This is a genomic window from Bacillus sp. N3378-2at (genome assembly GCF_033412715.1).
GTDB lineage: Bacteria > Bacillota > Bacilli > Bacillales > Bacillaceae > Bacillus > Bacillus subtilis.
The window spans coordinates 1,657,276-1,714,114 of sequence record NZ_CP117986.1; the positions used below are offsets into that span (position 1 = coordinate 1,657,276).

Below are 56,839 nucleotides of genomic sequence, written 5' to 3' on the forward strand. Positions count from 1 at the left end.
TAGTTATTTCGAGTCTCTACGGAAATAGCGAGAGATGATATACCTAAATAGAGATAAAATCATCTCAAAAAAATGGGTCTACTAAAATATTATTCCATCTATTACAATAAATGCACAGAATAGTCTTTTAAGTAAGTCTACTCTGAATTTTTTAAAAGGAGAGGGTAAAGAGTGAGAAGCAAAAAATTGTGGATCAGCTTGTTGTTTGCGTTAACGTTAATCTTTACGATGGCGTTCAGCAACATGTCTGCGCAGGCTGCCGGAAAAAGCAGTACAGAAAAGAAATACATTGTCGGATTTAAGCAGACAATGAGTGCCATGAGTTCCGCCAAGAAAAAGGATGTTATTTCTGAAAAAGGCGGAAAGGTTCAAAAGCAATTTAAGTATGTTAACGCGGCCGCAGCAACATTGGATGAAAAAGCTGTAAAAGAATTGAAAAAAGATCCGAGCGTTGCATATGTGGAAGAAGATCATATTGCACATGAATATGCGCAATCTGTTCCTTATGGCATTTCTCAAATTAAAGCGCCGGCTCTTCACTCTCAAGGCTACACAGGCTCTAACGTAAAAGTAGCTGTTATCGACAGCGGAATTGACTCTTCTCATCCTGACTTAAACGTCAGAGGCGGAGCAAGCTTCGTTCCTTCTGAAACAAACCCATACCAGGACGGCAGTTCTCACGGTACGCATGTCGCCGGTACGATTGCCGCTCTTAATAACTCAATCGGTGTTCTGGGCGTAGCGCCAAGCGCATCATTATATGCAGTAAAAGTGCTTGATTCAACAGGAAGCGGCCAATATAGCTGGATTATTAACGGCATTGAGTGGGCCATTTCCAACAATATGGATGTTATCAACATGAGCCTTGGCGGACCTACTGGTTCTACAGCGCTGAAAACAGTAGTTGATAAAGCGGTTTCCAGCGGTATCGTCGTTGCTGCCGCAGCCGGAAACGAAGGTTCATCCGGAAGCACAAGCACAGTCGGCTACCCTGCAAAATATCCTTCTACTATTGCAGTAGGTGCGGTAAACAGCAGCAACCAAAGAGCTTCATTCTCCAGCGTAGGTTCTGAGCTTGATGTAATGGCTCCTGGCGTGTCCATCCAAAGCACACTTCCTGGAGGCACTTACGGCGCTTATAACGGAACGTCCATGGCGACTCCTCACGTTGCCGGAGCAGCAGCGCTAATTCTTTCTAAGCACCCGACTTGGACAAACGCGCAAGTCCGTGATCGTTTAGAAAGCACTGCAACATATCTTGGAAACTCTTTCTACTATGGAAAAGGGTTAATCAACGTACAAGCAGCTGCACAATAATAGTAAAAAGAAGCAGGTTCCTCCATACCTGCTTCTTTTTATTTGTCAGCATCCTGATGTTCCGGCGCATTCTCTTCTTTCTCCGCATGTTGAATCCGTTCCATGATCGAAGGATGGCTGCCTCTGAAAATCTTCACAAGCACCGGAGGATCAACCTGGCTCAGCCCCGTCACGGCCAAATCCTGAAACGTTTTAACAGCGGCTTCTCTGTTCTCTGTCAACTCGATCCCATACTGGTCAGCCTTATTCTCCTGATAACGCGAGACAGCATTAGAAAAAGGCGTCACCGCAAAGCTCAAAACAGAAAACAAAAGCAATAACAGCGGAAGTGCCGCAAGATCATGCCGTCCTTCTAAATGAAACATGCTGCGGGTTAGGCGAACCGTCCGCTTGTAAAGCTTATCAATGACATAAAATCCGGCGAGCGACACGAGCAAATAACCAGCCAGACCGATGTAAACGTGCTTCATGACATAATGGCCCATTTCGTGGCCCATAATAAACAGGATTTCTGAATCGTCAAGTTTGTTCAGCGTCGTATCCCACAATACAATCCGTTTATTGGCCCCAATTCCTGTAACATAGGCATTCAGCGCATTTGTTTTTTCTGACATGTTCACTTCATATACATGGTCAGCCGGAATATTGGCTTCATCTGCCAGCTCTAAAATTTTGCTTTCAAGCTCTTTGTTTTTCAGCGGATAAAAATCATTGTATAAAGGATCGATAATGACCGGCTGAATAAAAAACAGAAACAGCGAAAACGGCACTGTTAACAGCCAGGCGTATAACCACCATTTTTTTTCATGCCTTTTGATCAGCCAATAAAAAACGAGAACGCAAAGCGTAAAGATTGGAAAGCTGATCCAAAAGCTGATAACCTGATCCTTAGCCCAGCTGGCCGTTGTCTGTGTGGAAATGTTATAGTCAAGCGATACTTGATAGCCTATCCAATCTAAAGGCAGCGTCACCAATGTTGTAATCAGCGAAAGCACAAACACAAAACCAACGGTCTGCAAAAACCGAAAAGGCACGGCCGCTTCGATCCATTTCTTGATTTTCTTTGAAACACCGCTGACAAGCAGAACAAAAAACAGAAACCAATCAAGTGGTACCCCGATAAAAAATAAAAAATTCTTGACATTCGAATACTGCTCGGCCACTGCCAACTCAGACGGCTTCATGAAAGAAGCCGGATCAGCCTGCGTCCCTTTCACGGCTTCCGGTATTGCGGAATCACCCGACAGGAAAAAATACCAATAAAAAAACAGCCCGTACAGCACGTAAGCAAGTCCTGCTGCCGCAATCCACTTGCGCATAACGCCTCACTCCTCACATCAACCCGTTACTTCTATTGTAATCATAAATTCAAATTCTTAGAACCAAGCTGTGTTCCGCACTTTTCCACCCTTTTAAGCATGGAAAGCCCGATCGCTGGGAAAACTAACAATGTTTGGAGTGATGCAAATGAAAAAAATAGTGGCAGCCATCGTGGTAATCGGTCTTGTGTTTATCGCATTTTTTTATCTTTACAGCCGATCAGGCGATGTGTATCAATCGGTAGACGCGGATTTGATCACACTGTCTTCAAGCGGCCAGGAAGATATCGAGATTGAAAAAAGACAGCACGTCAAAGATATGCTGGATATTATGAATCAGGGAAAACAGGTGAAGACAGAAAAAACATCAGCCCCTGATTACGAAGGGACAATCAAGTTTCATAAAGACCGGTATGACTCATTCAGACTATGGATTGACGGCAGCCAGCAAGCCGTTTTTTCGAAGGATGGCACATACTACAAATTGAGCAAAAATGATACAAAGGCGCTGCTAAATATTATTAAAAAAGAAGCAAAGGATTGAAAATGAAAAAGCGAAGCTAACCGCTTCGCTTTTTCATTTTATTGGGGCAAAATATCTCTCAGTGCCCGTCTGAGCATTTTCCCCGTCGCATTTTTCGGAATATCGTCAAGAAACGTAATGGCGGCAGGCCGCTTGTATTTTGCCAGATGCTTTTCACAGTGCTGCATGATGTCCTCCTCTGTTACCCCAGAGCGTTTCGGCACCACATATCCCTTTACCGCTTCCCCGCTTTGGGGGTCCGGCACGCCGATGACAACCGCCTCCTTGACGTCCGGATGGCTGTACAGCACCTCCTCCACCTCCCGCGGATACACATTGTATCCTCCTACAATGATCATGTCTTTTTTCCGGTCAACAATGTAAAAATAGCCGTCCTCATCCCGTCTTGCCAAGTCCCCCGTATAAAGCCACCCGTCTTTTAATGCATGCTCTGTTTCCATCGGCATTTTATAATAGCCCTTCATCACATTGGGGCCTTTCACGATCAATTCGCCGACCTGGTGAGCGGGCAGCTCGCGTCCGAGCGGATCTACGACCTTGTTTTCGACATGTAAGATACTTGTCCCGATGGAGCCCGGCTTCCTGCCCCTGTCAAACGGGTTAAAGCACGTGACGGGTGATGCTTCCGAGAGCCCGTAGCCTTCCAAAATGGTAACACCGAATTTTTCTTCAAACGCCGTCAGCAACGCGACTGGCATGGCCGCGCCTCCCGAAATGCACAGCCGGATCGAAGAAAAATCATCTTTCTTTCCGTTTTCATGCTGAAACAAGTAGTTATACATTGTAGGCACACCGGCAAAAATGGTCGCCTGCTGCTGCCTAACAAGCTTAAAAACAGATGCCGGACTGAATTGAGGCTCAATCAAGACAGTTGCGCCGCTCATCAGCGGTGCATTCATACAGACGGTTAAACAAAACACGTGAAACATGGGAAGAGCGCAGACCACATTGTCCCTCTCATCCATTCCCAAATAGCCTGCGACATCGTTGGCATTGCTGTACAAATTCTGATGAGTCAGCATTGCGCCTTTCGGTTTTCCAGTCGTTCCTGACGTATATAAAATAACCGCGGTATCATCAGGGACAAGTTCTTGGTTTTGTTTAGCAGCAGATGTCGGCCGCAATATTTTTGCAAACGTTGTCATTTTCATCCTGACCTCTGGGTCCGCAGCTTCCGGCTCTGCCTCCCCCGTCTGGCATAAAATGACGAGCTCAACCTTTGGCAGCGATTCATGCATGCTCTCATAAAGCGGCAAAAGCTGGCTAACGCCCACGATCGCCTTTACATCGCCATTTGTCAGCATATAACCAATTTCTGTCGGCGTGTACAACGGATTGATGGGAACAACCACGATCCCAGCTTTTAAAGCGCCAAAAAACGCGATGATAAAATCAGGCGAATTGCCAAGCAGCAAAGCTAGATGGTCCCCTTTCTCCATACCGGCCTCCTGAAGGCCGTCCGCAAATCGCTGAATATATTCATTCAGCTCTTGATACGTCATCATGTGATCTTTAAACCTGCATGCGATGCTGTCGGGCTTCTCAGATGCTGTTTCTTCCAATTTTGAAACAAGATTCATTCTCCCACCCCTTAAAGTGAATGAATAGTCATTCATTATTGAAGCCAAGCTTTCTCCTCCATTATAGAGAAACAGAAAAAAACACTCAAGAGCAAAAAGCCCTGAGTGTCAGTACTGTCATAGTTTCTTCAATGCTTCGGCAATCGGCGTATCTCCTTCTGTCAGATCAAAGGCCCGATTTTCCGTATTCTTCTCATCTAAAGAGGCAATGACCGTTTTTGCAACGTCCTCACGGGAAATAAATCCCCGCTCCAGATCCTTCGCTGCTGAAACAGTTCCCGTTCCAGGCTCATTGCGAAGGCCTCCCGGACGGATAATCGTATAGGTTAAACCGCTCGCTTCCAGAATTTTATCAGCATAATGCTTGGCCACATAATAAGGTTTGAGTGCCTCATTCCAATTTTCACGGTTATGGGCTTGCAGGGCGCTGATCATAATAAACCGTTTGATTCCGGCAATGTCCGCAGCTTCAATGGCTTTTGCCGCTCCATCAAGATCCACCAGCAGCGTTTTATCATAGCCTGTGCTGCCGCCGGAACCGGCTGTGAAAATGATCGCGTCACAGCCTTTTGCCGCAGCGGCGATTTCTTCCGGGCTGCCCTCCAGATTCGCAAGCACAGCTTCTGCACCGGCAGCTTCAAGAGACGCTTTCTGTTCTTCTTTTCTGACCATCGCTCTGATGGAATGATCAGGATTATCTTGGAATAAAGAGACGAGTCTTTGCCCGATTTGTCCGTTCGCTCCGATTAAAAACACTTTCATGTGAATCCCTCCTGCCTCCATTATTTCAAAAACACAACCGCTCTTTCAAACGATGTGTTTTGCCTTAATAAATCAGATCAAGGAAATCCTCTTTCGTAATGTTCCCAAAGTAATGCTTGAGATTCACACCTTCGAGCACATCAGCGATGACGCTGCGTTCGTATTGTTTTCCGACCAGCAGGTTTTCAATTTCAGATACATCACCGACACCGAAGAAATCTCCGAAGATTTTGCAGTCCTCGATTTTGCCTTTCTTGACCTCTAGGCGCAAATCGATCGATCCAACCGGATAACGTTTCGAATGATTAAGGTTAAATTTCGGTGAGCGGCCGTAGTTCCAATCCCAATTCTGATAGCGCTCTTTCGAAATTTGATGAATGGTCTCCCAATCTTTTTCCGTCAGCTTATACTCCGGCACGTTTCCAATGTCGTTCGTGTTAAAAATATGGCGAAGCAAATGGCTGCGGAATTCTTCGGTGGTCATTTTATCATCGAGAAACTCACTGATGTTTGCCACTCGGCTTCTGATCGATTTGATGCCTTTTGATTCAATTTTATCCTTTTTCACCTTTAATGCTGATACAACATGATCAATGGCTGAATCAAACATGAGGGTGCCGTGGCTGAAAATACGGCCTTTCGTTGCAAACTGAGCGTTTCCGGATATTTTCCGGCCATCCACTACAATGTCGTTCCGGCCGCTTAATTCGGCTTCAACTCCAAGCTGATGTAACGCCTGAATCACCGGCTCAGTGAATTTTTTAAAGTTATGAAAGCTGTCCCCGTCATCCTTGGTAATAAAGCTGAAGTTCAAGTTCCCCAGATCATGGTACACAGCTCCCCCGCCTGATAAACGGCGGACGACGATAATCCCGTTTTCCTCAACATATTTTGTATTGATTTCTTCTATTGTATTTTGGTTTTTTCCAATGATAATAGACGGTTGATTCACATAAAAGAGCAAATATTGCTGTTCAGGGTCTAAATGCTTTACACAGTACTCCTCGATAGCAAGATTGATCCGCGGATCATTGATATTTTGATTGTCTATAAATAACATGGTGCTCCTCCTTTATCCTTCCCACACAAAACCTGATTTCGCAATATACACTTCTCCGTTAAAAACGGTTTTCGCTTCTTTGCGAAGATTGTCATGCACGCCAAAATGCGGCAAATGTGTCAGCAGCAGTTCTCCCGCTCCCGCTTCTTTTGCAATGCGCCCGGCTTCCAGGCTGTTCATATGGCCTGCACTTGTTCCGTCTTGATCGGCATAAAAATTGCATTCTGAGATCAATAAATCAGCATCTTTCGAAAACGGTATAAATGAATCCTGATAGCTGGAATCAGCAGTATAAACAACAGTGTGACTGCCGTCAGTAATCCGCATGGCATAGCACGTCACCGGGTGAATCGTTTTTAAAAAGGTAATCGTAAACGGACCGGCAGTCAGCGGCTGATCCGGCTGATAGGCGATCCCTTTCGTATGTGTTTTATATGTAAGCTTTTGAAACTGTTCTATATCAGCATCATGTCCGTAAATCGGAAGCGTATGCTCTCCTTTGCCGAGAAACGAACCGACTTGCTTGGCAAATTGCAGCGGCCCGATATCAGCGATATGGTCATGGTGATAATGAGACAGAACGACCGCATCCAGCTTTTCCGCCGGCACATATCCGAACAGCTTAGACAAAACGGCACTGCCGCAATCAACAAGCAGAGAGTAATCACCTGACTGAAACAAATAGCCTGACGTCGCTTCATTTGCGGCCGGAAAACCGCCATAGCATCCGATAACTGTAACTTTCATAATGTCCTCCTATCTTTTCAAAAAAATTGATCCTCCTTCAATATACCCATTTTTCTTGAAAAAAGCATGTTTTAAACATTGTATCAAAACAGTTATTGATTTTTGCAATCTGTTATATTACAATGAAATCACTACAAAGGGGAAAGAGGGATTGGTTATGCTGGGGAAAATCACAGAATTTTTTAGAAACCTGCCTTCGAAAAAGTGTGCGGAATGCGGAAAAAAGATAGAAGAGCAGCATGAGTGCTATGGTAATATCTGCAATGACTGTATAAAAGTAAACGATTTGTAATGAGCGAAAATCCCGCGCCTTACGCGTGGGATTTTCTTATTTTTTCACATATCTCTTAATTTTGAAATAATAGTCAGGTTAGGTCAAAGCTCACCTGTTTTTAGATAATTCTGGTGATTATCATAATGTCATTGAATATTCTTTATTTTCGAAATATAATTTACTATAGACGAATTGATTTCTTATCTATTATAATTTGATCTAATAGTGAGATTAAATATATGTCTATTCATGATATATGTTGATACTTTGTTTTTTGGGAGGTAATCTATGAAAAGAATTAAGTTTGGATTAGCCACACAAATATTCGTTGGACTTATTCTAGGTGTCATTGTTGGCGTCATTTGGTATGGCAACCCAGCATTGCCTACTTACCTGCAGCCAATCGGGGATCTCTTTTTACGCTTAATCAAAATGATAGTGATTCCTATTGTTGTCTCCAGCTTAATCATCGGTGTAGCCGGTGCAGGAAATGGAAAGCAAGTCGGTAAATTAGGCTTCAGAACGATTCTGTACTTCGAGATCATCACGACTTTTGCCATTATTCTCGGACTAGCCCTTGCAAACATCTTCCATCCGGGTACAGGAGTTAATATACACGAAGCTCAAAAATCGGACATCAGTCAATATGTTGAAACTGAAAAAGAACAAAGTAATAAATCAGTGGCAGAAACGTTCCTCCATATTGTGCCGACAAACTTCTTCCAGTCATTGGTCGAAGGGGATCTTCTAGCCATCATTTGCTTTACAGTACTATTTGCATTGGGTATTTCCGCAATCGGTGAAAGAGGCAAGCCTGTATTAGCCTTTTTTGAAGGTGTATCCCATGCCATGTTCCACGTTGTAAACCTTGTGATGAAAGTGGCGCCATTCGGCGTTTTCGCTCTTATCGGAGTGACTGTGTCTAAATTCGGACTCGGTTCTCTTATCTCTCTCGGAAAGCTCGTTGGATTGGTTTATGTCGCGCTTGCTTTCTTCTTAATTGTTATTTTCGGGATTGTCGCAAAAATTGCCGGCATCAGCATCTTCAAGTTCCTTGCTTACATGAAGGACGAAATCTTACTGGCGTTCAGTACGTCCAGCTCTGAAACGGTTCTTCCGCGCATCATGGAAAAAATGGAGAAAATCGGATGTCCGAAAGGAATTGTTTCATTTGTCATTCCGATCGGTTACACGTTTAACTTAGACGGTTCCGTTCTCTATCAATCTATTGCCGCACTCTTTTTAGCACAGGTATATGGCATTGATTTGACGATTTGGCACCAGATTACGCTTGTGCTCGTCTTAATGGTGTCATCTAAAGGGATGGCTGCCGTGCCTGGTACTTCTTTTGTTGTCTTGCTTGCAACGCTTGGCACCATCGGCGTTCCGGCTGAAGGACTTGCCTTTATTGCCGGCGTAGACCGCATCATGGATATGGCACGAACAGTTGTCAACCTGACTGGTAACGCGCTTGCTGCCGTTGTGATGTCTAAATGGGAAGGCATGTTTAATCCTGCGAAAGCAGAAACTGTTATGTCCCAATCGAAAACAGAACAAAACGCAACCATTTCTGGTTAATGAAAAGCCTGCGGGGTTCTTGCCCCGCAGGCTTTTTTTAATCTTTAACAAGCACAAACAGTTCTGTAATCAAAACAGTATCCTCATTCAGCTCCAGTTCACCGCTTTTGATCAGTTCCGCCCATGCCATCCGATGGTCCTCGTGAAACTCCGCAATTCGGTCTCCGTTGCCCTCTCCTTTGACTAACCTCATATCAGGCGCACCAAAGGTGGTTTCAAAGACATCTGTCACTTTTATATTGCATCTTGGATTGTCATGTTTATCATAAACGGTAACAAGCTGACCCGCTGTTTGATAAACGTCCCTCAATTCATCTTTTGAATATAATGATTTCGGCGCGCACGTAGCGGTTTTTTCTCCAGCAAGGATCTGCTGAATCAGCTGTTCTCCCAACCCGTCATCACCTTCCCAGCCGAATGTGCTTTTCAGCTTATAAATCTTCATTGGTCTTCCCCCTTATACCATTGGTGACTGTACATAGTAATACAGAAGCTTAGCGGTATGGCGAAGAGATGATTTATGGGTGCGTTCAAATGCATGGGAAGCGTCAATTCCCGGCCCTATGAGGCCATGTACAATATCATGCCCGGATTTGATCGCTGCTGACGCATCAGACCCGTAGTACGGATATATATCAAGCTTATAGTCAATATGATGCTTCTCGGCTAATTGAACTAAATGCTTTCTGAGCTGATAATGATACGGCCCGCTCGCATCCTTCACACAGATTGATACAGAATATTCATCTGTCGCCTGCCCGTCACCGATAGCCCCCATATCAACCGCCAAATATTCAACTGTTTCAGGAGGAATATTCGAATTCCCGCCGTAACCGATTTCTTCATTATTGGAAATAAGAAAATGGGTTGTATACGGCAGCTCAATGTCTTCTGTTTGAATTTCATGAATTAAGCGGAGCAATAAGGCGACGCTTGCTTTGTCATCCAAATGGCGCGATTTAATAAATCCGCTTGATGTGATCTCGACACGGGGATCAAACGACACAAAATCTCCGACGCCAATGCCAAGCTCCTCCGTATCTTTCCGGCAGTGAACAGGTTCATCTAGGCGGATCTCCATATTCTCTTGATTCCGCTCAGCCTTTCCCGCGTCTTTGTATACGTGCACAGACGTTTGATGCATTAAGATTGTGCCTGTGTACGTTTTTCCTGAGGCGGTTTCAATTTGGCAATACTCCCCCTCAATCGAGTTGTAGCGGAACCCGCCGATTAAATCGATTTTCAGCCGGCCGTCCGCTTTAATTTCCTTTACCATAGCGCCGAGGGTGTCAACGTGCGCAGTCAGCATGCGATGCCGGGATGTGTCGCGTCCTGGAAGCGTTGCAATTAAGCCGCCCTTGTGGTTCCGAACCGTTTCTACCTTCCATTCTTTTAAAAGGCTTTCAATATAATTGATCACCTCATATGTATTTCCGGTCGGGCTTGGGATCGATACCAGTTCTTTAATGAGCTCCATCGTTTTACGTACAGACGTCATAGGGCATTCCTCCTTTTATTTTCTACTTAAAATATACTCTTTTCCCGAGGGACCCGTCCAATCTTTTCCTATCAATCTCTCATATGCTGTAGAGAGCATGGGAAGAGGAGGGATTTCTATGTGCTGTCGTCATTCACATGAACAGAAATGTCGTTGTCACGATTGGTTCGATGATTTTTGGTTCTTTGACGAGTGGTTCGATAAAGATTTCCACGACCATTGCAAGAAAAAGAAAGAATGCCATGACCCTTGCGAGAAGAAGAAAAAGAAACACCATTGTTTCTCTTGTAAAAAACACAGACATTCTTGCTGTCATTGCTAAAGACTGAATCAGAAATATTCTGATAACCCATGCTTAATGAATATTTCCATTCACATTTTTCCAAGCGGGCATTGCTGCTGCTTGGACCTTTTATTGAAACACCCTTTTTGCTTTTACAATCCAATAAACTGATAAAGCCGCTATAAGAGCAACAATGATTTCAACAGCAGCAGCATGCTCTATGATTCCTCTTTGATATAAAACCGCCGGTACATTAAACAGTGCATGTAAAAGAATAGAATACAACAAAAACAGCGGCCGGCGGCTTTTAACCGCGTACAAAACAAGCAGAGACAGACCAATTTGGACGGCAATGGCACTGATTCTTTCTATTCCGCCCAGCATCCATTCATACGAAGGAGTATGCAGCAGCTGCTCTTGTATCGGCAAAAGCGCCTGTTTGATGTCGCCATTGACCAAAAGCTGTTCAAACGTCCCGCTATTGATTGCAAATGCGTATACAATAAGTGAGATAGAGGACAAGCCTGTAATCAGGATGGCTTCAAGCCCGCCATGGCCTGCCCCGAAAGCCAGACCATCTGCCCAAGTATGATGGCGCTTCATAAAAAATCGCATCATCATATACCTTCCGCACTCCTCAAAAATTCCCGCCATCAAGCAGCCGTAAATGCCATACCATAATGGATGTTGCATCGCTTCTTTCGTCATTTCATTCACTTGCAGTACATAAACATGAACGCCGCCTTCCAGCAGCTGAGCGAAGACAAAAAACGTGAGAGCGCCAATAAAAAACACTTTAAGCGAGGCGCCATACTTTCGCTTAAACCATACAATCAGCCCGATTGGCAACAGAAACGCAATAGCCCCGGATAATGCCAAAAAGACTACTGCTTCTTGACTGACCATTTTTCAGCCTCCTTTTTCTTTTTCATAGATTCCCTATTCTACACTTCTCTTTTTTTGTAAAAAAACCTTCTTTTTAGTACTAGATACTAATATCTAGTGTTATAATCTGACCATAAGGAGTGATTCATATGTCAAAAGCAAAAATTACAGCTATCGGCACCTATGCGCCGAGCAGACGTTTAACCAATGCAGATTTAGAAAAGATCGTTGATACCTCTGATGAATGGATCGTTCAGCGCACAGGAATGAGAGAACGCCGGATTGCGGATGAACATCAATTTACCTCTGATTTATGCATAGAAGCGGTGAAGAATCTCAAGAGCCGTTATAAAGGAACACTTGATGATGTCGATATGATCCTCGTTGCCACAACCACATCCGATTACGCCTTTCCGAGTACGGCATGCCGCGTACAGGAATATTTCGGCTGGGAAAGCACCGGCGCGCTGGATATTAATGCGACATGCGCCGGGCTGACTTACGGCCTCCATTTGGCAAATGGATTGATCACATCAGGCCTTCATCAAAAAATTCTCGTCATCGCCGGAGAGACGTTATCAAAGGTAACGGATTATACCGATCGAACGACATGCGTACTGTTCGGCGATGCCGCGGGTGCGCTGTTAGTAGAACGAGATGAAGAGACGCCGGGATTTCTTGCGTCTGTACAAGGAACAAGCGGGAACGGCGGCGATATTTTGTATCGTGCCGGACTGCGAAATGAAATAAACGGTGTGCAGCTTGTCGGTTCCGGAAAAATGGTGCAAAACGGACGCGAGGTATATAAATGGGCCGCAAGAACCGTCCCTGGCGAATTTGAACGGCTTTTACATAAAGCAGGACTCAGCTCTGATGATCTCGATTGGTTTGTTCCTCACAGCGCCAACTTGCGCATGATCGAGTCAATTTGTGAAAAAACACCGTTCCCGATTGAAAAAACGCTCACTAGTGTTGAACACTATGGAAACACGTCTTCGGTTTCAATTGTTTTGGCGCTCGATCTCGCAGTGAAAGCCGGGAAGCTGAAAAAAGATCAAATCGTTTTGCTTTTCGGGTTTGGCGGCGGATTAACCTATACAGGATTGCTTATTAAATGGGGAATGTAACAAAAAAAGAACTTGTTTCCAAGGAAACAAGTTCTTTTTCTTTATGAAGCCCGCTGTTCTTCTGATGTTTCTTCCTTCCGGCTTAACATTGTAAAGTAAGTAATGCTTAGTGCAATCATGACGAGGGCGATGCCGATTAAGACGCCGGCCATCTGCCACATGTAGCCAAAGTCACCGTTTGAAATGACCGCTCTGAATCCGTTAATGCTGTAGGTCATCGGCAATGCGCCATGGATGACCTGATAGAAATTCGGGAGCAATTCAAGCGGGAAGGTTCCTCCGCTTGCTCCCAGCTGCAGCACTAAAATAATGACTGCGATAAATCGTCCCGGGTTGCCCATTGTCGTGGCCAAAAATTGAATCATTGCCAGGAAAGCGAGACTCGTAATAATCGTAAACACGTAAAATCTCCACGTGCTCTCAACCTCGAGACCAATTCCCAGAAGAAGAACCGTCGCCACAATCAATGATTGAATGATTCCTACAAGCATCATGACATTGAATTTGCTGAAGAACCACTCAAAACCATTTCTCGGACGTCCTGACGCTTCCTTCAGCGGGAAGACAACCGTCAGCATGATGCCGCCGACATATAAGCCCATTGACAGGATATAAGGTGTCAGCCCTGTACCGTAGTTAGGAACGGAATGAATGGCATCATCTTTGGTTTTTACCGGATCCGCAAACATGCCATATGTTTGATCATCAGCATCGATATCTCCTGTTTGGTCAGCCGCATCCTTCAGCTTACTAGACAGCTCTCCTGTGCCGTCCAACAGCTTGCCTAAACCTGTATCAAGTGATGCAGATCCGTCTGCCAGTTTTGATGATCCGCTTTGGACCTGTTTAGACCCGTCTAACAGCTTAAACAATCCGCCGGATACTTGGCTGCTTCCTGTCACCAATTGCTCTGAGCCCGCTTTTGCCTTTGCGAACTGCTTATTATATTCACCGATGCCGGCTGTCAGTTTAGTTTGGCCATCTGTCACCTGCTGTGACGCATTGTATAATTTCTCAGATCCAGCAGTTAATTTGTCAATCGCGTCTTGAGTGGCTTTTGCGCCGTTATAAAGTTTAGAGGTAGCTTCCGGCAATGCCTTCACCTGGGCAACCTGCGCTTTCACATCTTCCAATGAGCTTTTTATCGTTGCGATGTCAGGCAGCTGATCAGCTGAAGGAAGCCCACTTAAAATTTCATCAAAATCAGGCGCATCAACTTTCGGAAGCTGCTTTTCAACAGAGCTGATCAACTGGCTTTTTTGCTCTGCTGTTAAGAAATCACTCGAGTTGATGAGATTTTTGAATGCCTGATCACGGTTTTTTAAGCTGTTTTCAAAGTCAGACAGCTGTTTTTTAAATTCCTTCATCGCTGTTTCTGACTTTTCGAGGTTATTCACAGCTGTTTCAAGCTTCGTTAAATCGAGCGCATTTATAAGTTTTTCCGCTTTTGCTGCTTTCTCAGAACCTTCTTGCGCTTTACTGTTGAGCTGATCCAGCCCGTTTGTCAGATTAGGCAAGCCCTGCTGCACCTTTTGAAGGCCGGCATTCAGTTCATTCAGCTTGCCCGTTATCTTGCCTGATCCTGCTGCAAGCTGACTAGATTTATCATAAATCTGGTTGCTGCTGTCCTGGAATTTACCGAGCGAGCTATCAAGTGATTGGATGCCGCTCGTCACCTGAGCCGCTCCATCTGCAAGCTGCGCTGTTTTGTCACTGATGGTAGCGGTGCTTTCCTTCAGCTTCGCCAGATTTTCTTTCAGCTGTGCGCTTCCGTTTTTCGCATCCTTTGTGCCGTCATCAATTTTTTTCGCGCCGCTGCTCGCGTCGCTCAAACCTTTTGCGATATCTTTAAAGTTATCAAAAATAACTTTCGTATATTGCTCTGTCACTTCTTTAGAAACAGAAGCTTTCAGTTTATCAATCGCTTTTTCACCGATCGTTGCCCCTACATAGTTGGAACCGGCATTTGTATGGTATTTCAGATCCAATTTTTTTGGATTTTTGTCCAACACGGTGCTGGCATTCTTAGAAAAATCCTCAGGAATCTCGACAACTAAATAATATTTTTGATTCAATAAGTCCTTTAACGATTGGTCGAGATCATTGGAAAAATGCCAATCAAAGTTGTTATTATCCTTTAATTCTTTGACCAGATCATCACCGATTTGAAGTTTTTCTCCTTCATACGTTGCTCCCTTGTCTTGGTTGACGACAACGACAGGCAGCTGGTCAACTGTGCCGTACGGGTCCCAATAAGCCTTTAAGAATACGCCGCTGTAAATAAGCGGGACAAACAAAATGGCGATGATGGGAATCAATAATTTTTTACTTGTTACGATGTCTTTCCACTGACTTCGTATTGTGTTCATCCTGATGCCTCCATTCTAAAACTGACTCATCATGAAAAATGGTCATTTTCTTGCAAAGAGAAAGGATTATCTAGTTCGCTGACAATCCTTTGACAACATACAATTCAAGCAGTCCCGCAATTGTCTCTTTATCAAGCGGGGGGTGTTGTTTTTCCCAGTCAAAAATGAGCGCGATATAAAGCTTCAGCATCACAAAGGCTGTCAGTTCAGGGTCGCACGGCTTGATTGCGCCGCTTTTGATCCCGTCTTCAATCTTACTTTTGATATAAGACAGTATGGCTCGCTCCATTTTCTGGATCACTTCCTGAACTGCCATTGTACCAATCTCGGCATTCTCTTGGAAAATTTTAATCGTCAGCTGATGTGTTTTCCTGAACTCCAGAATGGCAAACAGCGCTCTGTGCACATTTTCATGGAACGGAAGGTTCGGCTCCATCGCTTCATCCGCTTTTTGCTTCATTTCCTTTAATAAAGTAGTGAAAATCTCGTCAAACAGCTCTTCTTTGTTTTTGAAAAAAGTATAAATGGTTCCCTTCCCCACGTTCGCAAGTTTTGCGACAAGATCCATTGTCGTCGCTTTATACCCGAACTGCGTGAAAGACTTTGTAGCCGCCTCCAAAATGAGCTTTTTTCGATCTATTGACATTGTATTCACCTCGAAACTGACCGTTTGAACATTTTAGTCATTAAGTACATATGCAAATGTATCATAACCTGCTGTTCAATTCAATCATTTTTTTACACAATATTGCCATTGCACATCAAAAAAACCTCCGCGATAAAGCGGAGGTTTTAGCTGAATAAATAGGTAAGCGCGTCAGACACGGCAGCTTTTCCTTGATCAATGCAGTCGGGAATGCCGACACCTTCGAAAGAAGCGCCTGTCATATAAACACCCGGATACGCAGATGCAAGTGCTTCACGCAGCTCCTTGATACGCTGCTTATGGCCGACATGGTACTGCGGCATGCTTTCATGCCATCGGGTGACACATGTCATTTCCGGCTCGCCGTTTATGTTCATGACTTTCTTTAAGTCTTCTAACACAATGTTGATAATGTCATTATCTGATAGATCGACAATGGATTCGTCTCCAGCTTTTCCGACATATGCCCGAAGCAGCGTTTTGCCTTCCGGAGCTGCGTGCGGCCATTTTTTATTCGTCCACGTACAGGCAGTGATCGCAAAGTCACTGTTTCTTGAAATAACAAAACCCGTGCCCTCATGCTCCATCTCGACGGAGCCTTCAGGGAAACCTAAAGCGACATTTGCCACCGATGTGGAGTGCATATTTTTCAAATGAGAAATGGCAGGAAGCTCAGAAAGCATTCCCGCAGCCGCTTTATGCGGAGCAGTCACAATTACTGAATCAGCATCAAGTGTGACGCCGTTATCCAATTCGAGCGAGTAACCAGAGCCGCCACGGCTGAGCTTGGTCACTTTTGTGCCTTTATACACCTTCGTCAGCTTTAACTGCTTTTCGATCTCTTCAACAAGGGTTTGCAATCCGGTTGACAAAGTCTGGAACTGGCCTTGCTTCTTTGCCGTCAGCTGCTGGCCTGAGCCTTGAGGCCTTGTTTTTTTCATGCCGAGAATCAGGCTTCTATGCTTTTGTTCTGTCTGGTAAAATTGCGGGAATGTCGACATCAGGCTGAGCTTGTCAATGTCGCCTGCATAGATCCCTGATAGAAGCGGCTCGATTAAGTTCTCGACCACTTCATCTCCGACACGTCTGCGGAAGAATTCTCCCAATGACTGATCATCCTTTGTTTTGCTTGCAGGCAGGATGAAATCCATTGCAGCTCTGGCCTTCCCAGACAAAGAAAACAGACCCGTAGAAACAAACGGCGCAATTTTTGTCGGTATCCCCATTACAGCGCCCTTCGGCATTGGATGCAGGGTGCGGTTTACAAGCACATAGGATTGTCCGGTCGCATTGTTGACAAGCAAATGCTCAAGACCTAAGTCTTTAACAAGCTGCGGGGCGCTTTTCTTTCGTTCCAGAAATGAGTCTGGCCCTCTTTCGATGATATAGCCGTCCTTCTTGACAGTCTGGATTTTTCCGCCGACTCTCGGACTTGCCTCAACAAGCGTCATTTCAAGCGGCAGATTCTTTTCTTTGATTTCTTTTTCCATATAGAAGGCGGCGGCTAAACCGGTAATGCCGCCGCCGATGATGACTACATGTTTTTTGCCGTCACTCATGTTCATCGCCTTCTTTAACGTCCTAATTTTTTTAATACGACTGTTGCCAAAGCATCAATAAATTCAGGCTTGGCATTTGGCATTTCCGGCCGGTAATAGCTTGCGCCGATATCGTCAGTCACCACTTTGCATTCATAATCATTATCATAAAGCACTTCTAAGTGATCCGCGACAAATCCAACAGGAACATATACAAATGCTTGATAGCCTTTTTGTTCGAATAAATCACGTGTTAAATCCTGAACATCGGGTCCGAGCCAAGGATCAGGCGTGTTCCCTTCACTTTGCCAGCCGACAGCATATTCGGAAACGCCTGCGCCTTCAGCAATCAATTTCGCCGATTCATGCAGCTGGTCCGGATACGGGTCTCCAAATTCTTTGATTTTTTCCGGCAGGCTGTGTGCGGATACGATGAGCATCGCGTTTTCTCTTTCATCCTCAGGCATTGACGCATATGTTTCCTTCACTCGGTCAACCCAATATTTCACGAACTTCGGTTCATCGTACCAGCTTTCAACTGACGTAATCGTTAAGCCGCCGAGTTTTTCAGCCTCTTCTTTGGCACGTTTGTTGTAGGACTGAACGCTGAACGTGGAGAAATGCGGCGCCAGCACGATGCTGACTGCTTCTGTAATGCCATCCTTATGCATCTCTGCTACGGCGTCTTCAATAAACGGCTCGATATGCTTCAGTCCGATATACGCTTTAAACGTAATCTCATCCTGAATTTCATTCAAGTGCTGTTCCAGATTATGCGCCTGCTCTTCTGTGATTTTGGCAAGCGGTGAAATGCCGCCAATCGCTTCGTATCTGTCTTTCAAATCTTGAAGCATTTCAGGTTCAGGCTTTCTGCCTCTTCTGATATGTGTATAATAACGTTCAATATCTTCTTCCTTATAAGGCGTGCCGTACGCCATCACGAGAAGCCCCATTTTCTTTCTACTCACTGTTTACACCCTCTTTAATGATCTGATACAAACATTTTGACAGGATATCATTAAGATACCAAAAGATATGCTTAGGAATATTGACCCATTTTTTTGTTTTGTGAATATTCATGGACAAACGCTGTCAGTTTTTTCAAAACCTCGGGACTGACATCAGGAAATACCCCATGGCCAAGATTGAAAATGAAGCCATCTGATTTCATACCCTGATCAAGTATTTCCTTCGTTTTCTTCTCAATGACTTCCCATGGCGCAAGCAAAATGGACGGGTCCAGGTTGCCCTGCACTGTTTTAGTGATTCCTTTTGATCTGGCTTCATCAATGCCGAGTCTCCAGTCAAGCCCGACAACATCGAGAGGAAGGTCATGCCAATCATCTGCGAGATGGCTTGCGCCGACGCCAAACATGATCAGCGGCACATTCTCCTTTGCGAGCTCTGAAAAAATCCGGTTCATTACGGGTTTGATGTATGTTCTGTAATCTGCCTGATTCAATGCGCCGACCCACGAATCAAAGATTTGAATCGCTTTTGCGCCTGCCTTAATCTGCGCTTTCACGTACACGATGATCATGTCGGCAAGCTTGGACATCAGCAGATTCCATGCATCTGGCATGCTGTACATGAAGGCTTTTGTTTTATTGTAGTTTTTCGACGGGCCGCCTTCGATCATATAGCTTGCAAGCGTAAAAGGCGCACCTGAGAAACCGATGAGCGGGACGTTCAGCTGCTCATTGACAAGCAGTTTAATTGTCTCAAGCACGTACGGCACGTCCTGTTCCGGATCAATTTGGCCGAGTTTTTCAATGTCCGCCAGAGACCGGATTGGCTGATCAATCACAGGACCGATCCCGTTTTTGATTTCAACATCCACACCGATTGACGGCAGCGGCGTCATGATATCTTTATAAAGGATTGCAGCATCGACTCCGTATTGCTCAACCGGCAGTCTTGTGACATACGCACAAAGTTCGGGCTGATGTGTGATCTCAAACAATCCGTACTTTTCCTTCAGCTTGCGGTATTCCGGCTGTGAGCGCCCTGCTTGCCTCATATACCACACAGGCGTGTGATCCGCTTTTTCTCCCCGCGCAGCTTTTAAAAACGTCTCGTTAAACGTTTCTCGTTTACTCATCTGATTTCCACCTTTCATACGGCAACCATACGTTCGTATTTCTTGACTTATTCCACTATACCTTGTTTTAGGCAAATGGTATAGAAATGTAGCTCAAAGTTCAAAAAATCGCCGAATTCCATTAAGAGGAAAACAATTTTGGCTGAACGTAATCGGTTCCTTCCCCTTCTCTTTTTGTCTGTGTATTATAAGGCACAATTTTATAAGACGCGCCCGAAAATAAGTTGGCATAAGGAATTTCATAGCTTCCCTTCCCTTCAACCGAATCAAGAAGCGTCTCCTCGCCGTCCTTGTTTACATAAATTCTGTATACGGCCCGATCATCCTCTTGAGCGTCCCACTTTAATTCAATAGTAAAGAGTCCCGCTGCTTTAAATGTGTAATCGGCTGTGAGTGTTTTGACCGGCTTCAACTCAATCGGGCTTTCCAGGTCTTTAATGTTTTTAGGCTTTGTGAACACATGACCGGTTTCTCCTGCCTGTGTCAAAATATCCTTAAACAGCCGCGTCGGGTATGAGCTCCCGGCTTTCAAATAATGGTTTTGATCCGTTTTGTCATAGCCCATCCAGACTGCCCCGGTTATTTTCGGCGTATAGCCTGCAAACCAAGCGTCCTTTGTCGCGCCGGAGACGCCTGTATAAGATGTAGAACCTGTTTTTCCCGCCAGGTCGCCGTGATAGGCGCCGGACGTGGCCGTTCCCTTTTTGACTACCTGCTGCAGCATTCTCGTCATATTCCAAGACGTCTGCTTGCTGAAAACCCGCTTTCCTTCCTCTTTATGATCGGCTATTGTTTCTCCGTCTTCATCTATTATGCTCGAGATAAAGAAAGGTTCCGTATACGTTCCATTCGCGGCAAATGTATGAAACGCGCCGGCAAGCTGGAGCGGCGAAACGCCTTTTTCCAAGCCTCCTAGAGCGAGAGCAAGTCCTTCATCAGGGATATCAATGCCGTTTGCTTTCAAATAAGATTTTCCTGTTTCGACGCCGATCTCATTCAGCGTCCAGACAGCCGGCGCGTTTTTGCTGTACGTAATGGCGTCAGACATAGTGACTTCGCCCTCATACCGGCTGTCGTAGTTTTTCGGCGTATAATCTCCGTAGGACTGCAACTCATCCTTCAATAGAGAATATGGCTTAAATTTCTTTTCCTGCATCGCCGGTCCGTATACAGCAAGCGGCTTAAATGTGGAACCCGGCTGGCGGACAGCTGTGACACGGTTATATCCTTTGGATGTGTAATCCCTTCCGCCGATGGCCGCTTCTACACCGCCTGTCTTGTTATTAATAAAGACCGCGCTTCCCTCGGCATTCTGATCTGTTCCGGGATAATAGCTACCCTCTTTCATCACCTGGTAAGCCGTTTTCTGCAGCTTCGAATCGAGCGGCACCTTGATCGTGTATCCTCCTTGAAGAAGCTGCTCCCCAGAAATGGAATACTTGTCTTCCGCCTCTTTGATCACAAGGTCAATGTAGCTGTCAAACCAAGGTGTTTCCGACTGTTTCTTCACGTGCAGTCCAAGCGTTCGGCCCTGTGCGGTGACAGCCTCTTTCGCACTGATATAGCCTTGGTCATTCATCATGCCTAGAATTGTATCACGCCGCTCCTTATTTTTATCAGGGTGCAAAATTGGAGAGTACGTAGAAGGCGCCTTCGGAATAGCGGCCAAAACAGCGCCTTCAGATACAGTCAAATCTTTTACTTCTTTATTAAAATAATAGTGGGACGCCGCTTGTATGCCGTAAACCCCATGTCCGAAGTAAAGCTGATTTAAATACATTTCAAGCAGCTTGTCCTTGCTGTAATCCCGTTCAAGATTGATCGCAATGATCACTTCTTTTGTTTTTCTTAGAAACGTTTTGTCATGTGTCAGAAAAATATTTTTGGCAAGCTGCTGGGTGATCGTGCTTCCGCCTTCCACCTTTCCGCCTGCTAATATATCGCGATACACTGCCCTTCCGACAGATTTTGCATCAATGCCGTGATGCTCATAGAACCTTTTATCCTCAACAGCGATAAACGCTTCTCTGACCTGCTTTGGAATCTCATTGATCGAGACCGGCTCGCGATTTTCTGTATACAGGCTTGCAACCTCATCTCCGTTTTGATCAACAATTTTTGAAGAAGCATGAAGAATAAGCTTTTTTTCATCTATGACATAATGGCCGAGAAAAATAATTGAAATATATCCTATTAAAGCGAGAAAAGCAGTTAACACTAAAATAATGATAGGTATAAAAAGTTTCTTTTTCTTTATCTTAAACATGAACTCACCTCGCCTTTCTAAAGGTAGTATGGGAAAAATTGTTTGGAATTATGTTCGAAGCACTCGCCAATAGAAACTTATACCATTGTTTTGATATACTAGCAAGCAGGAGGTGGCTGATATGAAGGTTTATATTACATATGGGACAGCCGATTTTTTAAAAACGATCGTACAGAAGCATCCCTCAGAAAATATCCTTTTGATGCAGGGGCAGGAAAACGCCATTTTAATTCATGAAACAAACGGAGATACCGTTTTCCAGGCACCACACGCTTATGAAGTCATTGACCAAGTCGGAGAGATCAAACATCCCGGTTTTGCAGTATTGAACAATATTGCCGTTACTCAGGAAGGGCGTCCGCTGTTTGAAAACAGATTTAAAAACAGAGCGGGAAAAGTCGAAAACGAGCCTGGCTTTGAAGCAATTCGAGTGCTCCGTCCGCTTGACAGTGACACCTATGTCATTCTGACCTTGTGGGAAACGGAAAGCGCCTTTCAAGACTGGCAGCAGTCCGGTTCTTACAAAGAAGCCCACAAAAAACGCGATACATCTGCCGGAATTGACACAACGTCGATCTTCTCCCGGCCTTCCTATGTCACCACATATTTCGCTGTCGAATAGCTGCCGGCATGTCCGGCAGCTTATTTTATTGGGAGGAAAGCAAAATGAAGCATACTTGCCCAGTCTGCGGGTTTAAGGGATTGGCTGAACCGCCATATGATCATGAAGGCAATCATTCTCATGAAATCTGCCCGTGCTGCGGTTTTCAGTTCGGATTTGATGATTACGAGATGCAGCACGAGGATGATTCATATTTAGAGCCATCGGAAAGCATCATCGCCTATAGAAAAAACTGGCTTGCTGAAGGGTGCGTCATTTTTTCTCCTGAATGCTTCCCAAAACATCTGCAAAAAGCGAATAGAGTATTAAGGCATCATCTGATTGAGCAGCTGAAACAGATCAATGTTCATCTTCCATCATAACCCTCCCCTCTGTCCCGGCACCTTCCGCCCGCCTATGAATAATCTGTAAGCGGAAGGAGTGATCGATGATGGAAGTCGGGATTTTGTCTGTCCATGTTCTGTATGTGTTTTTTATCGGTGCAATTATCCTATTTATGCTGCTGAGAAAAGACACGACATTTATTTCTCTATTCGGCATTTTTATCATATCGCTATGGGCCAGCCAATCACTTTCAGCTTCTGTCAGCAGTTTATTCCACAGCTTTATCTATGCGGCCGGCGAACTGCTGCCCACGATTTTCATCATTTGCTTTATCGTTTCAATGAGTGATTTGTTAACAAAAACAGGGATAAATGAAGCGATGATTTCTCCCTTTGCAAGCCTTGTGAGAGGGCCTGTGACTGCCTATTGGCTGATTGGGGGCCTGATGTTCGCCATTTCTCTCTTCTTCTGGCCTTCTCCGGGTGTCGCTTTGATCGGCGCCGTCCTGCTCCCCGCAGCCGCACGTGCCGGTTTGACGCCTCTTGCCGCGGCCATGGCCATGAACTTATTCGGACACGGTTTTGCCCTGTCAGGAGACTTTGTCATTCAGGCGGCGCCAAAGCTGACTGCAGATGCAGCAGGCATTCCAGTCGGTGATGTCGTCTCGGCCAGCATTCCGCTTGTGCTGATTATGGGTGTGACAACAACAACCGCTGCCTTTATCATGATTCAGCGCGAACGCAAAAAACAGGAGCATCCCGCTTCTTTTTCCCCCGTTCTTTCCGGCGAACAAGACAACTCGCTGTACTTGCCAAAACGCCTGCGGTCCATACTGGCTTTTTTGATTCCGCTTGCCTTTCTTGCAGATATCGCCTGCATGCTCTTGTTTAACCTACAAGGAAATGATGCCACCGCGTTAATTGGCGGGTCTGCAATTTGTATCCTCTTTACCGTTCATTTTTTCGTGTATAAGCATAAAGGGCTTGAAAAAATCACCGGCTATTTTATTGACGGATTTAAGTTCGGTTTTAAGGTTTTCGGCCCCGTCATCCCGATTGCCGCTTTCTTTTATCTTGGCGACTCAGGCTATGAAAGCATACTGGGCACTTCACTCCCTAAAGGTTCCCACGGCATTGTCAACGATCTCGGCATTGCTTTATCCCATATGATGCCTATGTCAAAGGAGCTTGCCGCCGCTGCATTAACTGCCGCTGGAGCCATAACAGGCCTTGACGGCTCAGGATTTTCTGGCATTTCTCTCGCCGGCTCCATCGCAAAGCTCTTTTCGTCCGCTCTCCATGCCGATCCCGCCGTTCTGACCGCGCTCGGACAAATCTCTGCCATCTGGGTGGGCGGAGGAACACTGATCCCATGGGCGTTGATTCCCGCCGCGGCCATTTGCAAAGTTGATCCTTTTGAGCTTGCCAGAAAAAACTTCATTCCCGTCGCGATTGGCCTTTTGGTGACAACCATCGCAGCTGTGATGATGCTTTGAAACAGCGCAAGTTGAAATATTCAGACTTTTTCTATACAATCATGGAAAAGCATAGAAAAGGGGGAAGCGGCTTTGTCCATATCCACACTGCAGAAAGAGATAAACAAACAGCTCGACAGCTGTTTTGAAGAAATGGTTGAGATCAGGCGCCATATTCATATGTATCCTGAGCTCTCATTTCAAGAAGAAAAAACCGCCGCATTTATTGCTTCCTATTATGAGTCGTTAGGAGTCCCAATCCGCACGAACGTCGGCGGCAGAGGGGTTTTAGCATATATAGAAGGAAGCGAACCCGGCCCTACAGTCGCTTTGAGGGCCGACTTTGACGCTCTCCCCATTCAAGATGAAAAAGATGTCCCTTACGCCTCCAAAGTGCCTGGTGTCATGCATGCATGCGGCCACGACGGCCACACCGCAGCTCTTCTCGCAGTGGCCAAGGTCCTTCACCAAAACAGACATGAACTGAAGGGAACATTTGTGATGATCCACCAGCATGCAGAAGAATATTATCCGGGAGGCGCAAAGCCAATGATTGATGACGGCTGTCTCGAAAACGCGGATGTGATATTCGGCACTCATCTTTGGGCAACTGAGCCGCTCGGAACCATTCTTTGCCGCCCCGGCGCCGTAATGGCGGCGGCGGACCGATTTACGATTAAAGTCTTCGGAAAGGGCGGCCACGGCGCTCATCCGCATGATACTAAAGACGCCGTCCTGATCGGTTCGCAAATCGTTACCTCTTTGCAGCACATTGTCAGCCGCAAAGTCAATCCGATTCAATCCGCCGTCATTTCGACAGGCTCCTTCATCGCCGACAATCCGTTTAATGTCATCGCAGACCAAGCAGTACTCATCGGCACAGCGCGTTCTTTTGATGAAAATGTCCGGGACATTCTGGAGAAAGAAATTGAAGCGGTTGTAAAAGGAATATGCAGCATGCACGGCGCGTCCTATGAGTACACCTATGAACAGGGTTATCCGGCGGTTGTGAACCATCCTGCCGAAACGAGCCACTTGGTGAGCACCGCAAAGAATACCGAGGGCGTTCAGCAGGTCATTGACGGTGAACCGCAAATGGGCGGCGAGGATTTTTCTTATTACTTACAAAACGTGAAAGGCACTTTTTTCTTTACAGGTGCCGCTCCCGAACAGCCAGATCGAGTTTATTCCCACCACCATCCGAAATTTGATATCAACGAAAAAGCCATGCTGACAGCGGCCAAGGTCCTTGCCGGCGCTGCGATCACCTATCATCAGCTATAAAAAACAGCCGGAGTGTTTATTCTCCGGCTTTTTCCTTTAATATCCTCAGATGAAAAACATGTCTTGCCGTTTCTCCAAGCTGAGCAAGCAGCTTATAATTGGCAATTCCGCCGACTGCCGCTCCCACGCCCGGCAAAAGCTGAAAAAGCTTCACTACGTCGATATAATCGCGATATTCCTGCTGGAACACTCTCCAGTCGATGCACTTTTTCTCCGTCTCCCAATTTTCGATGACAGAAAAAAGCGATTTACGGCCATCGTCACTCGAAAACGCAAGCTGAAACACGAGCAGCAAAAACATCCTTTCTTGTGCATCTTTCACATCAAAGCCGTAAATGGAAGACAAGGTAAATAAACACTTCATCTTAATTGAAAGCAGCAGCGGAAAATCAGCAATGCCTAAAAAAATGCCGCCCGCTCCGGTGCCGACTCCCTCAGCAGCTGCCACTTTCTGATAAGAAACAATCGTTTTTTTCGCCAATTCATTTTTTTCACTGAGCGACAGTGCACTTGTATCCTTTTTATAAGTGATGATATTGGAGCCGGCCATTGTCGCTTCTACCATTTTTCTCACACTCTCGGTGACGACCGTATGGATTTTTTCAGGAATCCGTTCATTCACCTTCGTCTGGACACGCTTCGAAAAGCGTTCAAACATGGAATCCTTTCGCAAAAAATGCATTTTCCATTCCAAAGCTTCCTGCATCAGCAGCTGATTATCTGTCATTTGATTACCTCTTTTCAGTTCACAGCTTTCCGTGCTTTTTCAGCCTGGTTGTCATATAAGCAGGCAAAACAACAAAAATCAGAACGGCAGAACCGATCAGCGCGTACAGAAAACCGGTCAAGCCGGCTGCATAGGCAGATGCAACAGACATCAGCAGCGCTTGAATACTAAGTGCAGTTTTTAATAGAGAGAAATAGCTTTTCAGCTTTGTTTCTTTTTTCACAGGGTACAGCTCTTGAAGCGCCAGATGGTCAAAGTGGCCGAAGAGCGGCAGAAGCTGAATGCCCGTAATGAAAATGGCAAACACAGTCAAAACCGCTGCAATCAGCGGGCTGGCTGAGACATACATAATGATCAGCGCGAAAACGATCGTTAATCTGACAAGAATGCCCAAATAATCGCTCGAACGCAAAAAGGCGCGGGTGAACATATAGGCAAATGTTTTGCGCTGTTCAAACGGCACAAGCCGCAGCAAAAAGTCGAGATAAGCTCTGCGTTTGGCTTGCTTTCGCAAATGCGGCACATCAGTAAACAGGTTGGCAATCCGATAGAAACGCTGCTTTCGTCTCAATTCGGACTCAATATGGCTCTCCCATTTAAATGTTTTCCGTTTTGCTGCGGAAGACATATACAGATAAAGAACAGCCATAATGACATAGACGAGAAGCGCATACATATAAACAGATTGGAAAACAAAATAAAGAACGAGTGTATTCGCCGCAAAGCGAATGATGACGTCCATCCGTTTCATGCTGCGGTCGTTTTGGAAAGTCATGCGCCATTCCATTACCTGATTCCACGCCTTCAGCAGCAACAGTTGGACAAAGACCGCGGCATACGATACGAGCGAAGCCCCCGGTGTGACTGCGAAATAAAGCGGCATCGCAACGATGCTCAGCGCAATAAGCGGAAACAGCTGAGACACATAGCTGTAGACAAACGCCTGCTTCAAGTAAGGCTCCATTTTTGCTTCAAGAGGCAATAAGAAAACAAGGTCAGCCTCCTTCAAAAGCGTTCGCACATAAGAGCTTGTCAACACGAGCGAAAACAGCACGGCCATCACCCAAAAGGACGGAAAGTGAGCGGGAATGTCCCGTATCCATTTGCTGTACCAGCTTGCAGCGCCCGCTAGAAAAAAAATCAAAACAATGACGAGGTGATCGTTGAGCATATATTTCATGTATGTTCTTGTTTCTTTGATATGCTCCTGCAGCCGCGACTGCCAAATATCAAGCATATTATTCATGGCCAGCGTCTTCCTTTGTAAGCTCAAGATACAAATCGTCCAGCGCCGCGTCCTTCATTCCAAACTGCTCTCTGAGCTCTGACAGCGTGCCGCGCGCCCGCACCTCGCCGTTATGTAAAATAATAAACGAATCACAATAGCGTTCTGCCGTTGCCAAAATGTGTGTTGACATCAGCACGCTCGCCCCGCCTTTTTTCGCTTCATTCATCCGTTCAAGCAGCGCGTTAATGGCAAGCGGATCAAGCCCTAGAAAAGGCTCATCAATAATGTAGAGCGCAGGCTCTGCCAAAAATGCGCACATAATCATAACCTTCTGCTTCATTCCTTTAGAAAAATGGGCCGGGAACCACTTCAGCCTCTTTTCCATTCGGAATTCCTTTAGTAGCGGAGGCAGCCTTTTCTCCATCGTTTCTTTTGACAGTCCATATGCCATGGCTGTTAGTTCAAGATGCTCCATCAGCGTCAATTCTTCGTATAAAACAGGTGTTTCAGGTATATAGGTAAATTGTGAACGGTAGCCTTCCGGATCCTCAGCAAACGTTTTACCGTTTAATTCGATTGAACCTTTATGCGGGTCCATCAGCCCGATGATGTGTCTGATTGTTGTACTTTTACCAGCACCATTCAGCCCGATTAATCCGACAATTTGATTCGGTTCAAGGGTGAATGATACGTTTTTTAAAACCGGATTCCTTGTATATCCGCCGGTCAAGTCTTTTACCGATAGCAGAGACATAGTTTCTCCCCTTATAGTGTTTTTCTTCATAGTACCAAAAACAAGGCCTGATTTGAAACAATTCCCTTTTAACAAATGATGAATTTGCTGTCATAAAGAGACAGGGTTCTGGACATCATAATAGTTGTAGAGGAAAAGCATATCAACTGAAAAATGAGGTGTTTGTCAAAGACGTCTTAGAAACAGTTGGATAGAAAATAAACATGTCCAATGCTCAAACCATTTCTCTTCACTGAATTGATGAATTCTTCATGTATGAAGCAAATTGTCAAATGAGGTGTTTATCGCAGGAATCGTTAGGCATTAAACAAGTCTTCATTTTATTGACAAATGAGGTGCTTACCAAAGGCATAACACATTTTCTTCATATAAGCTCTTCCTCTGCATTCAGGGTGAACGCTCGCCGTTCATCCTGTTTTCTATTTTCTGCATTTCTGTGGTACGATGAGTGTATACATACTAAACAATTTCATAAGGAGGAACCCTCATGCATTGTGCAGAAAATTGTATCTTTTGTAAAATTATCGCCGGCGACATTCCATCCGCGAAGGTGTATGAAGATGAACATGTACTTGCCTTTCTTGATATCAGCCAAGTGACAAAAGGCCATACGCTTGTCATTCCGAAAACACATATTGAGAATGTATATGAATTTACAGATGAATTAGCAAAACAATATTTCCATGCTGTTCCGAAAATCGCCCGCGCTATCCGGGATGAATTTGAACCGATCGGCTTAAATACGCTGAACAATAACGGCGAAAAAGCTGGACAATCTGTGTTCCACTACCATATGCATATTATCCCTCGCTACGGAAAAGGAGATGGATTCGGAGCGGTTTGGAAAACGCATGCTGATGATTATAAACCGGAGGATCTGCAGAACATCTCTTCCTCTATCGCAAAACGCCTGGCCTCATCATAAGATGAGGTTATTTTATTTTGTGAACATTTCGCAAACATCCGTCAATTTCTTTTGATAATTCTAATTTTTTATCAAAAAACTGAATTTTTGTGATAGGATAATTGTATTATTTTATACATTAACGTGGAAAACAGGGAGAGATCATAATGGAACGTACAACGAATTTTAACGCAGGTCCTGCAGCGCTGCCACTGGAAGTTCTGCAAAAAGCACAGAAAGAATTTATTGATTTTAACGAATCCGGCATGTCTGTTATGGAGCTTTCCCACCGCAGCAAAGAGTATGAAGCGGTGCACCAAAAAGCGAAAAGCCTCTTAATCGAACTGATGGGCATTCCGGAAGATTACGATATCTTGTTTCTTCAAGGCGGGGCAAGCCTTCAATTCTCAATGCTTCCGATGAACTTTTTAACACCTGAAAAAACCGCACATTTTGTGATGACAGGCGCTTGGTCTGAAAAAGCACTGGCAGAAACGAAATTGTTCGGGAACACGTCTATCACCGCTACTAGTGAAACAGACAATTACAGCTATATTCCAGAGGTTGACCTTACGGATGTAAAAGACGGCGCATATTTACATATCACATCCAACAATACAATTTTCGGCACTCAGTGGCAGGAGTTTCCGAATTCTCCTATTCCGCTCGTAGCCGACATGTCCAGCGATATTTTAAGCAGAAAAATCGATGTGTCCAAATTTGATGTGATCTACGGAGGCGCCCAAAAGAACCTCGGCCCTTCCGGCGTGACTGTAGTCATTATGAAAAAAAGCTGGCTGAAAAATGAAAATGCGAACGTCCCAAAAATCCTGAAATATTCCACACATGTCAAAGCGGATTCACTCTACAACACTCCGCCGACATTTGCGATTTATATGCTGAGCCTCGTTCTGGAATGGCTCAAGGAAAACGGCGGTGTGGAAGCTGTTGAACAGCGCAATGAACAAAAAGCGCAGGTTCTCTACAGCTGTATTGATGAAAGCAACGGCTTCTATAAAGGTCATGCCAGAAAGGACAGCCGCTCACGCATGAATGTCACCTTCACGCTTCGGGATGACGAATTAACGAAAACATTCGTCCAGAAAGCAAAAGATGCGAAGATGATCGGCCTTGGCGGACACCGTTCGGTGGGAGGCTGCCGCGCTTCTATTTATAACGCGGTCTCTCTCGAAGACTGTGAAAAATTAGCTGCGTTCATGAAGAAATTCCAGCAGGAAAATGAGTAAAAAGTCTGGCTATGCAAACCGTCCGTTTGGTATACTGTTTGCATAACACATTCTGTAAAGCCTTCGCAATAAATGATGAGCATATTATTGGAGGGCAAAAAGCTTAGCAGAGGAGAGCATAGTTATGAAAACAAAAGAGTTAGTCATTATGGCTCTGTTTGCCGCAATCGGCGCAGCGCTTCATTCCATTATTCCGCCCTTTTTAGGCGGCATGAAACCAGATATGATGCTGATCATGATGTTCATGGGCATTCTGCTGTTCCCGCGGGTGCAAAATGTACTCGTCATCGGGATCGTGACCGGAATCATTTCCGCGCTTACAACCGCGTTTCCAGCCGGACAGATCCCCAACATCATTGATAAACCCGTATCAGCGTTTCTGTTCTTCTCCCTGTTTCTCTTGTTCAGAAAGAGCCGAAAAACAGGTGCAGCCGCTGTGCTGACAGTGATCGGGACCATCTTATCAGGAATTGTGTTTCTATCGTCAGCTTTATTGATCGTCGGTTTACCGGGCGGTTTCGCCGCATTGTTCGCGGCTGTTGTTCTGCCGGCCGCTGTGCTGAATACAATCTCAATGATCATTATTTATCCGATTGTGCAAACCATTTTAAGGCGTTCAAGCTTTATGGAAGCTGCTAAATAATTGTCACACAAAACCTCTTCCGCTTCCGGGAGAGGTTTTTTGAACAGAGCGTCCGCAGCATGTCAGCATGTTTTAAGCGAGGAGTTTTGTGAAAAAGATAAGACATAGTGTAAAGGCGGTTCCGGTTGAACAAACAAGCGCTTTCTGCCGGATAACCCTCTTGGGCGGATAAGAAGCAGCCTGGCTGAGAAGTTTGATATAGTAAACAGCGCCTGAAGCGAAGGCAAGTGTGATGCAGGATAATACAATCAAAAAGACAGACAACCTTCTCCCTCCTTTTCACTTAAAAAATATGCTAAAATAAAGCAAGCTATGTATAGAAGTTCAGACTTTCAACAAAAATGAAAAATGCTGAATGAATCCTATTTTGAAGAAAAAGACGGGGTGATTGTAATGGCGAGCGGACGTTCTCTATTAACAGGACTATTCGTAGGCGGCATCATCGGAGGAGCAGCGGTTCTTCTTACTGCACCTTCCTCAGGAAAGCAGCTGCGTGAAAAAATGAAAACCAATTATGATTCTTTTGAAGAAACAATCAAACGCTTAAAGTCAGACGGGCTTGCATTAAAAGACCAGCTGATCAAAGCGGCAAAAGAAAGCACGGATGTTATTAAAGACGTGGGCGGCGAGCTCCAAACGTCAATTAAAAAATGGCAGGAAGAGATCAAGCCTCACCAGCAGGATCTGCAAAAAGAAATTGCCGATATCGAAGAGAAAATCAGACAGCTGGAGAAAACCTTACAAAACTAATATCCTATTCAAAAGAAAAAAATGCGGGCCAAAAGTGGACCCGTATTTTTTTTGGCCGAAAAACCCTGCCGCCGCAATGGTTTGTGAATTTATTAAAAAATTCTTACATTTTCATCTTTATTAATCTTTATTTTATTGGCATAATAGAGAAAAAGAAAAAGAGAAGCAGGTGACGTAATGAATCGAGTGGAACCGCCCTATGATGTGAAAGAAGCTCTAGTCTTCACCCAGAAAATGGCTCAGCTTAGCAAGGCTCTTTGGAAATCGATCGAGAAGGATTGGCAGCAATGGCTCAAACCGTATGACCTGAATATTAATGAGCATCATATTTTATGGATTGCGTATCAATTGAATGGAGCTTCCATTTCTGAAATCGCGAAGTTCGGGGTCATGCACGTATCAACCGCATTCAACTTTTCAAAAAAGCTGGAAGAACGGGGATATTTAAGGTTCTCCAAACGGCTGAATGATAAACGGAACACATATGTCCAATTGACTGAGGAAGGTACCGAGGTATTCTGGAGCTTGCTTGAGGAATTTGATCCGACACGCAACGCTGTTTTTAAAGGGTCACAGCCTTTGTATCATTTATTCGGAAAATTTCCTGAAGTGGCAGAAATGATGTGTATGATACGCCATATCTACGGCGATGATTTTATGGAAATTTTCGAAACGTCACTCACCAATATTGACAATGACTTTGAAAGCGTAAACGGAAAACTGAAGAAAAAAGCAAAGGACAGTGCGGCGGATGAACCGGCTGAAGAGCTTGAACCTGTAAACAGTTAATCAAAATGCTTCATGATGTCGATAAAGACTTCCATCAGCTCTTGATAAAGTCCCTGCTCATACAGGGCAAAAATCGTTTCATGAACATCTAATTTTTCATTCAGCTGTCCGGCAAAAAGCGCAAGGAGCTTATCAAAGGTTACAAATCCTTGCGCTTTTTGTGTTGCCAGCTCTTCCGACAATTCGTCGCATATCCTCATAACCGCTTCCCCTTCTTCCTTGCTCAGCCCTTTATCAATGAGAAGCCCATAGAAGGGGTACCTGTCCATATCTACTGTTTTCACTAATAATTGTATGTAATATTCTAATCGCTCAATGCGATGATCCATCGAATCCATCCACACCACTTCTTTCTATCTTTAATCTTATTTTAGCTGATAATTCACTGAGAAGAAAGTTCTAACCCCATATTTCGCAGTTTGTTTGCTTGTTTCAAAAAAATACCTGCCGGATGATATTTTTTCTTAAAAAAGCATTGATTTTTTCTCTTGGGAGGAGTAAATTATTTTGAGATTCTATTCAAGATGTATGGAAGGATGACTTTGATGAATTGCTGGAAGACCATAAATCTCATGAAGGATTATGGCGCCGTTCGCATAATATTAACTGCTGTATGTTTTATGATTTTGGTTTTTATATCTACCTTTTTAGCTTTTGAGCTGCTGCGGCCTGGCACAAGCTTAAGCGATGAATATGTATCTTTATTCGGCGGTTTGCTCGTCGTTATTTTATTTGCACATAAAGTCATCCATGTCCTGCCAATCATCTGCAAAAAAAGAAAAATAGAAAAAAAGTTTTACATATTGCGCATGCGCACATGGAAACGCATACCAAAAACAACAATGCTGATTTCACTCGTCAGCCCGTTCTTGCTGATTACACCGGTATTGTTTTACGCAGCACTGGCATTTCCGAATCACGCTCATTATTTTTGCATGATCTCGGGCATTCACGCCGGCTACTGTCTGCCTGATTTCCTGCTGGCTCTCAAGCTGATAAAAGCACCGAAAACCGCTTTTATTGATCAGGAAGCTGACGGCTTGGATATTCTTGTTGAAAAGTAGTCAAACCCTGGTGCTGGTGGCGATTTTTCAATTTGCATTCTATCTTTTTTAATAAATATTTGGTAATGTAATATGGGACAGTTCAGAGAGAGGGGGAATCTCCCATCATTTTATTCTATTTTATCGTGGCTGCCGTGTTTATTTTATATTTCATAAACAGGCTCACCAATACATTATGCCTTGTCAGAGAGATTCCTGAAGAGCGGCAAGATAAGGTATTCCGATTTATTAATGTATCTATATTAATTTTACTGATCTCTTCGTTTGTGGAGATCTCCTTTACAGTGTAAATACGAAAGAAAGCATAGCTGCTGATTAAGCAGCTATGCTTTTTTATGTTGATTAGTACAGCCAAGAAGCGCCGATGATAATCAATAAAATAAATAACACAACCAATAAAGCGAATCCGCCTGCAAATACTTCACCCATCTTAAAAAGCACCTCCTGTAATAAGCTTTATTTACCAATTACATGTTATGCAATTCATGTTTGAAACGATTAGGCGCTAGTGAAAATAAAGGATCGCTTATGTTGCAAGCGATCCTCGGTCTGCTTAGTAGATGTAAGCTGCACCTACGATGATAAGCAAAATGAACAGTACTACGAGCAACGCGAATCCGTTAGAGTATCCTCCGCTCATGTTACATACCTCCTTTTCTTGATCAATATATAAGTATGTCATCAGCAAAAGTTTGACTAGACGAATGCCCTTTATTTAAAATCTTTTTACAGAAAGCCACAATATGTTATGATACGCATAGGTAATTTAATTTGGAATGATTAGGAGTGTTTGAAAACAATGAAGAAAATCGCAATAGCAGCTATCACTGCTACAAGCATCCTCGCTCTCAGTGCTTGCAGCAGCGGCGACAAAGAAGTCATCGCAAAAACAGACGCAGGCGATGTAACAAAAGGCGAGCTTTACACAAACATGAAGAAAACAGCTGGCGCAAGCGTACTGACACAGCTAGTGCAAGAAAAAGTATTGGACAAGAAGTATAAAGTTTCGGATAAAGAAATTGACAACAAGCTGAAAGAATACAAAACGCAGCTTGGCGATCAATATACTGCCCTCGAAAAGCAATATGGCAAGGATTACCTGAAAGAACAAGTAAAATATGAATTGCTGACACAAAAAGCGGCTAAAGATAACATCAAAGTAACAGATGATGAAATTAAAGAATACTGGGAAGGCTTAAAAGGCCAGATTCGCGCAAGCCACATCCTTGTCGCTGACAAAAAGACAGCTGAGGAAATAGAGAAAAAGCTGAAAAAAGGCGAGAAATTTGATGCCCTTGCGAAGGAATACTCTACAGACACAGGCTCAGCTACAAACGGTGGCGAACTTGGCTGGATTTCAAAAGATAACGAACAACTGGATTCCACATTCAGAAAAGCTGCATTCAAGTTGAAAACAAACGAAGTCAGCGATCCTGTGAAAACACAATTTGGCTACCATATCATCAAAAAGACTGAAGAACGCGGCAAATACGATGATATGAAAAAAGAACTGAAATCTGAAGTGCTTGAACAAAAACTAAATGACAGCAATGCCGTTCAGGAAGCTGTTCAAAAAGTCATGAAGAAGGCTGACATCGAAGTAAAAGATAAAGATCTGAAAGCCACATTTAATACATCTTCAACAAGCAACAGCACTTCTTCATCTTCAAGCAATTCTAAATAATAAAAAAAGCTGTGCGGCTCAATGAGCCGCACAGCTTTTTTTATGCGATGGAATGGTTTTGATTTTCTTCTTCATGCTGCTGAGAACTGCGGCGTTCTCGCTCCTTTTCCATCCTCTCCATATAAATCTGTCCTTCTTTTTCAATAAAAGCCTGGTCTACTTTTTCTTCCTCTTTGGCTGCCGCCACAAGTTTATATGCGCTGAAAATGATGCCTACAATACAAAGATACACCCACCATGGAAAAAATAACACGGGCTTCTCCCCCTTTGCATAGATTCTTTATTCTTTAGCATATGCGGGAATGAGACGAGTTATGTGCGGGAAAGACGCATCAAAAAGGACTGAGCTGAATATGTCAGCATCAGTCCTTTTTACGTTATTTATGAAATGTCGGTTTATAAAAGGAACGGTTTTCCAGTGCAAATACACGTTCAGTATACTCGCCCGGCTTCACGCGTTCAAGCGCTCTGTCCATCATATTCATTTTTGCATCCAGATTGTCTATATAGTGAAGAATTTCCGCTTCTTTCACCATCGGCGGTTTTGGGCTGCCCCATTCTGCTTTGCCGTGGTGACTCAAAATCAAATGCTGAAGAATTAACACCTCTTCAGAATCGATTTGAAGCTCCTCAGCCGCTTTTGAAAGCTCTGTCACCATGATGGAAATATGGCCGAGCAAATTGCCTTCAACCGTATATGAAGTGGAAACAGGGCCGGACAGCTCCTTCACTTTTCCAAGATCATGCAGGATAACACCGGCGTAAAGCAGATCACGATCAAGAGAAGGATATAAATCTGCTATTGCTTTCGCCAGGTTCAGCATAGAGACAACATGATACGCCAAACCTGAGACAAACTCATGGTGGTTTTTCGTAGCCGCCGGATAATCCATAAACTCAGCTTCGTGTTTTTTAACCAAAAACCTTGTGATTCGCTGGATATTCGGATTTTTCATTTCAAATATATATTGAGTGATGGTATCCATCATTTCATTTTTCGGAATCGGCGCGGTTTCTAAAAAATCATCTATATTGACGTTTTCTTGCTCGCTTACCGGTCTGATATTTCTTAGCTTCAGCTGGGTGCGCCCGCGATAATGATGAACATCGCCGACGACCTTGACAATCGTCTGCGGCGCATAGGTCACTTCATCACTTTGCTTGGCATCCCACAGCTTCGCTTCAATATCGCCTGACTGGTCTTGCAGCATCAGCGTCAGAAACGGTTTTCCATTGCTTGCAATCCCTTTCGTCGAGGATTTAATCAATAGATACTGGTCCACCTGTTCGCCAACCTCATGTAGCATAATCCCTTTAGCCATTCTATTAAAGCTCCCTCCGTATCTTACATAATACCAGTATATCACATACCGATTTTCAGCTATAGAACCTCTTTTATGACACCAAATGGATGATTTGGCTGCTATGAAATGCATCTTTTACGTGCTCATGGCATGTAAAATACAAAATCTGCCTACCGCCTTCAGATAAATTATACAGAACATGTAATACACGTTTCAGCCTTTCCTGATCAAAATGAACAAAACTGTCGTCAAGCTGGAACGGAAGCTTTGACCCACCCTGGCGCGTAACGGCCAAAGCAAATCGGATCGCTGTATACAGCTGTTCACACGTCCCTTGTGACAGCTCTTCCGCATGATAGACAGTTCCATCGCGATGCATAACCATGATCGAATCATCCGTTTCGGAAAAATAAATGGTTTGGTAGTTTCCGTCAGTCAGAGGGCGGAAGAATTCTCCTGCCGTCTCTAGAAGGCGCGGAAGCTCGATTTTTTTATGCCGCTCCAATTTGTTTCTGATCACCTGTTTGACCATTTGTATCGAGGCCCATTTTTTAGCCGTTTCTTTTACACGATCTTTTTGCATTTCGGTTTGAAGCTTGAGGTCTGAGACCAATCCCGAAGCCTCTAATTGTTCCTGTTTGACTGAGAGCAGTGCGATTTGGCTGCGGAGCCGCTCGATCTCCTCAGTCAGCCGCTCTTTTCTTTCATTCTCAACAAATTGCTTATCTTTCAATTCAGAAAGCGTATTGGAATCCGCCAGTTCAAGTTCCTCCGGGTACCCGCCTTGAAGCTGTGCGTTTACGTGATGAAGCTTGTTCTCCGTATCCTTCAATTGCCTGCTGATGTCGGCTATGGCAAAAAACGCATCTCTGTCTTTTGCAGCAGCCGCGGCAAATAACTGTTCAATCTGTGCGTGGAAATACTGTATTTCTTGCTCAAGTTCAAGCATCTGTTCCTTTGTATAATGAATATCTGTTTCAATTTCCTTTTTTTGCTTCTCAATTTCTTTTTCACGTTCAATGTTTTTCCGCAATGTGTGAAGGGCGTCCGAAATGGAGATATCCTGACTCTGATTCACGGGAAGAAGCATACTGACGCGTTCTTCGAATGTTCTCCGGTGCTTTTTCAGCCTGCCTGCTTCAATGGTCAGCTCATGCTTTTTCTTCACTTCTTTTTTAACATCCTTCATTAAGCTGTATGCATCAAGCAAAAATGATGGATCTTCCTTAAATCCGAGCTCATTCATAAAACGCTCAACCTGTGTAAAGGACGGCGCCATTTCGGCTTCCCACTGTTCAAACTGCTGGATGACCCTTTCATACGCCGCCTCCTTTTGCTGGAGCGCTGCACGCTGTGTGAGAAGGTGCTGCTTATTGCGGTCATCCTCCCATAACGCTTCTCTAAGCATTTCAGCTTCTGCTGGAGAAATATCCGTCATGGGCTGTCTTGTCTCTCGGCTGTTTCGAGAAGACGATTTTCCTGATACAAGCCAATACACAATAAGTGCAGCACCGAAACTTATGGCGGGAATCCATTGCTGCAGCAGAGAAAAGAGAACGATGAACAACATACCAACTGCAATGACAGTCTTTTTCTGTTTAGCCTGCTGTCTTTCAAAAAACGTTAGCTGTTCTCTGAGCTTCGCTTGCTCTTGGTGCTGCCCCTGTGTTTCATCATATGCTCTAAGAGCAGCTTCTTTATCTTTTCTTTGGCTATCTTCAAGAATCGCGGACGAAGCGGCACGAACGGCCTTTTCCGTGTCTTCCAGCTCTTGCCGGGCAAGTTCAAATGTCTCGTCAAGCTGCCGTTTTCTGTCTCTTGCCTGTACATATTGCTGCACCGCTTGCTGAAGCTGCCATTCATAATCATATGAGGTGTTCATATTCAGGAGCTCATTTTCATCCGTTTTATTGAGCTGTTCCAGCCCTGCCGCTGTCTGCGCAGACGCCTGGCGCAGCTGTGCCTGAATGGCTGCCAGCTGTTCTCCACAGGATTGGTACATATGAAACGCTGCCGAAAGCTCTTGTATCAGCGTTTCTTTCGCCAATAGTTCTTTATCGGGGATAAGCTTTTGCCTCTGTTTGTCCAACTCCGCCATCTTCACCCGAAGCGCCTCAAGCTGTGCTGATTTCGGGTGAAGATGGGATTCATATTTTTCCAGCTGATGCAGTCCGTCAGCAGGAAATTGTCCTGCATGTTCCGGAAATTCTGCAATCACCTGTTCGAGTGTCGCTTTTTCATTTAGCAATGGTTTTCGCTCAATCGCTCCCTCAATCATTCGGATATGTCCCGCCGTCTCTTTCAATTCGGTTTCCGCGGCTGCAAGGCGGGCTTCAAGCATTCGTTTTTCCCCGAGAAGCTGATGATAGCCCGCTTCCTCTGCTTCAGCCTGTTTTAGCTTCACTGCCAGCTGCTTAAGCGTTTCCAGCTCCTGGTTCAATTGAGGGTTTCGCCCATTTGGTTTATAGAGCCTTTCGCTTTCCTTCGTCAGCCTTGAATCAAGCTTCGATACGGCTTCAGCACCAAACAAGCTGGAAAAGAGCAAAAATTCCCCTATCTTGTCCCGATTAAAGGCGTGAATTTCCTGCAGCCCGAATACGTCGAACGAATATATGGCTTTGTACAACGACCTGTCTGTGCCCTGGAACAGCTGCTTTAAAACATCTCCCTGCTTTACTTCGCCCTTTTCTGTGTACACGCTTAGTTTTTCGGCAGTCCCTTTCGTCCGTTCGATCTTCAGCACCCCATACTCAGGATGTTCAGCTTCAAGAACACCGCCGTAGACACCGCCTGTTTTCGGTTCATATTTTTTCGTTTTCGGAAAACCGAACAGCATGCTTTCAATGAATGACATCATCGTCGTTTTTCCTGCCTCATTTAATCCGTAGATGACTTGGACAGGAGAGGCGGAAAAGTGAAAGGTCCGATTGGAAAATTTTCCGTATTGGTAGATATGTAAAGATATAATTCGCAAAGCTGTCACCGCCTCATGTATCAAGCACCTTAAGCTGTCTTTTCAATAATATCTGTGCCTGCTCTTTTATTTCCTTTACCTCCTCTTGGCTAAACCGGTCCGCGTGCCTTCTATACACTGGATGCCGCTCAAGCCCTTCCAGCACGTCTGACAGATCGCTGCGATCAATGTCTTCAAATAAACCGCCAAAAAAAGGATCAAGGTTTGTTAGGTTTGCTTCGTTTTCTGTCTCATCGTCCAATCTAAGAGGCCAAACGAAATGTTCCTCTTCCGCTTCTTGTTCCTGAAGAGCTTCAAGAAACTCATCCAAGGTGCCTTTTGGCGCCTCCAGCAGCCATTCCGGCGCCGTCCCTTGTAAAACAAGCCTTACACAAACAGGGCTCCCCTTTTTCCGCAGCTTCGAAAACGTGTCCTCCACCATTTGGAAGAGGGCTGTCATATTCTTTGCCTCCGTCACATCAACCGCCGCTTTTTCCCACAGGACATCATGCGCTCTCTGAAATTCATAAGATATATCTCCGTTTGTCACATGAACGAGATAATAACCTTTATCTCCCGTCTCCTTTATATGGCGTGCTTGCGTGTTTCCCGGGTAAATGACTGCCGGATGCTCGGCAGATAGAACCTGGCGTTTATGTATATGGCCAAGCGCCCAATAATCCATCCCGCTTTTCACGAGGTCGTCATGTGTAAACGGGCAATACGGATCGTGTCCTTCAGATCCTGACAGCGTGCCGTGGAGCATGCCGATATGAAACGGTGCGTCAGTTGATCTCCGATAGCGGGCGGCTTGGTTTTCCGTCACTGCTCTTGCTTGATAGCTGAAGCCGTAAATGCTTGCTATGCGCCTGCCTTCTTTAAAAAACGATTTTTCTTCTGGAACAGCGGACGAAAAAATATGGACATTCTCAGGCCATTCAATCGGCGTCCACTCCCCGCCAAGATGATCGTGATTCCCAAAGATGACGTATACCGAAATCCCGCACTCTCTGAGTCTTTCAAACTGTTTTTTCAAAAAGAGCTGAGCCTTTAAGCTTCGATTGGCTTCATCAAACAGATCTCCCGCCAGCAAAATGAAATCAACGTGCTCTCTCACTGCGGCGTCTATCATATGTCTCACGCTTGCAAACGTGCTTTCTTTAATCCGGGCAAAAATCGGCTCCGGCAGATGCGATATCCCGTAAAACGGGCTGTCAAGATGAAGATCTGCCGCATGAATAAAGGTTAGATCAGTCAACATTCTGCTCCTTTCCAGGATGAAGTACCCTTATTTTAGCACCGAATTCTTGCGAATGCACGTTCTGTCAAAAAAGAAACAGCCTGAGAATCCCCAGGCTGTTTTCCAATCAGTTTTTCGCTAAACGTAGCGCTTGTTTGATCGCTTTGAACGCGCTTGAATTGCCGTAAATTAATACACCGCCTTTATAAATTCTGGCGCCGATAACGGCCAGTATGACAATGGTGAGCAGTGTGATTCCGATTCCGACAGCCGCCTGCCAGAACGGAATATCAAGCATGCCGACGCGCAGGAACATAATCATTGGCGTAAAGAACGGAATAAACGAAGTTACCGTAATAAATCCTGCGTCAGGCGCATTCAAACCGAACATCGCGATCATAAAACCGGCGACAACCAAAAGCGTCATCGGCGTGATCGTTTGCTGCACGTCCTCTATTCTGCTGACGACACTGCCGAGAAACGCGGCAAGTGTCGCGTACAAAAAGTATCCGAGCAAAAAGAAAATGACAGCATAGATGACAGTGGTTGCAGATACGTCGGTCAGATTAAGGAATCCGCCGACAGATGAAGCCGTTTCGCTCTTTTGGTTCAGCTTAAGCGACAGAGAGCCGGCTCCTATAATAATAGCAAGCTGTGTGATCCCGACAAGCCCGATACCAAGCAGCTTTGCAAACATTTGCTGGATCGGCGGCATACTTGAGATCAGGATTTCCATAACTCGCGAAGATTTTTCTGTAGCGACCTCCATCGCAATCATGCTGGCATACATAATCACCGAAAAATAAATGACGAACAGCATAATGTAAACAAGCCCTACCGTCTGGCCAAGCTCTTCCTCAGACTTTGCCCCTTCTTTCAGCGCCTTCTGCCCCACAGTAACGGGCGCATAAAGGCTGCTAATCGTTTCCTGCGACACGCCGAGCTCCGCTGTTCCGACAGCTGTTTTGGTTTGCGTCAGCGCCTGCTGCAGCGTTTGATACGTGCTTTCATCAGAAATCGTTAACGCTTTATATGTTCCTGAAATGGTCCCTTTTTCATCTCGTTTGATGATGAGCATGCCATCGAGTGATTCATCTTTGACTTGCTTTGTGACCTCATCCTCCGATTGCTTCGACAGCTTCACATCAAGATCGCCGTCAGTATCCACCGCTTTCAGCTGCTTAGAAAAAACCGGATATAATTCGTTTGTTTCATCAACAACGGCGATTTTTTCTTTCGCATCGTCACCTTGAAACAAAGAAATGATCGACTCCAGATTCGTTACAACTAAAACAAGCAGCACCGTGATGACAGTCGAAATAATAAAGGATTTTGCCATAATCTTATTTTTGTATGTATGAGAAAGCATGATCCAAAATTTATTCATAGACGGCCCCCACCTTTTCTATAAAAATATCATGCAGTGACGGCTCTTCAAGCTCAAACTTTCTGATAAACCCTTTTCCTTGGAGCATAGCAAAAATCTCTTGAGAAATGTCTTCATTGGCAATCTGCAGCTTGACGCCGTCTGCCGTTTCCTTCCATTGAAGAATGCCTTCATGGGACTGCAAAAAGCGCAGATCGTCATCGGAGTGAATGGTAACATTCTTTTTACCGAAAGAACGCTTGATCTCCTTCAGCTTGCCTTGTACAACCGGTTTTCCTTTCTGCAATATGCAAAGGTTCTCACAAAGCTCCTCCACATGTTCCATCCGATGGCTTGAAAATAAAATAGAAACGCCGCTGTTTTTCAGCGAGATCACAGCCTCTTTTAGCAGCTCAACATTGACAGGGTCCAGGCCGCTGAAAGGTTCATCAAGAATAAGCAGCTCCGGCTTATGCAAAACTGCCGAAATGAATTGGATTTTCTGCTGATTCCCCTTCGAAAGCTCTTCCACCTTCTTATTCTCGTAATCTGTAATATTGAAGCGTTCAAGCCATGTCCCGAGCTCTTTTACAGCCTCTCGCTTCTCCATCCCTTTTAATCTGGCAAGATAGACGAGCTGATCCCTTACCTTCATTTTCGGATAAAGGCCCCGCTCTTCCGGCAGATAACCGATTTTGTTGCTGATATGATAATTCACAGGACGGCCCTTCCAGCTGATTGAGCCCTCCGTAATGCTTAATAATCCTAGGATCATGCGAAACGTCGTTGTTTTTCCCGCTCCGTTTGCGCCTAATAAACCGAACATTTGCTGTTCCGGAATATCTAAGTCCAATCCGTCAACGGCTTTATAATCTCCAAATGTCTTCGTTACGTGATCAATTGTAAGCACTGAATCTCCTCCTTCCCTGACCCATTATATACTAATTTTGGATAAAGCATAATAAAGGATTTTGATTTCCTTTTTAGAATATAAATGAAGAAAGACTGATAAACCTTAAAATGGAGGAGAAACCTGATGGCTGATTATTTCCTTACCGTATTTGATCCTTCGGGGAACACGCTGGTAAACGAGCAATTCGAGGCAGAACATGAAGAAGCGGCAAAAACGCATGGTGAAGCCCTCTTAAAAGAAAAAGAGCTTCATAGTCATACTCATCGTTTAGTCAATGCAGCCGGAAAGCTGATTTTGTTTCACGGATGATCAGCTTTCCGGCTGATCTGTTACGCTTGAAACTTCGGCTCCCGTTTTTCTAAAAAGGCACGGATTCCTTCTTGGTGATCCTTGGTCCTTCTCATTCTCTCTTGGGCGCTGCGCTCAAGGGATAGCACTTTTTTCAGTTCTTCAATCTGGAGGCTTTGAAAAATAGCTTTCGTTTCGATCATCGCCAAAAGAGGGGAGGCCAACAGGGTTTCGATAATGGGTCTTGCGCCTTCGGCAGGGTCTCCGGCAAATGTCCCATCAAGAAGCCCCATATCGGCAGCTTCTGAGGCAGATAGTTTTTTTCCGCTCCAAATCAGTTTTTTCGCTTTTGCTTCACCGATTCTTTTTTTCAGCAAATAATGTCCTCCGCCGTCCGGAACAAGCCCAATGCCGATAAAATTCATCGCGAGGACGGCGTTTTTTTCAGCGAGCACAATGTCCGCACAAAGCGCCAAACTCAGGCCCAGTCCCGCAGCAGCACCATGAATGGCTGCAATTGTCACTTTCTTCATCTGATATAAATTCAAGGTGACAGCCTCAATCGTATCCATCAGCCGTTTAAATTGATCAGGGTCATGCTCTGACGTCATCATTCTGATATCACCACCGGCCGAAAAGCCTTTCCCGCTTCCTCTCAGAAGAACGATGAGCGCCTCGCTTGCAGCCGCCATTTCGACTGCCTCCTTCAATTCAGACAGCAACTGTTCATTCAGGGCGTGATGGGCATCAGGCCGATTCAGGATAATCTCTGCAACGGCCCCATTACATGCATATTGAACAAACTCCATATGAAGCACCTCCAAGTATACGCTTTCTTTTTTCTTTCTCCTATACATTTCCCGCCATCCTCAAATAAACCTTTTTATTTTTCAAGGTCAATAGATACTGAAAAAGGCATATTGTTTGAATGGAAACATAAAGTTTTATATAGTGAAAAAGAAGGGATATCTTGACGAGAAGGGAGGAAAGGAACATGGATAAATTGCTGATCAGTTTTCTGTTAGGTTTATTTATGGTGTACTTTCCCCCTTCGGACGTGGTTCTGCCTTCCCAGTTTGAAGCTAGCACTGACAGCTATGTGCCTATGTCCTCATATCCGCAGGAAACACAATCGGCAAAAACGCCATCGCCGGGCAGCATGCACCCGGCTGAGCTGATCAAAGAGTACAGCCCTCTGGCGCAGTCTGTCAGGCAGCTCTCTGTCAAACCACTTGACGAACCGCTGATAAACAGGCTGGAAAAGGCTTTGGCCGTCCCTGTCAAATACCAGTCTAATTACCTCCGAATATAATTTGCTCAAGTTTTATTTATAACTCACCCTATACTGCCAACACTACATTCGGAGGGATTTTCATTGAATATTAAAGAAAACGATCTGCCGGGCATCGGCAAAAAGTTTGAAATCGAAACAAGAAGCCACGAAAAAATGACGATTATCATTCATGATGACGGAAGAAGGGAAATTTACCGGTTTAATGACCGGGACCCGGATGAGCTTCTTTCAAATATTTCATTGGATGATTCTGAAGCAAGGCAAATTGCAGCTATTCTCGGGGGCATGGTCTATAAACCGCAAGCTCTGGAGTCCATCGAAATGGCCTTCAGCGATCTGATTATTGAATGGTTTAAGGTCGAAAAAGGCGCCAAATCGATCGGGCGCACACTCGGAGAGCTTGATGTCCGCCAGAATTACGATGTCACTGTGATTGCCATTATCAAACACAACCAGGAAAAGCTCCTAAATCCCGGAGCCGATTCGATTATTGAAGAAAATGACACCCTTGTCCTCTCAGGTGAGAGAAAGCATCTGAAGAAACTGATTCACGATTTTCTTTCTGGAGAGGGCGTGTGAGCCCCGATGGACCATCTTGTATTTGAAGTCGGAACTGCACTTGTCCTTGTGGCAATCGCCAGTGTGATCGCCAATAAAATTAAATTTTCGATTATTCCGTTTCTGATTGTGCTGGGAATGCTTGTTGGACCGCACGCGCCTAAAATGGGGATTATTGATCTAACATTTATTCAAAGCAGTGAAATCATCGAGTTTTTCGGGCGAATGGGCGTACTGTTCCTCCTCTTCTATCTCGGACTCGAATTCTCTGTCGGGAAGTTAATCAAATCAGGAAAATCAATCGCGGTCGGCGGGACGATTTATATTTTGATTAACTTCAGCCTCGGACTGCTTTACGGGTTTATCACCGGATTTTCCTTTCTGGAAGTCCTCATCCTCGCAGGCGTCATCACAATCTCGTCAAGTGCGATTGTCGCAAAAGTGCTCGTTGATTTAAAAAGAACCGCCAATCCGGAAACCGAATTGATTCTCGGCATCATCATGTTTGAAGATATTTTCCTTGCCGTATATCTGTCCGTTGTTTCCGGGCTTGTGCTAGGTGATGCGACATCCGTAGGGAGTGCACTCTTGTCCATTTTGATCGCCTTCGGTTATATGCTGCTGTTTTTTATCGCAGCAAGAAAACTCCCGCCGCTGTTGAACAAACTGTTGGACATTCGCTCAAACGAAGTGTTTATTATCGTCATTTTCGCAGCACTCTTTTTTATCGCCGGGTTTTCAGAGACGATTCATGTAGCAGAAGCAATCGGCGCGCTGCTGCTCGGTTTGGTCTTTTCAGAAACAGAGCATTCCGATAGGATTGAACACCTCGTTGTTCCGTTTCGCGACTTCTTCGGTTCGATGTTCTTTTTCAGCTTCGGCCTCAGTATCGATCCGTTTTCGCTTGGTGAAGCGGTTTGGCTTGCGTTGGGTGCAGTGATTTTGACCATTCTGGGAAATTTTATCGCCGGAATGGTGGCAGGACGACGCGCAGGGCTTTCTCATAAGGCTTCATCGAATATCGGGCTGACGATCGTATCGCGGGGAGAATTTTCGATTATCGTTGCGAATCTCGGAATAGCCGGCGGACTGTCAGCCACATTAAAGCCGTTTGCCGCATTATATGTCCTCATTCTGGCGATTTTGGGACCGCTTGTCACAAAGGAATCAAAACGAATTTACCGCTTGCTGAACAAGGTATTTAAATGGAAGCCTGATGTTCAGCCCGCAAAAAAACAGGGATAAAAAAAGCAGCACTGTGATCAGTGCTGCTTTGTCGTCTTCTCAAAAATCTGCTCTAAATATTTGATTTTTTCGTCCGTGTAGTGCTCGAAGCGCTCATTGTACGATTTCGGATCTTTCGGATTCGCAAAATGCGTGATTTTCCCTGTATCCCGATCAATAAATTTACTAGCAGCGCCGCAGCCGATGCCAATAATCGTCTGCACCTCTTCCATAATCATAATGTTGTAGATGCTTTCTTGTCCCGGCAAAGAGTATCCGACGTTTTCAAGGTTTCCAAGAATGTTTTTCTGGCGGTATAAATAATAAGGCACGTACCCATGCTCTTTCGTCCAGGCTACCGCGTCTTCCATCATTTGAGAAACCTCTTCCCTGCCGGCAACTTTGTACTTATGCTTGTTTCTCGTCATTTCTGACGCCCGTTTAAATGAAAGAGTATGAACGGTAAGGGATTCCGGCATCAGTTTTTCTGTTTCTGAAAGACTGTGCCTAAACTCCTTCACACCTTCCCCAGGCAAACCAATAATCAAGTCCATGTTAATATTATTCATGCCGTGCTGGCGTGACAGATGATATTTCTCAATGGTCTCTTCAACCGTATGGTGCCGCCCGATCGCCTTTAGCGTTTCGTTTTCGTAGGATTGCGGATTGATGCTGATCCGATCAATGTCATATTTGTTTAAAACGGCGAGTTTTTCTTCTGTAATCGTGTCAGGACGACCGGCCTCCACCGTAATCTCACGAATGTTTTTCACATCCGGGAAGGAGCGGACCATTTCTTCATACAGCAGATCCATCTCCTCCGCTGTAATGCTTGTCGGCGTCCCGCCGCCAAAGTAAATGGTTGTAACCTTAACATCATGCTCCTTCAGCCATTCACCAATCTTCTGCATTTCGTAATGCAGTCCCCATAGGAATGAGCCGACTCTGCCCGCCTGTCCTTGGATAGCGTACGCAGGGAATGTGCAATACGCGCATTTTGTCGGGCAGAACGGAATGCCGATATAAATGCTGACTTCATCCTTTACTCGGTACAAATCCGGAACTGCCGCCAGCTGACGGTCAACAATTTCCTGCATTAGCATGATTTTTTCATCATGAATTAAATAGTCTTTTTTCAACTCAGCATGCGCTTGCTCCTTGGACATTCCGCTTTGCAGTTTTTTATGAAGCAGCTTTGTGGGCCGGATTCCTGTGAGGATTCCCCACTTCTGCGTAATGCCCGTATGCGCCTGAAGAAGATTGAGATACACATAAGAAATTGTGTTTTTCACTTGCTTAAAAGCTTCTTTTTCATTCATGCCGGGAGAAAAGAATTTTGTATGCTGTTCCTTTATGCCAGTTCCCTTCACTTCTCCCGAAACCGTCACATGCTCATCCGTTTGTGACAACGCTAAAGAAATGACAAAATCTGCGGGCTCCTCTCCGCCATACGCAAGCTCGCACTCTTCATAAAACAAATTTGCAATATTTTGCAGAGGCCGATGCAGGCGGTCATCATGTATGCCTTCTATTTTAATTTGCAACTTCATCACCTAATTTATCAGATTCAAAACTTTCTTTAGTGTACAGAAATAAACTGCTAAAATCAATCCGGCAAAAAAGCCGCCGCACCTGTCAGGGTGCGAGCGGCTTTTTTACACACGTTTCATGTGGAACTTATCAAGAAATCCTTTTCGCTGCTGCATTCGGAAATATTCCTTCATCATATAAGCGACACCTTGCTCGTCATTGGACCTTGTAACCCAATCTGCCTTTCTCTTAATTTCCGGAACGGCATTCCCCATCGCTACCCCAAGACCGGCAAGTTCGATCATCGGCAGATCGTCATACTGATGCCCAATGGCCACGACATCATCCATACTCAGGCCCAGCTCTGAAGCGACGAGGGCCAAACCCGCTTCCTTCGAGACACCTTTCGGGACGATATTCAGCTTCTCATCGTTTACGCGAATCACATCCACTGCAGGGAAGGCTTTTGTAATCGTTTCTGTAATGTCATGCTGAATGTCGTGCTCCGTGTACACCTCGATGACGGGTGCACTCACCGGCTCATCCATGAGGAGATCGCTTAATGATTCAACGAACTGGACTGGATAGAAGATCGGGTCAGACGGATGAATGAGTGCTTTCCCCAATAAATTCGAATTCACCTTTTTCTTGTTTCCGATGGAATACTTTTCGTGAAGAAGCCGAATATTACATTGATAGCTCTCCAGCACTTGAACAATGTTAAAGGTATGATCATCAGAAATTCTTTTTTCAAAAAACGGGGCGTCAATTTTCTCAGCGATATATGCCCCGCTATGGGTGATCAGCTTGGCATCAAGCTTTAGCGATTTCGCTATTTTCTGTGCTGAGCGAAAATGACGGTTGGTCACAAGTGTGACGTAAATCCCTTTTTTCTTTACATATTCAATCGCGTCTTTCGTTGCCTGATGAATCTTCCCGTTCGACCGAAGCAGCGCTCCATCTATATTTAAGGCAAGCAATTGTTTTGACACAGAGATGTCCCCCTCCTTGATGACTGTACTTGTGTATAGGATATGACCCTGTCTCTGTGTTTAGAACAACCTTTTCTTAAAGCAAAAAAAGCCTGGCTCAGCAGACTTTATAATGGCTTGTTGATAGGATACGATCGAAGCAGCCATTCTCCCTAATATCGTTATTTCGATTTACGAAAAATCATGTATCAGGAACCCCTTGTTTGACCAATGATGCGCTCCGAACACTTACTCTCTGTTGCTTATCCCCTCTATATAACGGCATGATATGCGACCGTATCCATTTGAAATAGGTAAGTGTAGGCGCTTTCAATGTTATTATCTCAGTTTTCTTTTCCGATGACAAGGGTTTTTTTAACTAAAAAAAGTAACCAACTTTTGTATATCCGTGGTAGGATCAGTTGTTAATTTTTAGGACTATACACTTGATCCAGAACGTACATTCCCATACAATATAAATAATAAACGAAAAAGCGGTGTTTATATGGCTGATTAAAAATAAATATATAATGAAGAACTGATATCTCAGTTGATCCATCATGTAAGGTCATCCTATCCTGATTTTAACAAAAACAGATTCGAGGATACATTACGGCTGGAGGACTGGCCTGAACTCACTTTAAAAGAGCGGATGCGCCGCGTGACAGTTTCTTTATACGAAACTTTGCCAAAACAATACGTTGAAGCGCTCACAATTTTACGGGATACAGCCCCTCATTTTAAAGGACTCAGCGGAATTTTATTTCCAGATTATGTGGAACAGTACGGGTTAGCGCATTGGGAAGAATCAATAAAGGCATTGGAATACTTTACGCAATATTCGACCTCAGAATTTGCTGTAAGGCCTTTTTTGCTGTTAGATCAAGAAAAGATGATTGCACAATTGCTTGCATGGTCTGAGCATAAAAATGAACACGTGAGAAGGCTTGCGAGCGAAGGCAGCAGGCCCGCCTGCCATGGGGAAAATCGATACCGGCTTTGAAATCGGACCCTTCCCCCGTATTGCCGATCCTTGAGAAGCTGATGCAGGACGAGTCCTTATATGTAAGAAAAAGCGTGGCCAACAACCTTAATGATATATCAAAAACGCATCCTCATTTACTGAGAAAAGTCGCAGATCAATGGTACGGAACACATCCCCATACAGACTGGATTATCAAACACGCCTATCGGACCTTATTAAAAAAGGGGGATAAACAGGCCTTAGCGCTTTTTGGTTATGAAAATGCTGATTCGATACAACTACATGATTTAACATGCCAGCCCAAACGTATAGTTATTGGCGAAAGCCTTGAATTTTCTTTCTCTATTCATTCAGATAGGGATCAAAAAGTAAGAATTGAGTACGCAATTGATTTTGTAAAAGCAAGAGGCCAGCGTCATCAGAAAGTATTTAAAATAACAGAAACAACTATGCGAAAAAACGAAACGAAATCACACACAAGAATCCAATCCTTTAAGGATTTAACCACCAGAAAGCATTACAAAGGAATTCATACATTATCAGTGATCATCAATGGAGAGGTAAAAGATTCATTGGATTTCCAAGTTTGCTGAATGAATAAAAAATCCCTTCTTATCCAAGAAGGGATTTTGCTGATTAGCCTTCAACACTGCCGTAAAGCTCTTCTAAAGGCTTCATAATGATTTTGTTCAATTCACCAATCAGCATGCTCATGCGCTGCTCCGCTTCCATCAGCTGAGAAATTTTTTCGTGCTGCTGTACAAGCGCAACTGTTTTTTGAGCCTGCGTCACTTCTTCTTGTGTAATCTCTTCTCCTGCCATTTGTTTTTGCTGGAGTCTAAGCTGTACATCACGGAAGTTTTCGAACATGCGCTTCGCTGATTCATCTGCGTTAACTTCGTCGTAAAGGTTTTTTAAACGGGTGAACTCTTCGCTCCCACGTAATGCATTTTCCAGATCATACGCTACATCATAAAAATTAACAGCCATTGTAAATAGCTCCTTTCATCATTGCCGTTTGACATACCACTCCACTATAACAGACTATGGAGCTCCTTTCATTAATCAAAACCCATTTCTTCTTAAAAAAGGATGACAAACAATGCTTGAATCGCGCCTATAATTCCGCCGAGAAGGCCCCCCAAATAGGTAATCATTTTAAATTCTTTTTTTGAAATGGACAGCACCATTTCTTCAAGACGCTCCACCGGGAACTGATCCACCTGCTCCTTGACGATTTCCTCAAGACGCAACCGTTTTAAGACACTTTCAAGGTTGGACGAAATCCCTTCAAGCAATTTGTCTAACAGTGCCGGCAGCATTTGCTGGGTCAGCTCAGATTCATAGCGGACGGTAAGCGTGCCAATCGTATTGTCGAAGAAAGGGGCAGTCGAAAATGCTTGCAGCACTCTTCGTTTCAAACTGAAAATGAGCGCCTTTGCATTCCATTTTTCATCTGCTTCATTAAACGTATACTCCCTCAGCTTGCCCCATTCGTTTTTTAAGAGATCAGAAAGCAATTTATTTGTTTCCTCATTGCGCAAGAATTTCAGCAGCTCCGGCAGCACGCGATCCGCAAGGCTTGAATTGCCAAGAAACATTTGCACCATGCTTCCAAGCATGCCGCGCTCTTTTAAAAAGTCATCAATCATATTGCCAAGACGGATTTTTCCTTCATCACTTTCAAAATAACGGACACTCCGTGACAATATATATCCTGAAATCATCGGAATCTTTTCTTCAAGCTTTTCCTGCACCTCTATAGGCACCAGCTCTTTTAACGATTGGTGCCCGTATTGGCGGAAAAGCTCATTCAGCTTATCATCGGTCCAGCTGCTGATCCATGCATCAGCAGCTTTTTCGGGGCGCTTCATCCCGGCTTTTTCAAGCGCTTCTTTTACTGTCACTTCAGAAAGTGACAGCTTTTGAATCAGCTGTTCCCCCACTCGAAGAGCCTGCGTTTTGGCTGCATCAGAGACGAGCCGCTTTTTAATGCCTTCAGGGGTTAAGAGATGATTGACTACCATCAGTCCCATTTGTTTTGCAAGTTCATCTCGCCGTCTTGGAATCAGCCCGGGCGTAAAAGGAACTCGCTTCCCAAACAAATAGTACGCTTTATACGGCCTAAACAGCATTTGAATTGCTAAATGATTGGTCACCGCTCCAATGGCAGCGCCGATCACGATCATAAAAATAAAGGTTCCTGCAATACCCATTCCTATTCATCTTCCTCCATCTGTGCTTCAGCTTTTTTCATATAGATTATGTACCTATACGTATTATAGAGGCTCATGCAATCACTTAGCAAACGAGGAGACAAATTCCTGTTCTTAGAAAATCAGCTTGTTCTTTTGGAATAGGGCAAGGTGGAGAATCGTATTCTGTAAAGTAGAATACCGTCAGCTGCGTTCGTCTTACATGTATTTAGCGTAAAGCTGCGGACACCCGCCGGCAGCTTTTGAATAAAAGGGGGAGTCTCACCATGATAACACTCGGTTTTATGTCCTTATCCCGCCAGCATGAAGCGGATTATTCCGCAGAACTGGCCAAAAGAGCACCCGAATTCGGCATACGTTTCATCCGGTTTACACCATTTGATATTTTACCTGACACTTTGCGTGTCAAAGCATCGGTCTATCATTCGGCCAGCAGCACATGGAACGAAACTGAAATGGCGATTCCAGATTATATTTATGATCGCTGTTTTTACGGCAAGGATTCACATTCCCAAAAAGCAAAACCAATCGTTGAGTGGCTCAAAAAATATCCGAAAACGGAATTTATCGGGCGGGGTCTTCCCGATAAGTGGACCGTCCTTCACGATTTGCAGCAGCACTCTGTAATCAATCCCTATATTCCGGAAACGATAAAGGTGAGCCGCTACGAACAAATTCACTCCTTTTTATCCAAAGAAAAAGCCTGCATCCTTAAACCGGCATTCGGCGCGGGAGGCAGAGGCGTGATTCTATTGAAGCTGGGCAAGAAAAACATCACAGCTACTTATCACATCGGAAAGGATAAGCAGACAAAAACGTTTTCCAACCAGACTTCTTTTAAAACATGGTGCAAAAAAGTGCTTCAGCATCAATATTTGCTTCAGCCTTACTTAAACATTCAAGATAAGGAACAATACCCTTGTGATATTCGTCTGTTTATGGAAAAAAACGAAGCAGGTGAATGGAATACAGTCGGAAAGGCAGTAAGACGCGGATACAAACACGGGCTGCTGGCCAATTTGTCAGGCGGATCTGATGCGCTGACATTTGACTCCTGGTTTGAAGATATACCGAAAAAACAGCAAGTGGTTTTACTAGATGATGTGTTTTCGATTACCCAATCGGTTCCGTATTATCTTGACGAGCGCTATGGACCGTTGTTTGAACTCGGTCTTGATATATGTCTTGCTAAGGACGGGAGAATTTGGATTTTAGATATCAATTCAAAACCGGGCAGGAAGTCAATCCTGCGTGTCTCTCCCGAGCAAAAAGAACAGCTGTACACTTGTCCCCTAAAGCGCTGCCAATATCTGTTTTCTGAGCAAAGCCAGAAAGGAGTTCTTCCGCGTGAATCCTAAACGGTTTTTGATCGGCATAGACAAAACCAGTGAAAACACCCTGTTTCTGCCCTCTTCGCTGAAGCGAGACGGACTTTTGCATGCCGCATTCGGAACGAAGGTTGTCAGATGCCACGTTGCTTACAGACGGCATCTGGAACAAACCGTGCTACTCTCTGAAAATCTGTTTCATGAGCTTTTGCTCCCCCACCGAAGCAGGGCTGATATACTGATTCATGATCATACAGTGCATATCGGGCCGTTAGTCGGCATCTTTACGGCAGGGTTTACTGTATCTCTTGAACGTCCATTTAAGGATCGTTCCCTCTTTTTTTCTAAACTTGTCACGTTACACGAGCAAGCCGGAGGCTACTGCTTCGTTTTTGGCGCGCACCAAATCAATTGGGAGGAAGGCACGATTGAAGGCCTCCTTTACAGGGAAAACGGCTGGGAGAAAAAAATCGTTCCATTGCCGAACGTCGTTTATGACCGTTTGCCGAACCGAAAAATTGAAGATTCACTTCTCTTGCAACATACAAAAAAGAGGCTGATCGATGAATATCAGATCCCATGGTTTAATAAAACGTTTTTCAATAAATGGAACGTTCATCAATTGCTCGAAAAAGATCCGAGAACGGCACCCTTTTTGCCTAGATCCGAGCTGACACCGTCTGTGGAGCTGATTGATGAGCTCTGTGGCGCATACAAAAAAGTCTATATCAAACCGGCTAATGGAGCACTCGGCACCGGCATTTATCAGCTGAAAAGAACAGATGGCGGCCTGACGGTAAAGCATACGAATGACGCCAAAACATTTACTTCGATTGATTATTCCGATGCCGCCTCATTCCTTGCAGAATTTCAAAAACAGCAGAACCCGTCCGACTTTCTCATTCAGCAAGGTGTTGATCTCATCGAATTTCAAGGCAAACCAGCGGATTTCCGTGTCCATACCAATAAAAACAGAAAAGGAAAATGGACAGTGACAGCAATCGCCGTAAAAATTTCCGGAAAGAACAGCATTACAACACATCTTTCTAACGGCGGCACTGTAAAGACACTTGCGGAAGTGTACGATGATCCCGCTGAAAGAGTTGAGGTCATTAAAAAGCTTTCTGCAGCGGCACTGACGGCAAGCCATGTCCTTCATGATCATATCGAGGGGTTTATCGGGGAGATCGGTTTCGATTTTGGCATTGATCAGAACGGTAAAGTATGGATGTTTGAAGCGAATTCGCGCCCGGGCCGAAGCATTTTTTCTCATCCAAATTTGCATCATGTTGATTCTCTTACAAAACGAAGAAGCTTTGAATACGCGTCATATTTATCTGAGAAGGCAATCATATCTCCTGAAGCATTGTGGCCTTCGTAACCTGTCCGCTTTTTTAATAAAGCGGGCTTATCTTTATCCAAGGCTGGGACAAACTGCATATTAAGGCCTCTTCAATGATGTTCTGGAACAATGATACAATGAACATAAGCCGTTTATATTCAGGTCAATTGATACCAAATGTAAGGAGCGTGGCCGTAATGATTTCTCATTTCAGCTGGAAACCTTTGTTCCCAAAAGAAAAGCTGCCCGGATGGAAAATTTCATTTTATTATAAAGGGACCCATTATGAAGGCATCTATCATAAGAGCGGTGAGATTGAATGGGGAGACTTGTTTCCCGCCCGCGCTGACGAGCCTGCTCTTACAAACGAGATACATGAACTGATGCTTTTTCATATTTATGACTAGCTTAGCCTAAACGGCTAAGCTCAGCTTGTAGAGAAAACGACGTTTTTTCTACAAGCTTTTTTGTTTTATACAGTTTCTTTAGATATTCATCAGGTTTCAGATGCAGAAAAAGCGCTCCCACATGCCTAGCCCTGCTTGGCTAGGTATGTGGCAATCTTCTTCATGTTCTGGCATGCGGCTGTGAGGAGAACTTGTTCACTCACATTTCGTTTTCCCCTCAACCTGCAATAGCGAAGCCCATGCAGCTGTTTTGAATCTGCAAAGCTTCGCTCTATTTTTTCTTTTCTTTTTTTGTAGAGGTTTTTTCCTGAAACAGACAAGCGATTTTGTCTGACCTTTTCTTTATGATCTTCCCATACATGTCGAGTAATCACTTTCTGCCGATTCTTTGATTTTGTACAGTTTTCAAGCAGTGGGCATGAGGAACATATTTCAGGATTTGATTTATATGACCGGTAGCCTTTTCGGTCAGTTGTTGAGTATGTAAGTGTTTGGTGATTTGGACAAATGTATCTGTCTTGTTCACTGTCATAATGAAATTTCCATTTTGGAAACAAGCCTCGGATAGGGTGATAACGTCTATGTGCGATGACACCAAAGATTTGGCGGTCAGATAATCCTTTACAGATCGGAGTCGTTAAATATCCGGAATCAAGGGCGACGGCTTCTACTTGAAAACCAAATCGTGCGATTTGGTGGTCTAATCGGTCAAGATAAGGCACAGAATCATGGACATTTCCAGGTGTGACGTAGGCATCGGTGATAATGTTGTATTTCATATCTGTTGTGCGGTGATCTAAATAGAAAAAACCTTCTGGTTTGTTTTCACGATACAGATAGCCACTTTCCGGATCGGTTGTACTGTGGCGGATCTCTTTTTCAGCTTTCACCTCCTCTTTGGCTGTTAATGGTTTTTTTCCGTGTTCCTCCCGATCCTCTTGAATGGCTTCATTTAAATCCTTGATATAGTTTTGGGTATCCTGCGCAATTGTTTTTCTTGTGTATTTATGCTTGTTGGCATTGGCTTTAAGGTGTGTGGAGTCGGTGAATAGGACTCGTCCGCCCACCATGTCATGATTGATGGCCTGAAGAACGATCTCATCAAAAATGTCTTGGAAGATGGTTGTATCTTTAAAGCGTGTGCGTCTGTTCCAGCTGATGGTGGAGTGGTGTGGAACCGGGTCGTTTATGTTCAATCCGAGAAACCATCTGTACGCCATATTGTAGTAAATTTCTTTTTCAAGCTGTCTTTCTGAACGGATACCATAGAGGTATCCGATAAACATCATTTTAAATAAAATAAGCGGATCAAGTGAGGGGCGGCCTTTGTTTTCACTGTAGTAAGGTTTCACCTTTTCAATGATGAAAGAGAAGTCTATGTGTTTATCAATTTTCCGAAGCAGGTGATCCTCTTCAACGAGTTGGTCAAGCAGAACAAATTCGGCTGTGTTTTGAGAAGAGTTTCTTGTGTGGAACATGAGAAAGACACCGTCCTTTTAAGTCTTTCTTTTATTTTATTACAGAAGAATGGA

Annotated in this window: 57 protein-coding genes and 2 pseudogenes; 26 read left to right on the forward strand and 33 right to left on the reverse strand. The window is 44.4% G+C overall.

The window, feature by feature from the left end; genetic code table 11:
* The first annotated feature begins 171 nt into the window (after positions 1–171).
* On the forward strand, positions 172–1,317 hold the full coding sequence (aprE, locus tag PUN35_RS09115) for a subtilisin AprE (protein WP_014479360.1): 1,146 nt from the start codon (positions 172–174) through the stop codon (positions 1,315–1,317).
* Between the two features lie 38 nt (positions 1,318–1,355).
* On the opposite strand, the gene PUN35_RS09120 is transcribed toward aprE, so the two are convergent.
* Positions 1,356–2,636 (reverse strand): M48 family metallopeptidase, encoded by a 1,281-nt coding sequence (locus tag PUN35_RS09120; protein ID WP_003233175.1) that lies wholly within the window; start codon positions 2,634–2,636, stop codon positions 1,356–1,358.
* A gap of 148 nt (positions 2,637–2,784) precedes the next feature.
* Between PUN35_RS09120 and PUN35_RS09125 the strand changes: the two genes are divergently transcribed.
* Entirely contained in the window at positions 2,785–3,180 is a 396-nt protein-coding gene (locus tag PUN35_RS09125; RefSeq protein WP_014479359.1) for a YhfM domain-containing protein, read from the forward strand.
* A 38-nt stretch (positions 3,181–3,218) separates the two neighbouring features.
* Here the strand turns inward: PUN35_RS09125 and lcfB are convergent, their stop codons facing one another.
* The 4 genes from lcfB to PUN35_RS09145 form a co-directional block, all read right to left on the reverse strand.
* Positions 3,219–4,760 carry a long-chain-fatty-acid--CoA ligase LcfB gene (gene lcfB, locus PUN35_RS09130; RefSeq protein ID WP_017695353.1) on the reverse strand — a complete coding sequence of 514 codons (1,542 nt, stop codon included), beginning with the start codon at positions 4,758–4,760 and terminating at the stop codon, positions 3,219–3,221.
* A gap of 117 nt (positions 4,761–4,877) precedes the next feature.
* Entirely contained in the window at positions 4,878–5,522 is a 645-nt protein-coding gene (locus PUN35_RS09135) for an SDR family oxidoreductase (RefSeq protein WP_014479357.1), read from the reverse strand.
* A gap of 64 nt (positions 5,523–5,586) precedes the next feature.
* Positions 5,587–6,582: a lipoate--protein ligase gene (gene lplJ / locus PUN35_RS09140; protein ID WP_014479356.1), complete on the reverse strand. Its 996-nt coding sequence runs from the start codon at positions 6,580–6,582 to the stop codon at positions 5,587–5,589.
* Positions 6,583–6,594: 12 nt separating this feature from the next.
* Positions 6,595–7,329, reverse strand: coding sequence for an MBL fold metallo-hydrolase (locus PUN35_RS09145; protein ID WP_014479355.1), 735 nt, complete (start codon positions 7,327–7,329; stop codon positions 6,595–6,597).
* A 157-nt stretch (positions 7,330–7,486) separates the two neighbouring features.
* Here PUN35_RS09145 and yhfH point away from each other — a divergent pair, with 157 nt between their 5' ends.
* Positions 7,487–7,621, forward strand: coding sequence for a protein YhfH (yhfH, locus tag PUN35_RS09150; RefSeq protein ID WP_003244802.1), 135 nt, complete (start codon positions 7,487–7,489; stop codon positions 7,619–7,621).
* A 270-nt stretch (positions 7,622–7,891) separates the two neighbouring features.
* Positions 7,892–9,181, forward strand: a complete 1,290-nt coding sequence (gene gltT / locus PUN35_RS09155; protein WP_014479353.1) for a glutamate/proton symporter GltT — start codon at positions 7,892–7,894, stop codon at positions 9,179–9,181.
* A gap of 37 nt (positions 9,182–9,218) precedes the next feature.
* Here the strand turns inward: gltT and PUN35_RS09160 are convergent, their stop codons facing one another.
* On the reverse strand, positions 9,219–9,626 hold the full coding sequence (locus tag PUN35_RS09160; protein ID WP_014479352.1) for an ASCH domain-containing protein: 408 nt from the start codon (positions 9,624–9,626) through the stop codon (positions 9,219–9,221).
* Between the two features lie 12 nt (positions 9,627–9,638).
* Entirely contained in the window at positions 9,639–10,679 is a 1,041-nt protein-coding gene (locus PUN35_RS09165; protein WP_014479351.1) for a M42 family metallopeptidase, read from the reverse strand.
* A 137-nt stretch (positions 10,680–10,816) separates the two neighbouring features.
* Between PUN35_RS09165 and PUN35_RS09170 the strand changes: the two genes are divergently transcribed.
* The gene (locus PUN35_RS09170) at positions 10,817–11,008 is read left to right on the forward strand and encodes a hypothetical protein (RefSeq protein WP_003245634.1); all 192 of its coding nucleotides are present in this window, start codon (positions 10,817–10,819) and stop codon (positions 11,006–11,008) included.
* Positions 11,009–11,091: 83 nt separating this feature from the next.
* Here the strand turns inward: PUN35_RS09170 and PUN35_RS09175 are convergent, their stop codons facing one another.
* On the reverse strand, positions 11,092–11,868 hold the full coding sequence (locus tag PUN35_RS09175) for a YhfC family intramembrane metalloprotease (RefSeq protein WP_014479350.1): 777 nt from the start codon (positions 11,866–11,868) through the stop codon (positions 11,092–11,094).
* A gap of 128 nt (positions 11,869–11,996) precedes the next feature.
* On the opposite strand from PUN35_RS09175, the gene fabHB reads away from it, so the two are divergent.
* Positions 11,997–12,974, forward strand: a complete 978-nt coding sequence (gene fabHB / locus PUN35_RS09180; protein WP_003233200.1) for a beta-ketoacyl-ACP synthase III FabHB — start codon at positions 11,997–11,999, stop codon at positions 12,972–12,974.
* Between the two features lie 41 nt (positions 12,975–13,015).
* On the opposite strand, the gene PUN35_RS09185 is transcribed toward fabHB, so the two are convergent.
* The 6 genes from PUN35_RS09185 to PUN35_RS09210 form a co-directional block, all read right to left on the reverse strand.
* Positions 13,016–15,343 carry a YhgE/Pip domain-containing protein gene (locus PUN35_RS09185; RefSeq protein WP_014479349.1) on the reverse strand — a complete coding sequence of 776 codons (2,328 nt, stop codon included), beginning with the start codon at positions 15,341–15,343 and terminating at the stop codon, positions 13,016–13,018.
* 70 nt (positions 15,344–15,413) lie between these two features.
* Positions 15,414–15,989 (reverse strand): TetR/AcrR family transcriptional regulator, encoded by a 576-nt coding sequence (locus PUN35_RS09190; protein WP_014479348.1) that lies wholly within the window; start codon positions 15,987–15,989, stop codon positions 15,414–15,416.
* A gap of 146 nt (positions 15,990–16,135) precedes the next feature.
* Positions 16,136–17,548 carry a protoporphyrinogen oxidase gene (gene hemY, locus PUN35_RS09195; RefSeq protein ID WP_014479347.1) on the reverse strand — a complete coding sequence of 471 codons (1,413 nt, stop codon included), beginning with the start codon at positions 17,546–17,548 and terminating at the stop codon, positions 16,136–16,138.
* A 14-nt stretch (positions 17,549–17,562) separates the two neighbouring features.
* Positions 17,563–18,495, reverse strand: a complete 933-nt coding sequence (hemH, locus tag PUN35_RS09200) for a ferrochelatase (protein WP_014479346.1) — start codon at positions 18,493–18,495, stop codon at positions 17,563–17,565.
* A gap of 71 nt (positions 18,496–18,566) precedes the next feature.
* Complete coding sequence (hemE, locus tag PUN35_RS09205) at positions 18,567–19,628, reverse strand: uroporphyrinogen decarboxylase (RefSeq protein WP_014479345.1); 1,062 nt, start codon at positions 19,626–19,628, stop codon at positions 18,567–18,569.
* A gap of 121 nt (positions 19,629–19,749) precedes the next feature.
* On the reverse strand, positions 19,750–21,894 hold the full coding sequence (locus tag PUN35_RS09210; RefSeq protein ID WP_014479344.1) for a transglycosylase domain-containing protein: 2,145 nt from the start codon (positions 21,892–21,894) through the stop codon (positions 19,750–19,752).
* Between the two features lie 121 nt (positions 21,895–22,015).
* Here PUN35_RS09210 and hmoB point away from each other — a divergent pair, with 121 nt between their 5' ends.
* The 4 genes and pseudogenes from hmoB to sndC all read left to right on the forward strand — a co-directional run bounded on the left by hmoB (position 22,016) and on the right by sndC (position 25,598).
* Positions 22,016–22,516, forward strand: a complete 501-nt coding sequence (hmoB, locus tag PUN35_RS09215) for a heme-degrading oxygenase HmoB (RefSeq protein WP_003244748.1) — start codon at positions 22,016–22,018, stop codon at positions 22,514–22,516.
* Between the two features lie 44 nt (positions 22,517–22,560).
* Positions 22,561–22,878, forward strand: a pseudogene (locus PUN35_RS09220) (hypothetical protein).
* Between the two features lie 65 nt (positions 22,879–22,943).
* The gene (locus PUN35_RS09225) at positions 22,944–24,335 is read left to right on the forward strand and encodes a hypothetical protein (protein ID WP_014479342.1); all 1,392 of its coding nucleotides are present in this window, start codon (positions 22,944–22,946) and stop codon (positions 24,333–24,335) included.
* 72 nt (positions 24,336–24,407) lie between these two features.
* Complete coding sequence (gene sndC, locus PUN35_RS09230) at positions 24,408–25,598, forward strand: N-acetyl amino acid acetylase SndC (RefSeq protein WP_014479341.1); 1,191 nt, start codon at positions 24,408–24,410, stop codon at positions 25,596–25,598.
* Between the two features lie 16 nt (positions 25,599–25,614).
* Here the strand turns inward: sndC and PUN35_RS09235 are convergent, their stop codons facing one another.
* From PUN35_RS09235 to ecsA, 3 genes are read right to left on the reverse strand one after another with little or no spacing between them, the layout of a single operon-like run.
* A complete protein-coding gene (locus PUN35_RS09235) occupies positions 25,615–26,325 on the reverse strand; it encodes an EcsC family protein (protein WP_014479340.1) in 711 nt (236 codons plus the stop codon).
* Positions 26,326–26,344: 19 nt separating this feature from the next.
* The gene (ecsB, locus tag PUN35_RS09240) at positions 26,345–27,571 is read right to left on the reverse strand and encodes an ABC transporter permease EcsB (RefSeq protein WP_014479339.1); all 1,227 of its coding nucleotides are present in this window, start codon (positions 27,569–27,571) and stop codon (positions 26,345–26,347) included.
* A complete protein-coding gene (gene ecsA / locus PUN35_RS09245) occupies positions 27,564–28,307 on the reverse strand; it encodes an ABC transporter ATP-binding protein EcsA (protein ID WP_003233230.1) in 744 nt (247 codons plus the stop codon). Before ecsA ends, ecsB begins: the two co-directional genes overlap by 8 nt.
* Before the next feature lie 487 nt (positions 28,308–28,794).
* Here ecsA and PUN35_RS09250 point away from each other — a divergent pair, with 487 nt between their 5' ends.
* The 3 genes from PUN35_RS09250 (at position 28,795) to trpP (ending at position 31,101) form a co-directional block, all read left to right on the forward strand.
* Positions 28,795–29,232, forward strand: a complete 438-nt coding sequence (locus PUN35_RS09250) for an HIT family protein (RefSeq protein ID WP_003233231.1) — start codon at positions 28,795–28,797, stop codon at positions 29,230–29,232.
* Between the two features lie 146 nt (positions 29,233–29,378).
* On the forward strand, positions 29,379–30,458 hold the full coding sequence (gene serC / locus PUN35_RS09255; protein WP_014479338.1) for a 3-phosphoserine/phosphohydroxythreonine transaminase: 1,080 nt from the start codon (positions 29,379–29,381) through the stop codon (positions 30,456–30,458).
* A gap of 124 nt (positions 30,459–30,582) precedes the next feature.
* Positions 30,583–31,101 (forward strand): tryptophan transporter TrpP, encoded by a 519-nt coding sequence (gene trpP / locus PUN35_RS09260; RefSeq protein WP_003233236.1) that lies wholly within the window; start codon positions 30,583–30,585, stop codon positions 31,099–31,101.
* A 72-nt stretch (positions 31,102–31,173) separates the two neighbouring features.
* On the opposite strand, the gene PUN35_RS09265 is transcribed toward trpP, so the two are convergent.
* Complete coding sequence (locus PUN35_RS09265) at positions 31,174–31,365, reverse strand: membrane protein YhzF (RefSeq protein WP_003233238.1); 192 nt, start codon at positions 31,363–31,365, stop codon at positions 31,174–31,176.
* A 129-nt stretch (positions 31,366–31,494) separates the two neighbouring features.
* Here PUN35_RS09265 and PUN35_RS09270 point away from each other — a divergent pair, with 129 nt between their 5' ends.
* Positions 31,495–31,851: a YtxH domain-containing protein gene (locus PUN35_RS09270; protein ID WP_003245875.1), complete on the forward strand. Its 357-nt coding sequence runs from the start codon at positions 31,495–31,497 to the stop codon at positions 31,849–31,851.
* Positions 31,852–32,028: 177 nt separating this feature from the next.
* A complete protein-coding gene (locus PUN35_RS09275; protein ID WP_003239501.1) occupies positions 32,029–32,640 on the forward strand; it encodes an HTH-type transcriptional regulator Hpr in 612 nt (203 codons plus the stop codon).
* Here PUN35_RS09275 and PUN35_RS09280 read toward each other — a convergent pair.
* A complete protein-coding gene (locus PUN35_RS09280) occupies positions 32,637–32,978 on the reverse strand; it encodes a YhaI family protein (RefSeq protein WP_033881416.1) in 342 nt (113 codons plus the stop codon). The genes PUN35_RS09275 and PUN35_RS09280 overlap by 4 nt on opposite strands.
* 207 nt (positions 32,979–33,185) lie before the next feature.
* Here PUN35_RS09280 and PUN35_RS09285 point away from each other — a divergent pair, with 207 nt between their 5' ends.
* Both PUN35_RS09285 and PUN35_RS09290 read left to right on the forward strand, forming a co-directional pair.
* Complete coding sequence (locus tag PUN35_RS09285) at positions 33,186–33,704, forward strand: DUF3267 domain-containing protein (RefSeq protein WP_014479336.1); 519 nt, start codon at positions 33,186–33,188, stop codon at positions 33,702–33,704.
* 107 nt (positions 33,705–33,811) lie between these two features.
* Positions 33,812–33,994, forward strand: a complete 183-nt coding sequence (locus PUN35_RS09290; protein ID WP_024571667.1) for a hypothetical protein — start codon at positions 33,812–33,814, stop codon at positions 33,992–33,994.
* A gap of 52 nt (positions 33,995–34,046) precedes the next feature.
* On the opposite strand, the gene yhzE2 is transcribed toward PUN35_RS09290, so the two are convergent.
* Positions 34,047–34,133 (reverse strand): sporulation protein YhzE2, encoded by an 87-nt coding sequence (gene yhzE2, locus PUN35_RS09295; RefSeq protein ID WP_003155248.1) that lies wholly within the window; start codon positions 34,131–34,133, stop codon positions 34,047–34,049.
* Positions 34,134–34,257: 124 nt separating this feature from the next.
* A complete protein-coding gene (gene yhzE1 / locus PUN35_RS09300; RefSeq protein ID WP_003327753.1) occupies positions 34,258–34,344 on the reverse strand; it encodes a sporulation protein YhzE1 in 87 nt (28 codons plus the stop codon).
* 159 nt (positions 34,345–34,503) lie between these two features.
* Between yhzE1 and PUN35_RS09305 the strand changes: the two genes are divergently transcribed.
* On the forward strand, positions 34,504–35,388 hold the full coding sequence (locus PUN35_RS09305; protein WP_014479335.1) for a peptidylprolyl isomerase: 885 nt from the start codon (positions 34,504–34,506) through the stop codon (positions 35,386–35,388).
* Between the two features lie 40 nt (positions 35,389–35,428).
* Here the strand turns inward: PUN35_RS09305 and yhaL are convergent, their stop codons facing one another.
* The 6 genes from yhaL to PUN35_RS09335 form a co-directional block, all read right to left on the reverse strand.
* Positions 35,429–35,641 carry a sporulation protein YhaL gene (gene yhaL, locus PUN35_RS09310; RefSeq protein ID WP_003233252.1) on the reverse strand — a complete coding sequence of 71 codons (213 nt, stop codon included), beginning with the start codon at positions 35,639–35,641 and terminating at the stop codon, positions 35,429–35,431.
* A gap of 124 nt (positions 35,642–35,765) precedes the next feature.
* Positions 35,766–36,710 (reverse strand): 3'-5' exoribonuclease YhaM, encoded by a 945-nt coding sequence (gene yhaM / locus PUN35_RS09315; protein WP_003245698.1) that lies wholly within the window; start codon positions 36,708–36,710, stop codon positions 35,766–35,768.
* Positions 36,711–36,783: 73 nt separating this feature from the next.
* Positions 36,784–39,675: a DNA repair/recombination ATPase SbcE gene (gene sbcE, locus PUN35_RS09320; protein WP_031600330.1), complete on the reverse strand. Its 2,892-nt coding sequence runs from the start codon at positions 39,673–39,675 to the stop codon at positions 36,784–36,786.
* 4 nt (positions 39,676–39,679) lie between these two features.
* On the reverse strand, positions 39,680–40,906 hold the full coding sequence (locus tag PUN35_RS09325) for a metallophosphoesterase family protein (protein ID WP_014479332.1): 1,227 nt from the start codon (positions 40,904–40,906) through the stop codon (positions 39,680–39,682).
* A gap of 106 nt (positions 40,907–41,012) precedes the next feature.
* Complete coding sequence (locus tag PUN35_RS09330) at positions 41,013–42,272, reverse strand: ABC transporter permease (RefSeq protein WP_003244912.1); 1,260 nt, start codon at positions 42,270–42,272, stop codon at positions 41,013–41,015.
* Entirely contained in the window at positions 42,265–43,161 is an 897-nt protein-coding gene (locus tag PUN35_RS09335) for an ABC transporter ATP-binding protein (RefSeq protein ID WP_003233262.1), read from the reverse strand. The genes PUN35_RS09330 and PUN35_RS09335 overlap by 8 nt, the downstream gene beginning before the upstream one ends.
* Positions 43,162–43,287: 126 nt before the next feature.
* Between PUN35_RS09335 and PUN35_RS09340 the strand changes: the two genes are divergently transcribed.
* Complete coding sequence (locus PUN35_RS09340) at positions 43,288–43,473, forward strand: YhzD family protein (protein WP_014479331.1); 186 nt, start codon at positions 43,288–43,290, stop codon at positions 43,471–43,473.
* 20 nt (positions 43,474–43,493) lie between these two features.
* Here the strand turns inward: PUN35_RS09340 and PUN35_RS09345 are convergent, their stop codons facing one another.
* Entirely contained in the window at positions 43,494–44,261 is a 768-nt protein-coding gene (locus PUN35_RS09345) for an enoyl-CoA hydratase (protein WP_033881412.1), read from the reverse strand.
* A 185-nt stretch (positions 44,262–44,446) separates the two neighbouring features.
* Here PUN35_RS09345 and khtS point away from each other — a divergent pair, with 185 nt between their 5' ends.
* The 3 genes from khtS to khtU all read left to right on the forward strand — a co-directional run bounded on the left by khtS (position 44,447) and on the right by khtU (position 46,549).
* Positions 44,447–44,764 carry a K(+)/H(+) antiporter modulator KhtS gene (khtS, locus tag PUN35_RS09350; RefSeq protein ID WP_014479329.1) on the forward strand — a complete coding sequence of 106 codons (318 nt, stop codon included), beginning with the start codon at positions 44,447–44,449 and terminating at the stop codon, positions 44,762–44,764.
* A 63-nt stretch (positions 44,765–44,827) separates the two neighbouring features.
* Positions 44,828–45,325 (forward strand): K(+)/H(+) antiporter subunit KhtT, encoded by a 498-nt coding sequence (khtT, locus tag PUN35_RS09355; protein ID WP_003233269.1) that lies wholly within the window; start codon positions 44,828–44,830, stop codon positions 45,323–45,325.
* Between the two features lie 6 nt (positions 45,326–45,331).
* The gene (khtU, locus tag PUN35_RS09360) at positions 45,332–46,549 is read left to right on the forward strand and encodes a K(+)/H(+) antiporter subunit KhtU (RefSeq protein ID WP_014479328.1); all 1,218 of its coding nucleotides are present in this window, start codon (positions 45,332–45,334) and stop codon (positions 46,547–46,549) included.
* 17 nt (positions 46,550–46,566) lie between these two features.
* Here khtU and PUN35_RS09365 read toward each other — a convergent pair whose 3' ends face one another.
* Both PUN35_RS09365 and PUN35_RS09370 read right to left on the reverse strand, forming a co-directional pair.
* On the reverse strand, positions 46,567–48,072 hold the full coding sequence (locus PUN35_RS09365) for a coproporphyrinogen III oxidase (RefSeq protein WP_014479327.1): 1,506 nt from the start codon (positions 48,070–48,072) through the stop codon (positions 46,567–46,569).
* A 111-nt stretch (positions 48,073–48,183) separates the two neighbouring features.
* A complete protein-coding gene (locus tag PUN35_RS09370; protein WP_003233277.1) occupies positions 48,184–49,050 on the reverse strand; it encodes a Cof-type HAD-IIB family hydrolase in 867 nt (288 codons plus the stop codon).
* Between the two features lie 502 nt (positions 49,051–49,552).
* On the opposite strand from PUN35_RS09370, the pseudogene PUN35_RS09375 reads away from it, so the two are divergent.
* A pseudogene (locus tag PUN35_RS09375) lies at positions 49,553–50,607 on the forward strand (DNA alkylation repair protein).
* A 43-nt stretch (positions 50,608–50,650) separates the two neighbouring features.
* Here PUN35_RS09375 and PUN35_RS09380 read toward each other — a convergent pair.
* Together PUN35_RS09380 and PUN35_RS09385 are read right to left on the reverse strand one after the other, a co-directional pair.
* On the reverse strand, positions 50,651–51,004 hold the full coding sequence (locus PUN35_RS09380) for a YlbF/YmcA family competence regulator (RefSeq protein ID WP_003224239.1): 354 nt from the start codon (positions 51,002–51,004) through the stop codon (positions 50,651–50,653).
* A 92-nt stretch (positions 51,005–51,096) separates the two neighbouring features.
* Positions 51,097–52,230: a DUF445 domain-containing protein gene (locus PUN35_RS09385; protein ID WP_014479323.1), complete on the reverse strand. Its 1,134-nt coding sequence runs from the start codon at positions 52,228–52,230 to the stop codon at positions 51,097–51,099.
* A 266-nt stretch (positions 52,231–52,496) separates the two neighbouring features.
* Between PUN35_RS09385 and spaC the strand changes: the two genes are divergently transcribed.
* The 3 genes from spaC to PUN35_RS09400 all read left to right on the forward strand — a co-directional run bounded on the left by spaC (position 52,497) and on the right by PUN35_RS09400 (position 55,307).
* Positions 52,497–53,588, forward strand: coding sequence for a spore coat associated protein SpaC (gene spaC, locus PUN35_RS09390; RefSeq protein WP_014479322.1), 1,092 nt, complete (start codon positions 52,497–52,499; stop codon positions 53,586–53,588).
* Entirely contained in the window at positions 53,578–54,939 is a 1,362-nt protein-coding gene (yheD, locus tag PUN35_RS09395) for a spore coat associated protein YheD (protein WP_014479321.1), read from the forward strand. The genes spaC and yheD overlap by 11 nt, the downstream gene beginning before the upstream one ends.
* Before the next feature lie 149 nt (positions 54,940–55,088).
* Complete coding sequence (locus PUN35_RS09400) at positions 55,089–55,307, forward strand: YheE family protein (RefSeq protein WP_010886462.1); 219 nt, start codon at positions 55,089–55,091, stop codon at positions 55,305–55,307.
* 125 nt (positions 55,308–55,432) lie between these two features.
* Here the strand turns inward: PUN35_RS09400 and PUN35_RS09405 are convergent, their stop codons facing one another.
* Positions 55,433–56,785, reverse strand: a complete 1,353-nt coding sequence (locus PUN35_RS09405; RefSeq protein ID WP_014478984.1) for an IS1182 family transposase — start codon at positions 56,783–56,785, stop codon at positions 55,433–55,435.
* Positions 56,786–56,839: the final 54 nt, after the last annotated feature.

Excerpts from the sequence above, each read along its gene's own strand:
- PUN35_RS09170 (WP_003245634.1), top strand. The coding sequence starts at position 10,817 with ATGAACAGAAATGTCGTTGTCACGATTGGTTCGATGATTTTTGGTTCT.
- PUN35_RS09175 (WP_014479350.1), bottom strand. The coding sequence starts at position 11,868 with ATGGTCAGTCAAGAAGCAGTAGTCTTTTTGGCATTATCCGGGGCTATT.
- spaC (WP_014479322.1), top strand. The coding sequence starts at position 52,497 with ATGATAACACTCGGTTTTATGTCCTTATCCCGCCAGCATGAAGCGGAT.
- hemY (WP_014479347.1), bottom strand. The coding sequence starts at position 17,548 with ATGAGTGACGGCAAAAAACATGTAGTCATCATCGGCGGCGGCATTACC.
- PUN35_RS09135 (WP_014479357.1), bottom strand. The coding sequence starts at position 5,522 with ATGAAAGTGTTTTTAATCGGAGCGAACGGACAAATCGGGCAAAGACTC.
- gltT (WP_014479353.1), top strand. The coding sequence starts at position 7,892 with ATGAAAAGAATTAAGTTTGGATTAGCCACACAAATATTCGTTGGACTT.
- PUN35_RS09125 (WP_014479359.1), top strand. The coding sequence starts at position 2,785 with ATGAAAAAAATAGTGGCAGCCATCGTGGTAATCGGTCTTGTGTTTATC.
- khtS (WP_014479329.1), top strand. The coding sequence starts at position 44,447 with ATGGATAAATTGCTGATCAGTTTTCTGTTAGGTTTATTTATGGTGTAC.
- PUN35_RS09185 (WP_014479349.1), bottom strand. The coding sequence starts at position 15,343 with ATGAACACAATACGAAGTCAGTGGAAAGACATCGTAACAAGTAAAAAA.
- lplJ (WP_014479356.1), bottom strand. The coding sequence starts at position 6,582 with ATGTTATTTATAGACAATCAAAATATCAATGATCCGCGGATCAATCTT.
- PUN35_RS09380 (WP_003224239.1), bottom strand. The coding sequence starts at position 51,004 with ATGGCTGTTAATTTTTATGATGTAGCGTATGATCTGGAAAATGCATTA.
- hemE (WP_014479345.1), bottom strand. The coding sequence starts at position 19,628 with ATGAGTAAACGAGAAACGTTTAACGAGACGTTTTTAAAAGCTGCGCGG.
- yhfH (WP_003244802.1), top strand. The coding sequence starts at position 7,487 with ATGCTGGGGAAAATCACAGAATTTTTTAGAAACCTGCCTTCGAAAAAG.
- PUN35_RS09250 (WP_003233231.1), top strand. The coding sequence starts at position 28,795 with ATGCATTGTGCAGAAAATTGTATCTTTTGTAAAATTATCGCCGGCGAC.
- PUN35_RS09270 (WP_003245875.1), top strand. The coding sequence starts at position 31,495 with ATGGCGAGCGGACGTTCTCTATTAACAGGACTATTCGTAGGCGGCATC.
- PUN35_RS09120 (WP_003233175.1), bottom strand. The coding sequence starts at position 2,636 with ATGCGCAAGTGGATTGCGGCAGCAGGACTTGCTTACGTGCTGTACGGG.
- PUN35_RS09275 (WP_003239501.1), top strand. The coding sequence starts at position 32,029 with ATGAATCGAGTGGAACCGCCCTATGATGTGAAAGAAGCTCTAGTCTTC.
- PUN35_RS09285 (WP_014479336.1), top strand. The coding sequence starts at position 33,186 with ATGAATTGCTGGAAGACCATAAATCTCATGAAGGATTATGGCGCCGTT.
- khtU (WP_014479328.1), top strand. The coding sequence starts at position 45,332 with ATGGACCATCTTGTATTTGAAGTCGGAACTGCACTTGTCCTTGTGGCA.
- yhzE2 (WP_003155248.1), bottom strand. The coding sequence starts at position 34,133 with ATGGGTGAAGTATTTGCAGGCGGATTCGCTTTATTGGTTGTGTTATTT.
- PUN35_RS09165 (WP_014479351.1), bottom strand. The coding sequence starts at position 10,679 with ATGACGTCTGTACGTAAAACGATGGAGCTCATTAAAGAACTGGTATCG.
- PUN35_RS09405 (WP_014478984.1), bottom strand. The coding sequence starts at position 56,785 with ATGTTCCACACAAGAAACTCTTCTCAAAACACAGCCGAATTTGTTCTG.
- serC (WP_014479338.1), top strand. The coding sequence starts at position 29,379 with ATGGAACGTACAACGAATTTTAACGCAGGTCCTGCAGCGCTGCCACTG.
- yhzE1 (WP_003327753.1), bottom strand. The coding sequence starts at position 34,344 with ATGAGCGGAGGATACTCTAACGGATTCGCGTTGCTCGTAGTACTGTTC.
- lcfB (WP_017695353.1), bottom strand. The coding sequence starts at position 4,760 with ATGAATCTTGTTTCAAAATTGGAAGAAACAGCATCTGAGAAGCCCGAC.
- PUN35_RS09305 (WP_014479335.1), top strand. The coding sequence starts at position 34,504 with ATGAAGAAAATCGCAATAGCAGCTATCACTGCTACAAGCATCCTCGCT.
- PUN35_RS09340 (WP_014479331.1), top strand. The coding sequence starts at position 43,288 with ATGGCTGATTATTTCCTTACCGTATTTGATCCTTCGGGGAACACGCTG.
- PUN35_RS09330 (WP_003244912.1), bottom strand. The coding sequence starts at position 42,272 with ATGAATAAATTTTGGATCATGCTTTCTCATACATACAAAAATAAGATT.
- PUN35_RS09235 (WP_014479340.1), bottom strand. The coding sequence starts at position 26,325 with ATGACAGATAATCAGCTGCTGATGCAGGAAGCTTTGGAATGGAAAATG.
- trpP (WP_003233236.1), top strand. The coding sequence starts at position 30,583 with ATGAAAACAAAAGAGTTAGTCATTATGGCTCTGTTTGCCGCAATCGGC.
- PUN35_RS09160 (WP_014479352.1), bottom strand. The coding sequence starts at position 9,626 with ATGAAGATTTATAAGCTGAAAAGCACATTCGGCTGGGAAGGTGATGAC.
- PUN35_RS09225 (WP_014479342.1), top strand. The coding sequence starts at position 22,944 with ATGATGGAAGTCGGGATTTTGTCTGTCCATGTTCTGTATGTGTTTTTT.
- PUN35_RS09210 (WP_014479344.1), bottom strand. The coding sequence starts at position 21,894 with ATGTTTAAGATAAAGAAAAAGAAACTTTTTATACCTATCATTATTTTA.
- PUN35_RS09145 (WP_014479355.1), bottom strand. The coding sequence starts at position 7,329 with ATGAAAGTTACAGTTATCGGATGCTATGGCGGTTTTCCGGCCGCAAAT.
- PUN35_RS09385 (WP_014479323.1), bottom strand. The coding sequence starts at position 52,230 with ATGGGTATTGCAGGAACCTTTATTTTTATGATCGTGATCGGCGCTGCC.
- ecsB (WP_014479339.1), bottom strand. The coding sequence starts at position 27,571 with ATGAATAATATGCTTGATATTTGGCAGTCGCGGCTGCAGGAGCATATC.
- hmoB (WP_003244748.1), top strand. The coding sequence starts at position 22,016 with ATGAAGGTTTATATTACATATGGGACAGCCGATTTTTTAAAAACGATC.
- PUN35_RS09325 (WP_014479332.1), bottom strand. The coding sequence starts at position 40,906 with ATGTTGACTGATCTAACCTTTATTCATGCGGCAGATCTTCATCTTGAC.
- fabHB (WP_003233200.1), top strand. The coding sequence starts at position 11,997 with ATGTCAAAAGCAAAAATTACAGCTATCGGCACCTATGCGCCGAGCAGA.
- PUN35_RS09190 (WP_014479348.1), bottom strand. The coding sequence starts at position 15,989 with ATGTCAATAGATCGAAAAAAGCTCATTTTGGAGGCGGCTACAAAGTCT.
- PUN35_RS09280 (WP_033881416.1), bottom strand. The coding sequence starts at position 32,978 with ATGGATTCGATGGATCATCGCATTGAGCGATTAGAATATTACATACAA.
- PUN35_RS09345 (WP_033881412.1), bottom strand. The coding sequence starts at position 44,261 with ATGGAGTTTGTTCAATATGCATGTAATGGGGCCGTTGCAGAGATTATC.
- ecsA (WP_003233230.1), bottom strand. The coding sequence starts at position 28,307 with ATGTCTCTGCTATCGGTAAAAGACTTGACCGGCGGATATACAAGGAAT.
- yhaM (WP_003245698.1), bottom strand. The coding sequence starts at position 36,710 with ATGGCTAAAGGGATTATGCTACATGAGGTTGGCGAACAGGTGGACCAG.